Source organism: Paenibacillus sp. PastF-3, from assembly GCF_029893135.1.
Taxonomy (GTDB): Bacteria; Bacillota; Bacilli; order Paenibacillales; family Paenibacillaceae; genus Paenibacillus_AQ; species Paenibacillus_AQ nitricinens.
Genome location: NZ_JARXWM010000004.1, coordinates 230,526 through 288,196, shown reverse-complemented (window position 1 = coordinate 288,196; position 57,671 = coordinate 230,526). Strand labels below are relative to the sequence as shown.

Genomic DNA, 57,671 nt, shown 5'->3' with positions numbered 1-57,671 from the left:
TCATATTGAATGGATTTGAATGGCTGTGGAAGATAACCGGGGATGCGAAGTATCTGCAATTCATTCAAGGTCAGCTGGATTACTTTATTCAGGAGGATGGCAGCGTTAAGGGCTATCATTTGGATGAGTACAATATCGATCACATCAATAACGGGAAATTATTATTTACGCTATATAAAGAAACCAAGCAAGAAAAATATAAACAAGCGGCTGCTTTATTTAGAAAGCAACTAGAGACACATCCGCGAACCTTGGAAGGTGCTTTTTGGCATAAAAATATTTATCCCTATCAAATTTGGTTAGATGGTCTTTATATGGGTGCGCCTTTCTATTTAGCCTACTTGCAAGCTTTTGAAGAAGGGCAGGGGCTTAAAGACGTGACGAAACAGTTTATCTTGTGTGAGAAGCATACGAAGGATTGGGAAACAGGCCTGCTATACCATGCATGGGATGAACAGCGTATTCAGCCTTGGTGTGACCCCGAAACAGGCTGCTCCCCTAACTTTTGGGCGCGATCACTGGGTTGGTATCTTATGGCACTAGTAGATGTTCTAGAATTATTGCCGAGTGGGCACTCCGATTATCCAGAGCTGGTGCGTATTCTAAACGATACTTTATCTGCTGTGAAGAAATATCAGGATACTGAGTCCGGAGTCTGGTATCAAGTGATGAATCTGGGAGAACGCAAAGGGAACTATCTAGAGGCTTCCGCCTCCAGTATGATAGTGTACGCTATGGCAAAAAGTATTCGATTAGGCGTATTAGAGGCTAGTTGGTACGAACCGTTAGATTGCGCTTTCCAAGGACTTATCGCCGAATTTGTACTCGAAACCAAAGAAGGCTGGGTCAATCTAAATAAGAATTGCCAAGTAGCAGGGTTAGGTGGAGCAGATCAACGCGACGGCACTTTTGCTTATTACATTAGCGAGCCTATTGTCACTAACGACCAAAAGGGTGTCGGTGCTTTCTTGCAAGCTTGTGTGGAGTACGAGCAATTAAGAGGCTGGATCTGATATAGAATAGGAGGGCTATAGAATGTCCGTATATAATATTGAGGATTTTGGAGCGCTTAAGAATAGCGGGATGTTAGCGACAGAAGCAATTACGCGTGCGATTGAAGCGGCAAGTGAGGCTGGTGGAGGAACTGTGTATGTGCCAGCAGGTACTTACTATACGGGTGCGATTGTTATGAAAAGCAATATTGAATTAAATTTAAATCCAGGAGCGATCCTTTCATTCAGTACACATCCGGTGAATTATCCTGCGGTGGAATGCAGATGGGAAGGGGTGAAGCAGCAGGTTCATACGCCTTGTATTCATGGCAAAGGTTTAGTCAATATATCGATTACCGGAAGCGGAACTATTAATGGTAATGGCAAAGTATGGTGGGATGTATTTCGGAACCGCCCTGAAGAGCTGAAGTACCCCCGTCCGACTTTGATTGGATTTGATAGCTGTCAGCGGGTAACAATTAAGGATGTTTCGCTAGTGAATTCTCCAAGCTGGACCGTTAATCCTGTGGGCTGCTACAATGTGACGATTGATAATCTGTCCATTAATAACCCGGCTGATTCTCCGAATACAGATGGTATTAATCCAGAATCTTGTACGAATGTTCGGATTAGCAATTGTAATATTGATGTAGGCGATGACTGCATTGCTATCAAAGCGGGAACTGAAGATACGAAAGAGCGCATTCCATGCGAGAATATTACGATCACCAATTGTACCCTGGTTCATGGGCATGGGGGAGTTGTACTCGGAAGTGAAATGAGCGGAGATATTCGTAATGTAACCATTAGTAACTGTGTATTCAAACAAACCGATCGTGGCATACGAATGAAATCAAGACGTGGACGCGGAGGGACGATTGAAGATATTCGGATCAGTAATATTGTAATGGAAGACGTCATTTGTCCGTTCACACTGAATCTATACTATTTCTGTGGCCCTCGCGGGAAAGAGAAGTATGTGTGGGACAAAAATCCTTATCCGATTACAGATGAAACGCCATGCTTTAGACGAATTCATTTCGCCAATATTACCGCACGTAATGTTCATGCATCTGCGGGATTCTTATATGGACTTGCGGAGCAGTATGCTTCGGAGATTACTTTTACAAATATTGATATCTCCATGGCACGTAATGCAGTTCCCGGGCAACCGGATATGATGACAGGGATCGAGAACATGAACAATCGCGGATTTTTTCTGGGCAATACAAGGGATGTGCAATTTCATCAGGTGACCATCGAGAATCATGAAGGACCTGCTTTTTATATTGAAAATGGCGAAGCTATAAAGATCATAAATTGTCATTCGAAGAACACGAGCAAGCCAGAAAAACTAGTAGAACAAGTTACGGTTTCGCCCTCAGAACAGAAGGTGTGTCCGTAAGGGAGGGAACCATGGAGCCTGATAAACTGAAGGAACTGTTAGGTGATCTTCCGGCGGATAAGCCGATTGCCGTAACTGTGATGAACCAAGAGGAGCGGGACGGATATAGTCTGGAATCCCTTTTACTGGATCTTAATGGGATTGAACAGGTGCCTGCTTACGTAGCAATCCCTTTACATAAAGAAGGGCCGTTTCCGCTGGTTGTCTTTAATCATTCTCATGGAGGGAATTACGCGAATGGACGCAATGAGTTTATTCGGAGTAGTCCCTATTTACAACAGCCCTCTTTTGCTAAAGCGCTAACGGAGTTGGGGTATGCGGCTTGCTGCATCGACATGTGGGGGTTTAATGAGCGTGGTGGCAAAACGGAGAGTGAGTTAGTGAAGGAAATGCTGTGGCAGGGTCAGGTCATGTGGGGCATGATGCTCTATGACAATATTCGTATGATAGATTACATGGGCCAGCGTAAGGATATTGATGCAGCTCGAATCGCAACAGTCGGCATGTCCATGGGTGGTTTGATGGCCTGGTGGCTGGCTGCATTAGACGAACGAGTCGGGGTGATTGTCGATATTTGTAGTCAAGTAGATGCGCATACCCTAATGGCTGTAAGAGGACTAGATCACCATGGTTACTATTCTTATGTACCCGGGTTATTGAAGCATTTCACAACGCTCGATATTCAAAAGCGGATCGTTCCCCGCCCGCGAATGAGCCTCGTAGGCAGAAATGATCGGCTATGTCCCACTGAAGGAGTAGAACTCTTGGATAGGGGGCTGTCCGAAGCTTATCAAACGGCAGGGAAGTCAGAACATTGGCAACCTGTCATTTCAAGTGGCGGGCATATGGAGACTGTGGAAATGCGGACTTTATGGCAGAAATTTTTGACGAAGCATCTATAAAATCCAAAGAAGGGAACTGAACCAACGATGCTAGTAGTAGGCAAAGAATCCTTTTGCGACTATCACACGATTCAAGAGGCGATAGATTCGCTAGAGCGCGAGCCATCGGGCCAAGCAGATACGCTTTATATTTTGTCAGGCATCTATAATGAGACAGTTTGGATTTATCGTTCTTATTTAACGATTATAGGGATTGGCTCCGTGGAAATCACCATGAATCGTTATGCCAAAGAGCGTGATGAAGCGGGCGAAGAAATCAATACGTTTGCTACACCAACGTTATTTCTGGGCGGCAGCCATTTGGAATTAGAGAACCTGGTGATTACAAACAGTGCTGGGCAGGGAGAACATATTGGTCAGGGGGTAGCCGTTTATGTGCATTGTGACCAAATCGTGTTCAGACATTGTACCTTCAAAGGGCATCAAGACACGTTGTTCACAGGGCCTTTGCCACCTACTCCACGAGAGCGAGGGGCATTCGGAGGCGTTCCGCTGAGAGAACATCATGCCCAGTATCGCCAGTTGTATCAGCATTGCTATATAGAAGGAACGATCGATTTTATTTTTGGCGGTGCAACGGCTTATTTTGACCAATGTGAAATCCGTAGTTTACGTCATTATGAAAACAATACAGGGTATATAACAGCTGCCTCCACACCCGAGGGACAGGCACATGGTTATATTTTCAAGAATTGCTTCTTAACAGCCATCCCTGATATTGCTCCAGTGTTCCTAGGACGTCCTTGGCGTGAGTACGCTAAGACTGCATTTGTGGGTTGCAAGATGGGTTCGCATATTCATCCTTTGGGCTGGGACAACTGGAATAATGTTGCTAATGAGCTAACCGTAAGTTATCAGGAATTTGGCGTGAAGGATGCTGCTAATGTGCGAAAGCAACGTGTTCCCTGGTCGGATTGCTTTGAGGAAGGGGAAGAAGCGCTGGATAAAGAGTTTGTTTTTGCTGGAACGGATTTTTGGAAGCAGATACTGTAATTGACTAGTCTATAAAGAGAGGCAGTCTTGGACGAGTGAACCAAAGTCCTAGGCTGCCGTTTTTAATGAATGAGCTCTTTATCGTTTATTCTTTTGTTTTCTTTTGAAATATGTCCAAGAGTAATAGATCAACCAAAATACCATAGGAACTATTAAAACATAAGGTCTTTGGATTGCTGGAAGAATGTAAAATAAAAAAAGCCCAATTAATATCGTTGGCAGCAATAGAATAAAATACTTTTTCCAATGCATGATTATCCCCTCCCTTTTGCCTAATACTAAAAATATCTTGCTTGCTTTAAATGTTAATGCCCTCGTCATGAAACCTTACAAAAGTGTTAGGTGACTGTCATCTAGATCAATGGCATCAACCTAGCAGCTTCTCTATACTAATCCATTGATAGGATTAATTTAAAGGGGGAGTTGGTCGTGAGGTTTTTTGAAATGCTGTTATTCTTTTCAAGTGTTAGTTTTTTGGCACTCCAGTTCATTTTAAATCAACGTATTCGAAGACCTGCTTTGCTCCTGACAAGCGGAGCAGGCTCCATTTTTTTAGTGATACATTTGCTTGTCGAAGGATACAGGGTTCAGCTTGTATTTTTATACGGATTTACGATCCTGATGCTTATGCTTTCGCTTACAGACGTTTTCATAAAGCGGAAAGTCGCTCGGACTGCCTCGCGAATTCGTAGGGTGTTGGGCCGCTTTTTTATCGTGATTGGGCTAATTGCAACGGGGTGCTTCCTATATGTGTTTCCTGTATCCGACATTCCGGCACCATCCGGCGAGTTGCAGGTAGGCACGAAAATCTTTCATTTCATAGACCAAAACCGGGAGGAAACATTTAGTAAAACCGCGACAGGCAAGAGAGAATTGATGGTTCAGGTATGGTATCCGGCTCAAGATGGCACAGGCAAGTACGCTCCCTTTATTCCAGATACCCAGATTTTACGTTATATGGCTACGAACTATGGCCTTCCCGGGTTTACTTTACAACACCTAAAGTACGTATCCAGTCATGCGTATTCGGGGGCTGAAGTCTCTTCTGCACAAACTTCATACCCACTGATCCTTGCGAATCCCGGCTTCGGCTCTTCCAGGTTCCTCCACACGGCGCAAGCTGAATATCTCGCAAGTCACGGATATATCGTGGCAGTGATTGACCACACCTACAATACATTTGCAACCGAGTTTCCGGACGGTAGAATCACGACCAGCACAACCAACGATTTATTCTCGCCTGACCATGATTACCAGACGGAAAGAGGGAATCGCGACAAGTTAGGTAAAGTTTTAACCGACGATGTGGCGTTTGTACTGGATCAATTGGAGCTCATCCAATCGGGGAAGATTCCAAGTCATCTAAAAGGGAGAATAGATCTCGATAATGTCGGTGTATTCGGTCATTCCATCGGCGGAGCGACGGCCTATGACGCTTCTTACGATCCGCGAATCGCGGTTGGAATAGACTTTGATGGTGGGCTTTATCGTTTGCGTGACAGAGAGGGTCTGCGTAAGCCGTTTTTGTTCATCAACTCGGAAAGCGAATTTGAAAAATTAAAAATGGTGATGGATAACCGGGTCTACACGGATTCAGAGCTTAACCGTATGGGCTCAACAAGAGAGTGGGAGGATAAAGTAACGGAAGATAAAAAGTTGGAGCTTGAACGGATGCGCCAAACAGTCGACGAAGGGGGACAGGTCCTCTATATCGAAAATACGGAGCATTTGAATTTTACCGACATACAGTTCATTTCTCCAATATTCAAAATACTGGGCATTACCGGAAAGATTGCTCCCGAAAGAGCAAACTCCGTTATCAATGCCTATATGCTTGATTTCTTCGATTTGTATCTGAAAAATCAAGGCGGAATCTTAATGAAAGGACCGAATAGCCGCTTTCCGGAGGTGAAGTTCGTAACCTCACTATTATAAATTACGTAACAGGCTGCTGATTTTGATAAGCACCTCTTCAAGTAGACAGGGGTTTGATAAATAACCGTTACTTGAAGGGGAGTTTTTATTTTGTCTAAGTAAACTCGACATTTAATACGTTTCCAATTGAACTACTTTGTAATTCCTCCAATGTTATGAGATAATAGAGTTTTTCCGTTGATTCTATTTTTCATGGCATACGAGCTATGCCTGATCAAATATTGGAGGTAGGCTTGTTGGCGACACAGTATCCTTTTGAATACGATCGGACCAGACCTTTTATGGAGCAAGTAGGGGAATGGGTCGGCGATGTATTCTATGAAATTCTTCCTGAGGCAGGATTTGAAGTTCGTGATGAACAGATTTACATGGCGTTTCAGGTGGAGCGAGCTTTTGCTGAGAAGAAGACGATTTTTGCTGAGGCAGGGGTCGGTACGGGTAAGACTTTAGTGTATTTGTTATATAGCATTTGCTATGCGCGGTATATGGGTAAACCTGCGATTATCGCCTGTGCGGACGAGTCCTTAATTGAGCAGTTGGTGAAGCCAGAGGGTGATATTGCCAAGCTTGCGAAGCATCTGAATATGAATATCGATGCCAGGCTGGCGAAATCTCCAGATAAATATATGTGTCTGAAAAAGCTGGATCATGCTCGCAACAATGATGATGGGAGCTTGCCGCTGGAGAGTTTGTATGGTACTTTACCTGATTTTGTACATTCTCATGCACCGATGCAGCAGTTCCATGCCTATGGCGACCGTAGGGATTATCCAGATCTGAACGACGAACAATGGAATAAGATTAACTGGGATACGTTTCAGGATTGTTTTACTTGTGATATGCGTCATCGCTGTGGACAAACGTTGTCCCGTGATCATTACCGGAAATCAAGCGACCTGATCATTTGTTCCCACGATTATTACATGGAGCATGTCTGGACTTATGAAGCGCGTAAGCGAGAAGGGCAAATTCCTTTACTTCCAGAGCATTGTGCAGTTGTATTTGATGAAGGGCATTTGTTAGAATCTGCCGCCATGAAGGCGTTAGGCTATAAAATGAAGCATGTCGTCTTTGAAGAATTGATTTCTCGTCTGCTACAGAATGAGATTCGTGAGACGCTCGCGGTACTTATCGATGAAGCGATTATGCAAAGTGAGCAGATGTTTAAATATATTCGTCGTCAATGCCGCACCATTCCTGGATCAGATCGAAAAAGCATTGAATTAAATGCGTCGCTAATCCGTGAGGTGCATCGCATGCGTAGTGTAATTGCTGCTATCGAAGAAGAATTAGTATTCGAAAGTGGACTGTACACGATTGATGAATATCAGTTACGAATAGTCGAAGAACGTTTGGAGACCATAGAAATCGCGTTGAGATTGTTTGAGGATTCAGGTGCGTTAATCTGCTGGGCGACGGAAGATAGCGATGGCTTAACACTGTCGGTCATGCCGCGTAATGTTAAGGAAGTACTCCAAGATAGCTTGTTCACGCAAAAAATGCCGATCGTTTTCTCTTCGGCTACATTATCCGTGGATAAATCATTCCAATACTTGAAGGATAGTCTTGGAATACACGACTTCCTGTCTTTCTCTGTAGACTCACCTTATGATTATGAGCACCAGATGAATATCTATGTACCAGAGCTTCGGAGCGGTGATTTTGCTGAGAAAATGGAGATCTCTATGAAGCTTATCCAGCAGACAGAAGGAAGGGCTCTGCTACTATTCCGTACTCGCGAAGAACTTCTGCAGTTCAAGCAGCTCAACTCGCAGAGTGCAGAATCCAGCAAGTATTCTTTCCTCTATGAAGGGGATCAGGAGATCAGCTATCTGATCTCAGCTTTTCAACGGGATGAGCATAGTGTTCTTTGTGCGGTGACACTGTGGGAAGGATTAGATATTCCAGGACCTTCACTATCTAATGTGATCATTTGGTCGCTACCTTATCCTCCGCTTGACCCTGTATTTATGGCAAAACGTGCGGAGACTTCCAATCCTTTTGAAGATGTGGATTTACCTTACATGCTGCTAAGACTTAAACAAGGAATGGGACGTCTGATCAGAACGGGTACGGACCAAGGAATTGTGACGGTACTTGCGGAAGCTGAAGGACAACATCCCGTTCACGAGTATATAACTTCTGTACTCCCGAAGGGAACTAAGCTTCAGAAGCTTGAAGTGTAAATTTAAAAATTTAATATAGGAACACAATCGCTCTTTTGGTGAGGTGGATGCTCCGGCATGCTGCTTCTCGAAGGAGTTTTTTTATGTAAATTCAAGCATAAGGATTCCTAATCTTACGGATAGTATATTGGTATTTAACTTTCGAGCCATGGCGTATTATTGTTGATTCATGGGGGAAGGGAATTACATACCTCCGTCATCTAGAGATTCATACAAGGGGTGTATACGACATGGGGGATTCACAGGGATTATACCAATCAAACAATAAGAAACAAGTTGGTTTTGCACTTGGCATTGGATTAACCTTAATCATTGCATTAGTCGCAAAATATTTAGCAGGCTTTCCATTTCTCTCTATTATGGGCCAATTGGTCATTGCCATCTTAATCGGAATTATTTGGCGGGCAACCGTAGGAGTGCCGGGTACGATCACCCAGGGCACTGATTTTTCCAGCAAAAAGCTGCTACGTCTAGGAATTATCCTACTGGGTATGCGGCTGAATTTAATGGATATTGTTGCTGCAGGTCCGCGGGTATTTCTACTGGCGCTTATTGTAATCGGCTTTACGATCCCAGTTGTATACGGACTTACCCGACTGTTCAAGGTAGATAAACGACTTGGTATCTTAACGGCTTGCGGGACAGCGATCTGCGGTGCGGCGGCGGTGGTGGCGATTGCTCCACAAATCAAAGCCAAAGATGACGAAACTGCGATTGGCGCAGCTATAGTTGCTATTTTAGGTACAATATTCACGTTGCTATACACTTTTTTGTATCCTTTTCTAGGCTTGTCGGATCTAGGCTACGGTGTATTCTCAGGAGCTACCTTACATGAAATTGCTCACGTCATTGCAGCAGCAGATGCTGGTGGGAATGCAGCAGTTGATATGGCGGTTATTGTTAAATTGACTCGGGTAGCCTTACTCGTTCCGGTTGCCATAATAATTGGGATTTGGACGAATCGTGCGGAAAGAAAGGTGCAGGGCGGCCAATCCAAAGCCTCATGGAAAAGCATTCCTATTCCTTGGTTTATCCTCGGTTTCTTACTTGTCAGTGGTGTGAACTCATTAGGGATCGTATCAGCATCAGTGGCAAATGGAATTGTAACGATTGCTTATATGCTAATCGCTATGGCGATGGCTGGACTTGGTTTAAACGTTGATTTGGCGGCATTTAGACGACTAGGGATGAAGTCTTTTGCAGCAGGGCTTATAGGTTCAGTCTTATTGTCTTTCGTTGGATTTACCCTAGTTCACTGGTTTGGACTGGCGTGATTTTTTGCATACTATTGAATTGTAAAAAAAGAATTTGCTTCTATTCTCGGTGTAACTGCAGATACACTGAGGTTATACGAGTAACATGATATTGTTAGGCCCACTAAAGATAACAGCAATAATTACAGATATTTTATTGATTTAGATGCAAGAGATTTGCTTATGAGTAGATGGTACAGAAGTATAGGGATTCCATTGCCGGAAGTGGTAAACTTGATGAAGGAGTATTCTTTAGTGCAAGTTACGGGTAGGATGCAATCACTGTGCTTTAAAAGCGAATGAACGACAATTTCCCGGAAAATAATTGAATCTTTTTAAAGACGCAGGGTGGGCAACTCTGCGTCTTTTTTTTGCTGGAGATTAAATCCATTCTTCTTTTAGCAAAGATTTGAGAAGCTCTACGTTAGCTGCCCCAAGCTTGTTAGAGATTTTTTGCTCTAATTCGATTTTGGTGATCATCATTCTTTGATTGCATTCAATCCCCTTCTGGGTAAGGATGATGTTTTTATCACGTTGATTTCCTTTGACTTGGGCGGCTTCCACATAGTTACGGGATAACAGTCCTTGAATGCTCTTATGCGTACCCTGTCTTGAAATATGAATAATTCTACTGATTTCCGAGATCGAGAGCATTTGATGTGTTTCAAGAACTGCTAGGATATGGGATTCAGTCTTGTTGATTTGGTCAGGGTCTTGGTCGGTCACTATTTTACGTAAGGCTAGATGCTTCTCGCTGAGTAAATCAATTAGATTCATTTCTTGCAGATGGTTATCCATGTGAACACTCCTAAATCATCGCTCGTTAATCCAAGTATAAGTCATATATATTTATTGTCAACTTGGTTGACTTAGTTTAAGGCACTGTGATATTGTAATCCGAGTTGACAATATAACAATACTAAGGGAACACTAAGGAGTCTGAGAACAAGATGGGAAGAAACAAAAAAGAAGCATTATTATTTACATTCATCATGTGTGCTTTGATGGTGCTGGGTATGAGTATTTACAATGTAGCTCTGATGGAGGGCTGGTCAGGTACATTAGTTAAAGATGTGATCATCGGCTACATACCTGCGTTTGTAATTGCATTTATTCTGGATGTCTTTGTTGTAGGTAAAGTTGCGAAAGGGATCGCATATAAGCTGGTAAAAGAGAATGATCCGATGATCAAAAAAATCATGTTCATCTCCTTTTTTATGGTAACCGGAATGGTGCTGTTTATGTCCTTCTATGGCGCAGTTCTTCATGTAGGGTTCACCTCAGAACTACCAATGGCTTATCTGTCTGCAATAGGTAAGAATTTCATGGTTGCACTTCCACTGCAAATTCTATTAGTCGGTCCTCTTACACGATTTATATTTGTGAAAATTACTCCAGCTACTGCCTAGACAATGTTTACATCACCATTACGCAAATCTGCAGCGACTCGTAAAGAAATAGCTCAAGTGTTAGCGAAGCTGTTAAAGCTGAGTCAATCATAAGCTATCATCGTATTTCTTGATGAGAATAAAAACGCTCTCCAATGCCATGATGGGCAAAGGAGAGCGTTTTGTTCTATGCTTTCTTTTTTATAGGTTCGAGCAGATTTAATACATACTCATTTCAGCTACCCTTGGGGCTATCGTTACCTCTTTCTTAATAAAGCGGTGATATGAATAGCAAGGATTGCGTGTTCATCATAAATTCGCCAACCCGAGCTAGCCTCACGGTGACTTTGAAATAATCCTTATGCTTCCAAGTGACGCAACGTCCGACTCGTCAGCCCGATTTGCGTAGAAAGCTTATCAATGGTCACAAATCTACTCATAGACAACTCCCGTTCTATAGATTGATATGACGCGCTATGAGAAGTGTTTTAGCACTTACCGTTACGTCAATGGCAATAGGATAGTTGTGAACGTGTACTCGACAAAATTTACATTTCTCATACAAAACTGTGTCCGGTATTTAATGTACAGCTTCTACAATTTAGATATTAGTAAAAAGTACCTATTGCCATATGAGGCTTTATACGGAGGATGATATTGTTGAAGGCTAGGTCTATGCATCTATCAATGAAGTGGAAGTTGATCTTGAGTTTTTCTGCCGTGGTACTATTCTTTCTAGGGGTAGCGCTATACCAAAATTATAAAATCAATCAAGTAGAAATCTCTATGGAAACACAAAAAATGGAGATGGAAAAAAGAATTACAGTATCCACCATTACTCAACTGCTTCAAGAAATGAACGGTGTGGAAACCTCTCTAGCAGGCTCTAGCGATTTAGAGTTTACCCAACCCTTTAAGGACAAACAGACAAAATTAATGGAACAATTGGGTAAAGTGGAATTTGAGGCAGATTCGCCTGCGTCTAAGGAGCTAGAACAGTTACGTAATCAAATTGGAGGGTATACGGGTTATTTTGACGGATTAGTAAATACGATACAGGACGAGCAGCTTGATCCCATGGCCGTTCTGGAACGAATAGATGAATTACATACGAAGGCATTGGCTATGAATAAAGAGATGTTGGAGACTAATGAGAAACTATACATCGCAGCAGCAGAGAACGCAGAGAAGGCCCAAGTGTATTCTTTTGATTTGTTAAATCTGACCAGTTCTATGGGGACTTATGCCGCATTATTAGTATTTGTTTTCACACTTGTTATTGCGGTTATGCTTATTCGGTCCTTTCTGAACCCTATAAATAAGTTGCAAACGGCTCTACGTAAAATTGCTGAGGGTGATTTGCGGCAGCAGATTAATTCGCCATATCATGATGAACTTGGAAGTTTGAGTCATCATTTTGACCATATGGTGTTGCGGGTACGAGAGATGCTTCAGCAGACTCAATCTGTAGCTTCTTCGCTCGCGACTTATTCGCACTCTTTTCAACAATCTTCATCGATTACCGCTCATACGAATCAAGAAATCGTAAGCACAATACAGGAAATCTCTGTAGGCGCTGAGCAGCAAGCCGGACAATCTGAGCAGAGCGCAAGCTTGATTCAGGAACTGGAACGGGAAGTTCATGAAATTACGGAATATACCGAGGTTATGCTCTCAACAAGTCAAACCGCTAATCACAATACACGGAAAGGTTCAGAATCGGTCATTGCTTTGCGAGAGGTATCAGAGCACTCCCGTGAGTCTGTGAATAAAGTATATCTTGCTTTAACCAAATTGAGCGACCAATCGAAGGATATCTCCAGAATTACCAAATCGATCACAAACATTTCAAACCAGACCAATATTCTCTCTCTAAATGCAGCGATTGAAGCAGCACGGGCGGGAGCTTATGGAAAGGGCTTTGCCGTCATAGCTGATGAAGTGAGACAATTATCTGATCAGACCAAAGAATCCTCCGTACATATCAGTCAGATTATTAACGAACTGCAAGCAGGGATGGATGAATTCCAGCAATATATGCTGGAGACCAAAGGAAACCTTGAAGAGCAGGATCAAAAAGTGGCAGAAACGTTGTCTTCATTTGAAGCGATAGATGAATCGATCGTTGAGATTAGTAAGCAGATTGGGCAAATCCATGACAAGGTAGATATGACACAGACTATGAATCGTAGACTCGCAGAGTCTGTTCACAACGTGGCATCCATTGCTGAGGAAACTGCGGCAGGGGTTCAGGAAGTGAATGCCTCTAGCGTGCAACAGGACAACGCGATCCACGACATTGCCCGTCAAGCCGTTGAGATTAATGAGATTTCACAAAAATTATTCAAGGAAATCAACGTCTTTAAGATTAATTCGGACATAGTAGACGAGATTATCGCTGGGGATGACAGTGACTCACCTGGCGATGAAACGCCTGAGGAGCGCTCTTATTTGACAATCTCCGCATAGGGGAAGGTTTGATTGACTGCCCGCACATCGGGAGCGACTTGATTCACTAATTCTGTAACGTAAAAGGTAGCTTAGAGGGGAGATCCTTCTAACTACCTTTTTTTGCGCGTTAAGTGTATTCAATACAGCTATTAAAGGATGTGATCTCCTCTATGTGTGTTTAGTTGTACTTTGTGCAGTTATTTCTCCGAGAAATGGCTGTCAGTGGTGTTTAGCTAGTCTTTAATTGCACTGAATACAACTAAAGTCGAACATAAACTTGGCCGGCCTGATTTAGTTGTATAGCGTGCAGTTAACTGAACATTTGCAGAGGTTTTGTACAATGTAAAAGCTGCTCCTTCATAGAAAAATCTACTAAGGGACAGCTTTTTTGTTGCGTAGATGATGAGTGAGTGAAAGGGGTCTATTAAGGTGCTGACTGTTATTCCTCGTAGGTTTTGTTCAGAGAGCTGACTAGCTCTGGGAACCAGTGTTTTAGATTGAGAAACTTGTACCCCGCCGACTGGGCTTTGGTCGTATCCATAAACCAGGATTGTTCAATTCCGAATGGTGACATATGCTCGTCCGCGGTTTGGCTCTGGATGCTGGCGTGCTTCCCCGTTTCTTCTTCAATCATTGTGAGAATATCCGTAATTCTAATTGTACCGTCTGAGCAGGCGTTGAACGGTCCTGTCATAGTAGAGCTACATCCGAGCCAATATAGGAAATCAGCAGCTTCATCTGAACGGATAAAGGAGATATATGCTCCGGGATTCGGTATACCAATAGGCAACTCATTACGGACATGCTCAATATGAAAATGAAGTCTTCGCGTATAATCATCTATTCCCAGCACAATTGGAAAGCGAACCGCGGCGACTGGGAAGGTGGCCTTCTGCATAAAGACAGCTTCCGCCAGTCTTTTTCCCTCTTGATAGGTAAAATCATTTCGCCCTCCGTGGCGGATAGGGTAAGCTTTAGGATCGAAAATGTCCTCGGTCAGCGCTTCTTCGCTGAAATCATAGACGGATAAACTTGAGGTGAGAATATACCGTTTCGTTTTACCATCAAAAATCCGGCATGCCTGATCCGCTTCGTCCGGTGAATAACAAATATTATCGAACACGACATCCCATAGTGTATCTCCTACCGCCTGAGCGAGCTCGTTGGCTTGGAAACGGTCCGCATGGATCCGGTGGATGCGATCTCCAAAGGAATCGCTAGTTTCCCCGCGCGTAAGTATCGTTACGTCGTTTACGGAATCCTGTAGTAATCGTTCAACTAACCTTTTTCCAAAAAAGCGCGTGCCGCCTAAGATAAGAATTTTTCTCATATCATGCCACTCCTCACCAACTAATGTATATTTATAAGTCTAAATGAAGTCTTCCTTTTAAAAGCAGGGGTGTGCCTAAAGAGTGATAGGTGTTAGGTGATGAATGATAAATGATAAATAAATGATAAATTATGAATTATGAATTATGAATTATGAATTATGCATGAAGGTATGTAAGGAGATTTCATTCGTGTGATTGTACTTTGTGCAATAGAATTTAAACTAAATAAGACAGAGTTTAATTCTATTGCACTCTATACAATCAAAAGATGAGAAATTGCCTTAAAAGTCACTTATATTAAAAATCTATTGCAGATAGTGCAGTAGATTCATTTTTTAGCGTTGATTTCATGGATTCTGTTGCACATTTTGCAACGTCACTAGCTCAAAGCTAAAACATCACCCAACTATACAACTAACTGACCTGACTCACAAAACTTACCTATCTCATCAAACTCACACTTTTCAAAACTAATATTTGTTCGGTTATAACGTAACGTAATGTGCTTCATTTAGCTAAGTGTAGTCCAGTATTACGAAATAGCGTCACGAAAGGCTAAGCCACCATCCGCATTCCTGGCTCGGAATAGTTCCAGCCCATAGAGCTGAATCCGTCAGATTGGAAAGGCTGAACGCTCTGGAAGCTTTGGAAGCTTTGGCTGGACACGGCCATAACAGTTTCTTGACTTTCATCCGCAAGGACAAGCTCAATCAGCTCGGCGATTTGCTCTTGTTCATAGGCGGATGCAAGGCGATTCAAGGCAATCTGTAATTCCGTATCCTGCACAATGGAGGGTCCGTTAGATTGAAGAAGCTCTTGTCTGACTGCAGGGAGGGCTTGCCGGGCGCGATGCAGAGCAGCTTTGATGGCTCCTTCTGTGGTGTCGAGTATTTCCGCAGCTTCGAGTCCGGAGTGCTCGAAGACATCGCGAAGCAGGAAGACCGCTTGCTGTAGTGGAGACAGATGCTTCTGTAAGGCTTGAAAAGCAGCCTCAATCTCAAATAAACCATACCCTGCTGCTTCCTCTGTCCGTGGTTGATCCATTTCCAGCACCCGTGACAACGTGGCTTTTCGCCGCATAATATCTGTCCAGGTATTTCTGGCAATCCTCAGGAGTAGCGCCTCAGGATTTGGATGATTCGTTAGCGAGCTGAAATTCGTACGACTTGTATGATCTGTATTGTTGTTCATTTGACTTGTATCGTTCATATCATCGCTCTTCAGCTTCGAATGTTCGGAAGTCTTCATATAGCCCAGTGCTTTGACCCACGTATCCTGAACCAAATCTTCGGCTTCCCACGGGGATTGTGTCAGTGCAAGGCAATACCGCTTCAGGGTCATTTGCAAACACATGGTATGATTCTCATCCGGTTCATGGCCGGCGTTAAGCTTCTCAAGGCTGATCACTCTGCATAACCCCTTTTCCGGTAAAGTGATTTCGGTTACTTCTAATAATAAACGAATGAGCTCGAAAATAAGATACGCAATCATAAAAATAATATTTTCCCCACATCCCGTATCCTCTCCAAAGACTAATCCGTTTACAGGGTAGATTTCAAAATAATATTAACGGATGGAGGTCAGATACGCATGGCGTACATTCCTTATGTCATTGAACAAACGAATCAAGGAGAGAGATCTTACGATATTTATTCACGGCTGCTAAAGGATCGAATTGTATTTGTCGGGGCGGAGATTGAGGATCAATTGGCGAATAGTGTTGTTGCTCAGTTGTTGTTCTTATCAGCTGAGGATCCAGATAAAGATATACACATGTATATCAATAGTCCAGGCGGGTCCGTAACGGCGGGACTCAGTATTTATGATACGATGCAGCTTATTAAACCACAGGTGAACACGATTTGCACAGGGATGGCGGCTTCCTTTGGTTCACTTCTATTGTTAGCAGGGGCCAAGGGTAAACGTTATGCGCTGCCAAACAGTGAGATCATGATACATCAGCCGCATGGTGGAGCGCAGGGTCAGGCTAGTGATATTGCAATTAGAGCCAAACGTATTTTGAAGCTAAGGGAAGTGCTTGTTCAAATTACAGCGGACCGAACCGGACAAACGGTGGAAAAGGTAATGCAAGATATGGATCGGGATTATTACATGTCAGCTGATGAAGCAGTGGAGTACGGGATTATCGACAAAGTCATCACAAATCTGTAGGACGAAGGAGTGAAGTGAGTGATGCTGGAAGCTTTGCAGGGCAAAGAGGTAACCATTTATTTTGTAGATGGCTCTAACGCTAGAAAAGGCATTTTGGAAACGGTAACTGAGAAGTTCATTAAATATCGGACAGAATTCGAGGAGCTTTATATTCCCATAACTTCCGTCTGTTCCATCACACTAGATACTAAAGGACGGGAACGCGCCCGTGTAGGATTTACACAATAACCATTCTCAGATTTAAAAATAGGGTTAGGGAAGTTTTCCCTAACCCGTACTTTCGCGAATCGCCAAATAATGAGCTACATTTGCATGATGCTGAATACCAGTCTCCCCTTTAATCAGCTTGATTAAGGTCCGGGTAGCAGTCATTCCAATCTCCGTTCCGGAATATTCCACCGAGGACAGCTTGGGACGAACGACAGAAGCAATAAAGCTATTATCGAATCCGAACACCGAAACATCCTCTGGCACCCGAATGCCGTTATCGATCAGAAAATTCATCGCCCCTACAGCTATCCAATCTGTGGAGCAAAAAACCGCAGTAGGCAACTCCCCGCTATCCTTAATCCGGCGCATCGCGTCGCTTCCATCTTCTACAGCCATTCCACTTTCTACTACCCATTCTTCCCTTAAGGTTATTCCTGCATCCATCAGCGCTTGTCGATATCCGCGATAACGAGCACCACCCACCGCATTCTCTCCAGATACCCGGATCATGCCGATACTTTTATGTCCTTTTTGAATCAGATAAGTAACGGCTTCATAGGAAGCGGTGACATTATCCAGATGGACAGAAGGGATCGAATCAATCTGAGAATGTTCTCCGACTAACACGCAAGGTGACCCGGATTTTTGAATAATCTCTAAATGCTCCTTACTCGGAACCGAGCCTACATATATATAACCCTCAGTCCCCATATGGTGGAATAAGTTCAAATAATGAAGTTCACTATTCACACTTCCGTCTGTTAACCCGACCAAAACATCATAACCATATAGCTCGGCGAGATCACGTATGCCAATATTGAAATCATCAAGCACGGTATTACTGTTCTGTGGAATAATGACACCAATCAGAGGTGTATCCGATCTGCCTGCATCTGAACTGATGACATTAGGACGGTAATTCAATTGTTTCATGGCTTCCAATACACGCTTACGAACTTCCTCGTTTACCGGTTTGCTGTTATTGACAACCCTTGATACGGTAGCTATTGAAACGTCAGCCATTTTGGCTATATCTTTAATTTTTACCTTCAAGAATATCACCATAACTTTCCAATCTTGTATTCGTTCTAGAATATATCGCAAGCATATCACGGATAGCTTCAAGAATCCAAAAGATTGTTATTGACCAGGAAAATAAAAGATCCTATAATGATCGCATAGGAAAATAATTTCCTTAAATAAACCCTAAATAGATAGTTTTTAGTCGATAATCTTAAATTTTATGATGAAAATCACTAATTCGTGAATTGAATAGGAAAATATTTTCCTAAGAGGGTATATGAATACGAAGGAGCTGCATACATTGAACAGAACATGGTGGAAAGAAGCCACAGCGTATCAAATTTACCCGCGGAGCTTTATGGACAGCAATGGCGATGGTGTTGGAGATCTACAAGGAGTCATCTCAAAACTTGATTATTTACAGGACCTTGGCATCAATGTCATTTGGATTTGTCCTATTTATAAATCCCCGAACGATGATAACGGATATGATATTTCAGATTACCAGGATATTATGGCGGAGTTCGGCAGTATGGCCGATTTCGATCAGCTATTAAGCGAGGTTCATGCACGGGGCATGAAGCTGATTCTGGATCTTGTCATTAACCATACTTCAGACGAACACCCTTGGTTTGTTGAAGCACGTTCAAGCAAGGATAATGCTAAACGTGATTATTATATTTGGAGAGATCCTAAGGACGGAAAGGAACCGAATAACTGGGAGAGTATTTTTAGCGGTTCAATCTGGGAGTTTGACCCCGCTACAGAGCAATATTTCATGCATGTATTCTCCAAAAGACAGCCTGACCTCAACTGGGAAAATCCTGAAGTACGTAAGGAATTATACGGTATGGTCAATTGGTGGCTAGATAAAGGGATTGACGGCTTCAGAGTGGATGCTATTTCACATATTAAGAAAATTTCAGGTCTTCCTGATCTGCCAAATCCAGATCATCTTCCGTTCGTTTCCTCCGGTGCGGGTCATATGAATCGGGAAGGCATTCACGATTTATTACAGGAACTGAAACAGGAAACATTTGATCGTTATGACATTATGACCGTTGGTGAAGCCAGTGGTGTCAGTGTCGATCAAGCGGAAATGTGGGTAGGCGAGGAGCAGGGCAAATTCAATATGATTTTTCAATTCGAGCATTTAGCCCTTTGGAATAAGAGTGTTACAGGTGGCTTGGATGTTCTGCAGCTGAAATCAGCACTTTCGCGTTGGCAAAAAGGTCTTGAGGGTAGAGGCTGGAATGCACTCTTTATCGAGAATCACGACCAACCACGTTCAGTTTCCACTTGGGGAAATGATGGGGAGTATTGGAAGGCATCGGCCAAATCGCTGGCTACGATGTATTTCCTAATGCAAGGAACACCATTTATTTATCAAGGTCAAGAAATTGGAATGACCAATGTACGATTTGATTCGATGGATGATTATGATGATGTGGCGATGAAGAACCTGTATCGTTTAGAGACAGAAGCCGGAAAATCACATGAAGAAGTCATGGAGGTTATTTGGAAGAACGGTCGCGACAATTCTAGAACGCCAATGCAATGGGATGACTCTGAGAATGCTGGTTTCAGCAGCGGCAAGCCTTGGATGAAGGTTAATCCTAATTTCACGGAGATCAATGTGGAGCGTGCGAAGCAGGACCCTGATTCCATCTATCATCATTATAAAAAACTAATCGCACTTCGGGCTGCTAATCCTATTACCGTTTATGGTACCTATGATTTGATCCTGCCTGAGGATGAACGAATCTACGCTTATACTCGTACACTTGGCAATGAGAAATTACTGGTCATGTCAAACCTGACTTCAGAGGAAGCACTGTTCGATCTTCCGTTTGACTTGGAATTTGACTCCAGTGAGCTGCTGTTGAATAACTATGAAGCTGACCCTGCCGAGAAGATCGAGACAGTGGCATTACGCCCTTACGAATCTCGTGTGTATATGCTGGTTAACGCACCAGTAGAGCAAGAGGCAATTCGTGAAAGTGTACCTGCAACAACGGTTTAATTATTCTAATAAACGCAAGAATGCCCCTCGGCCAATGGCTGAAGGGCATTCTTGCGTTTATATCAATTATTTGCTCTGTCCGCCATCCTCCGTAGAAGATAAATCCGGCCGTTGCAGAATATAACTATTAGACATATTCAACAGCCGCTGAACGGCATCGAATTGTTCTTTTGTCGAACCGCCCTCAGTTTCAGATCCATCGATTAGATTATAGTTATTTCCATCATCATAATCGACACCCGTCAAGTACAAGCTTGTGTCATTAATAAAAGAACCAGTGGGAAGAAAATGTCTAACCGGCAGCAGGTTGGTCTGTTGATTCATCAGATCTTCTCCGAAGTGGAGCTGATCCTTCATAGAAATGCCTAACAGATTAGCTACAGTGGGTAAGATGTCAATCTGACCGCCGGTTTGAGTGTACACAGTAGGCTGATCTAAGCCTGGGGCATGAACAATGAAAGGAACATTGAACATATCGGTATATCCATATTCATGCCCGACCATTTCCTCCATTAAAGATTTCTCGTTGCCATCAAGAGAGTACAGTGATACACCTTGATGATCTCCGTAAAAGACAATCACGCTATCTTCCCATAACCCGCTGGACTTCAGTTCGTCTAGGAATTGTCCCATGGCGTAATCCGCATAATTTTGGGCTAAAATATAGTTGCCGACTAAGGTTCCTTCGTACCGCTTAGGCAGCGTCATCTTATATTTTGATTCAGGCATTTTATAAGGGTGATGAGCACTCATAGAGATGACCATCGCGTAAAAAGGATTGTCTTCAGCATCCATTTTGCTTAATTCAGGAACCGTCTTGGCAAACAGTACTTCATCGGAGGAACCAAATGCGATATGATCATCATCTCCATAGAAGGACTGATCGTAGTATTTGTCAAAGCCCAGCACCTTATATAAAGTTTTGCGATTCCAGAATTCTACGCTGTTGGTGTGAAAGGTGGCCGTATTGTATCCGTTAGCTTTCATCAGCTTAGGTAGGCTGGGTAGTTCTTTAGTCATATAGTTGGAGGAAGTAGCTACTTCGTGATGAGGAACATATAGCGAGGTGTTCACTACAAACTCTGCATCTGATGTTGTACCTTGCCCCGCATTCGTATAGAAGTTATTGAAATAATGTTCGCTTGCTATAAGCTTATTTAGATTGGGAGTCACTTCCTGTCCGTCGATGCTTAAGCCAAGCAGGAAATTCTGAAAAGATTCCATTTGCACTACAATGAGATTCTTACCTTGAGCCGCTGCCCAATACTTCGGAGAGACTGGCTCCGTAATCCCCTTTGTAGCGTCCACTGCCTGCTGCGTAATTTCTTTGCTGTCGATCATTTCTTGCTTTTCTGTGCTGTCAGCAAAGATGGTATATACCTCGTAATTGAGAATCCCCATACTCTCTGCCTTTTTATTCTCGTTCATACTGGCATGATTCGGCCAAACATTAAAGACACAGATCGCCAGGGAAACGCTAATGATCCCAAGCAAGGCGGTTCGGTTCATACGCCGGTTCATGCCTCTTTCTTTCCAGGCCGCAATATATTTGGGACGGAACATAAAGAACATGAAGACTAAAATATCCACAAAAATGAACAAATAATAAGGGTCCAGCAAAGAATATGTGCTTTCTCCAACCTTGGTAACTTTATCCGCTTGTTGTAAGGCGTGGTAGGTAGCAATGATTCCGTAATACTTGTAATACATAAGGACAGCAAAATAAATTACTGAAATCAATAAGTTCGCAATCATGTAATACAGAAACTTCCGCTTGGAAGCCATCCACTCAATGAGTCCAAATACGATAAAGAAGAACGGAATCTCTGTGAGCAGCATGCTCCAATTAGGTCCGTCACTAAATACCACGAACCAGGCCACTGCGCATTTTAAGAGCAGGACGAAGCTAAAGATTAGAAAGGGCTTATTTTTTATCCGAAAATCTTTTTTCACTCGTTATCATCCTCTCTGGTGCAAAACACACTATAACCCTGCATAACCCTATATGTTGTGGGAATCCGTTGCAATATGCCGAAGCCTATTATGCTCTTGAAGTTTTCGTGTGTCAAAAGACGGACGAGAGACCTAGAGCGCAGCAACAAGCGATTTATGCCATATAAACAGTTAAAACCAGCTTCAATCCTAAACTACAGGCTAAATGCGTATAAATTGATTTAAAAAATTACAGTTTTTCGCAACTTTACATAATATTCCACAGTCTATATAAGAAGAGTGAATACAATGGGTCTCTATTAGTGGATCAATAGGTTGACCCTACCGATTCTAAAAGGAGTGATCTTAAGTGGGAAGACAAATTTCAAGCATTAAAATTCAGATAAGACGAATAGGTAGTGTGGTTGTCGGGGCAGCAATTATCCTAGCTGCAGTCTCTCCATTAATAGTTAAGGCGGACAGTGTAGTGAATTTCCCGGATGAAAAGAAGTTATTGTCTGGCATTACAGGGCTGGATGCGGGGGATAGAAGTGCTTATGCCATCACTGCAGATGGAACAGTCTGGGCTTGGGGTGGTGGATACGGCTCTATTGGTAATGGAGCAACTACGCCGGCGTATACTCCCGTCAAAATGCATATTGATCATGTGAAGCAAGTTTCAGGTGGAGATCGGCATAACTTAATGCTGAAAGATGATGGAACCGTGTGGGCAGTGGGTAGGAATGAACATGGACAACTTGGCACTGGCGTACAATCTTTGACGGTCCTTGTAGAGCCGGTTCAAGTGAAGGGATTAACGGACGTGATTTCTGTTTCGGCAGGAGGCTCACATAGCTTGGCTCTTCGAAAAGACGGGACGGTCTGGGCGTGGGGTGGCAATGAGCAAGGAGAACTGGGTGACGATTCAGGGAAAAATGGGTTAACACCGGTGCAGGTGAAAGGACTACCTTCTATTTTAGCTATAGCTGCAGGATCGAATAATTCAGTGGCACTTGGGAACGGCGGAGAGGTGTGGGTGTGGGGTTCATCTAAAACTATAGGCATTAAAAAGGATACGGTCTTAAAGCCTACCCAAATTAAGGGGAACGGGGAATATAAAGCTGTAGATATTAATAGGCAGTATGGAGCAGCTTTGAGATGGGATGGCACCGTTTGGTTATGGGGTAATTACACAGATAGTTATCCGGGTAAAACGTTACAGCCGATTCAGCTCCCAGGACTCACTGATGTCGTATCGATGACAACGGACTCTGCAGTAAAAGCTGATGGGACCGTATGGCAGTGGACCGTTGATGATAAAAATAAAATGAATGTTAAGCAGATTAGTGGTATTCAAAATGCAGCTTCGATTACCAGCGGGAACAGAAATCATTATGTGCTCTTAAAAGACGGTCACGTTCTTGCATGGGGAACGAATGAATTTGGACAGACTGGGTTGGGGGTTAGAGATTTTATGATTGACACACCTCAGCCCGTGAAAAAATCGATACAGGTCCTGTTGAACAATAGTGAAATGGATCTGACCATGCCTCCTTTATTGCTCAACAATTCTACTTACGTTGCTTTAAGAGGAATATTTCAGCAAATGGGAGTGGATGTACGTTGGGACGTTCCATCGAGATCAGTTATTGCTGTGAAGAAATCTACATCTACTACGCTGATTTTAAATTCGGTTAATGGACAAACGACTGTAAATGGAAAAGTAATAGCCACAGATCAAAAGCCAGTCTTTATTAATGATAGTGTATATGTACCTTTAAGACTGGTGAGTGAAATGTTAGGCGCTAAAGTAGAGTGGGATGCAGAAGCTTATGCTGTTCAAATCCATTCGAATTAAATAGGGGTATTTTGACATTAAGTATTATTTGTATTAGTATCACTAATACAAATAATACTTTTTTTGAATGGATGGATAATATGATCATAACGCTTGATTTTAAAAGTGATACACCAATTTATGTACAGCTTCGTAATGAGATCGTGATTGGAATTGGCTCAGGTGAACTGGCGGATGGGGAGAAATTACCAACAGTGCGGCAAATGGCTGAAGATTTAGGGATAAACGCAATGACCGTGAACAAAGCGTACGCGATTTTGAAGAATGAAGGCTTCATATCGATAGATCGCAGGCATGGTGCTACAGTTGCTCCGATAGGGAATGGACAGCCAGAGTTTAAGGAGAAGCTGGAAAATGAACTACGGTTAGTCATCTCGGAGGCAAGTGTAAAAGGGATTGGCCGGGAGGAGTTTATGCAAATGTGTGCTGGAATCTTTTCATCCGTATCGTTTAAGTCTACATCCATCACGGAATAGGAGGACACTCAGATGGCTATCGTTTTCTTTTGTATAGCTATAGTTATTTTAGTTATTATGTTTTTTACGTATAGGAGTACTTTGAAGCTGAAGGATAATCTGTGGTTTGGGGTTAGTCTTCCGGCGTTTGCTCTTGAGGATGAACGTCTGCGCGAACTGCAAATTTCAACTGAGAAGAGATATAAAAAGTATGGACTCCTATCATTTCTGGCTTTGATTCCTATTTTGTTCTTGAGCGGCTATCTCTCTTTCACACTGATCTTTTTTTATGTTTGGACGAGTGTTATGATGCTTCTGCTTCGAATTCCATTCATTAAGGCACATCATGCAGCGGTAGAACTGAAACGGGAAAATGAGTGGTTCGTGGGAGAGAAGCGAATGGTTCGAATGGATACCAAGCTATCTCTGCTAAAAAAGAAAATGAGTCTTTCTTTATACTGGTACATAATTCCTGCACTAATTGCTACGTTATCTTTTATGATCCCAGTTCCGGAGGAAAATATTGAAATTGTTCGAATGGCTGGTGGTACAGCATTAGGGCTGACCGTGTTTTTCTGTATTATTGCTATCTCCTTTAATCGAATGAAGACTAAAATTTACACGAATAACAGCGAGACTAATATCCTGCTTAACCAGGCTAATCGTAGATATTGGTCCTTGCTATGGTTTGGAATGGCTATCATCAATAGCTGTATCGCCGTAATTTCGGTGTTTGCCTTATCCTTAAATGGAGCGGCTTCAACTATAGTATGGAGTTTGGGTATCTTCTTGTTCTCCGTTATTCCGGTGACAGGTATTTTTTATGTACATCATAAATTGAAGAAACTTGAAGCTGCGCTGCTAAATGGTGATCATGAGATATTGTATACGGATGATGATGAATATTGGATTAATGGGACAACGTATAATAACCCCAATGATCGCTCTGTTATGGTTCCGAAGCGTCTTGGGATCGGCACTACGATTAATATTGGGACAAAAACGGGTAAGAGTATATACTACGGCCTCTTTGTATTCGTTATATTGCTGTTGATCGGGACGGGTTGGATGGGCGTTCAGACTGATTTCTCAACACCTACCTTAACTACAGACACAAAAGGAAGGGTCTCGATTGAATATCCAATGTATAATTACAGCTTCGCCATGAAGGATGTGCAAGAACTGACGCTTGTGGACAGCTTACCAAGAGGCCGAAGAACAAATGGCGTTGCGACGGATACAGTAGCCATTGGAAACTTTAAGTTTGACGGGTTGGGGAAGAGTAAGGTCTATCTTGTGAAAAATTCTCCGCCATATATTGTGATTAAATTGCCGGATGTATATGTGCTCTACAACAATAAGGATGCCACTGAAACTGAACGTCTCTACGCGGAGTTGAAAGGGTGGTGAGGTTTCACATTGAATTTAAAATAAATCGTATGAAGTAGCCCCCTATTGTGATAGAATAATCTAGTTGTCCTAGTTTCCGGAAATTTACTCCATTCCAGCGATTTTCATAAGATATATAGGTGGATAATCGAGGAAATATGAGTATTCAAGAGTATTAACAAGAATCTTTGAAGATTTTACACAATAAACATCATTTTTTGTCGGTTTTTATTGATTTATTCAAAAATATTATGTATAATCAGCCTTGTTGATTTTGCAAATGGAATTTTAGGAGGTTTTTATTTTGGGAAAAGCGTTAATTATTGGCGCTGGCGGTGTTTCCAGTGTTGTTGTTCACAAATGCTGCCAGAACCCGGATGTATTTGAAGAGATCTGCATAGCTAGCAGAACTGTCGCGAAATGTGACGCTCTGAAAGATAAATTAGCCGGAGGCCGCACGAAGATTTCTACTGCTCAGCTCGATGCAGATAATACGGACGAAGTCATTGAACTGATCAAGAGCTTTGAGCCGGATGTCGTTATTAATGTCGCTCTCCCATATCAGGACCTGACAATCATGGATGCGTGCCTGGCAACAGGAGTGCACTATGTGGATACTGCCAATTATGAACCACAAGATACAGCGAAATTTGAATACTCTTGGCAGTGGGCTTACAAAGAAAGATTCGAAAAAGCAGGTCTTACCGCGTTGCTAGGCAGTGGATTTGATCCAGGTGTAACGGGCGTGTTCACAGCTTACGCTCAAAAGCACTATTTTGATGAAATTCATACTATTGATATTGTAGACGCCAATGCTGGTGATCATGGATATCCATTTGCAACAAATTTTAATCCTGAAATCAATATTCGTGAAATTACAGCCAATGGCCGCTATTTCGAGAATGGCGAGTGGATTGAAACAGCACCGCTTTCCGAGAAAAAAGTATATGATCTTCCGGAAATTGGACCAAAGGATATTTATCTTTTGTATCATGAAGAATTAGAGTCTTTGGCCGTTAACATCAAGGGTGTGAAGAAGATCCGTTTCTGGATGACTTTCTCGCAGAATTACCTGACTCACTTGAAAGTGCTTGAGAATGTGGGCATGACTTCTATCGAGCCTATCATGTATGAAGGAAAAGAGATCGTTCCTCTGCAATTCTTGAAGGCGATTTTACCTGACCCGGCTTCCTTGGGACCAAGAACAAAAGGCAAAACGAACATTGGATGTATCATCCAAGGAACTAAAGACGGAAAGCCAAAAACTTATTATGTATACAATGTTTGCGATCATGAAGAGTGCTATGCAGAGGTTGGCTCCCAAGCCATTTCCTACACTACAGGCGTTCCTGCAATGATCGGAGCGATGTTAATTATAAAAGGAATCTGGAAGAAACCGGGCGTATTCAACGTTGAAGAGTTCGATCCAGATCCATTCATGGAAGCTTTAAATAAACATGGTCTGCCTTGGCAAGAAGATTTCTCGCCAACGCTGTTAGACTAAGGCGCGATAATGGATATAGATATCAGCGCGGTCCCGTCACCCTGTTACCTTGTAGATGAAAGATTGCTTACACGTAATCTTGAGATTATGAATTCTGTACAGGAACGTACTGGAGCAAAGATTTTGCTCGCACAAAAAGGCTTCTCCATGCATTCCTTGTATCCGTTAGTTGGAAAGTACTTGCATGGCGTAACCTCAAGCTCTTTGTTTGAAGCCAGACTTGGCTATGAAAAGATGGGCAAAGAGGTTCATGTGTACGCACCAGCTTATATAGATAGTGAGTTCGATGAGCTTCTTGGATATTCCGATCACATTGTGTTCAATTCTTTTGACCAGTGGAATCGATTCAAGGATCGCGTTAAGAATGCACCGAAGCATATCAGCTGCGGCATTCGTGTGAATCCGGAATATTCCGAGATCGAAGTTCCGCTGTATGATCCGTGCTATAATTATTCCAGAATGGGAGTAACTCTCCCTAACTTCAGACCGGAAGAGCTTGAAGGCATTGATGGACTACACTTCCATACAATGTGCGAACAGAATTCGGATACCCTTGAGCGTACGCTCAAGGTAGTCGAAGAGAAGTTCGGACCTTATCTCAAAGGAATGAAATGGCTTAATTTCGGTGGCGGTCATCATATTACACGTCCTGATTATGATCTAGAGACCCTGGTCAAGTGCATTCTACACATGAAAGAGACTTACGGTGTGGAAATCTATCTGGAGCCGGGTGAAGCAGTAGCGCTTAATACCGGATATCTGGTAGCTACCGTTCTCGATGTGATGCATAACGGAATGGATATTGCGATTCTCGATACCTCGGCAGAGTGCCACATGCCGGACGTACTGGCCATGCCGTACCGTCCGAACATTATTGATGCTGGACAACCTGGGGAATTTCCTTATACGTACAGATTAGGTGGAATGACTTGCCTAGCGGGTGACGTTATCGGAGATTATTCCTTTAAGGAGCCTTTGAAATACGGAGATAGACTCGTATTCCTTGATATGGCCCATTATTCCATGGTGAAGAACCATATGTTTAACGGTGTGAACCTGCCTTCTATTGTTAGTTACAATGAAGAAGAGGGAATCAAAGTGATCAAACAGTTCGCTTTCGAAGATTTCAGCGAACGTTTATCTTAAGATTAATAAAAAGGTGTCCCGTGATGGGACACCTTTTTTTGATTACTCCTTATTGCATTGTGATGGCGATGCGCTCCTCCTGTGGGAGCCACTCAACCTTTGCGCCAAGTTGTTCACTGATAAATCGAAGCGGCAGATACATTGATCCATTTACGATGAAGGGGAGTGTAGGGAGATTCACGGATTTATTGTTCACCATTGTCGCTCCTGTTACACCGTTAATACCGATAGCGAGAGCGGGCTTATCTGAAGCTGTACGAGTGATCATGATTTGTTTATCTACCGTTTTGGCTGCAGTTAAGTTCTCTTTAAAGGTAATCGTCGCGCCTAATTTCTCGAACAGAGATCGGAGGGGGACGAAATTCTGCCCGTTTCGAGTGATAACACCATTGGAAAGAGGGATGGATTCACCATTTAGGGAGATAGAAATTGGCTTTTGAACTGGGACGGGTGCTTCATGGGTGAATTCATAGTCTCCGTATCCTAGCTGTGCGTTCTTATTGACACCCCAACCCCATAGGGAACCGTCTTTCTTTTGCATGATGATATGTCGTGCACCATTCTTAATGCTGCTTACCTCAGTATCAAGAAGTGTGAATTTTGAATCAGAGGACATACTCTCGTTTTCAATAGAAGTCTGATAGAGATTTCCTTCCCCAGTTAATGCAACAATAGTCCGCTCTACGATGTAAACATCGACTACATTCTTGATTCCTTTAAGGAGAACCGGTGATTGTTCATGGTATGTTGTTCCGTCAGAGGAACCTGTAATGGTAGCGCCCCAGAACCATAATTGGGAGGCCCCGTCAATGGCTAATAGGCTGTTCTGATTACCTTTTAAACTTTTAATATTACTGATTCCCTTAATAGGCGTTGCAGATAGATCTATTGGAGCTCCTTGGTTCTTGTAATAATCTTGGACTGGCCAACTCCATATGGAACCGTCCTTCTTGAGTGCTAGGTTGTTTTTGATTTGAATAATATCCGTCAATTTTTGGATGGTTTCGAAGCTTTCGAAGTCATCGCGTGTAGTAGAAACAGTTCCATCTTTCTTTAAGAACACGTAACGTGTCCAGCTCTTATGAAGATCAGACTCATAGTAACCGCCCACAGCTGCCACGTTATCGACGCCGGAAACCGGTGTGAACGCGGAGGAAGTGAGTCCATCGGATGAAAGGGGGGCGCTTAGAATCGTCCCGTCTCCTTTAAGGGCTATCGTTCTATTTCCTGCCATGAACATATCTGCCAGATTGTCTAACTCTTGAACGGGTGTCACTTTAACAGCTTCAGAGTATGCCGATGTTCTCCATTGCCAGACCGAAAGGTCTTTCTTCATTACATATTGAGAACCAAAGTATGCTTGTACCTCATTCAGGTCATGGATTTGAGTGGGGACAGAGCGATTCCCTCCCCATACCCAGAAGGAACCATCTGTTTTGGTCAGATAATCCGCTCCATACGAAGTGAGGTTAGTAGTTGTGACCGACTTCTCTGCTGCAACTGCGCTTACATTAGAGGCGAGGCTTAATACGAGAAGAGCACTAACCATGCTGATCCATTTTTTCATAGGAATACCTCTCTTTTCTTATTAAATATTTTCATTATGTCTACACTATAATCCATTATCTTACATATAGACGCTAGAACTACTGGAAAAGTTTCTTCATATTTACCCACTCACAAGAAAGGTCTCATGTGATACAATAATTTAGTCTGTTTTTTAAAATATAAGAGAGTATAAGTTTCACGCTATACTTTATCCTTATATTTCACGCTTAAACACTTACCGTCCTTATAAGGACGCCGAAGGCGTTTATTCTTGATTTAGCTATTGAAAGGTTTGTATCTGAGGAGGAAGTCAGCGTCAATGAAACAAGCACCGTTTATTGCAGTGGAAGGCCCAATCGGGGCTGGAAAAACAACATTAGCTTCTATGCTAGCAGAAGAATTAAATTTACCGATCATCAAAGAGATTGTCGATGAGAATCCGTTTCTGGCTAAATTTTATGAGAACATGGACGATTGGAGCTTTCAACTGGAGATGTTTTTTCTCTGTAACCGGTATAAACAGCTTGAAGATACCGTTACACAATACATAGATAAAGGGATCCCGGTCATTTCCGATTACCATATTTATAAGAACCTCATCTTTGGAGAACGAACGCTGAATGGAACGAAACGTGAAAAGTATCGGCAAATTTATCATGTGCTTACGGATGACCTGCCAAAGCCAAATATTATTCTCTATATTAAAGCCAATTTAGATACATTATTAAGCAGAATTGAAAAACGTGGGCGGCCCTTTGAAGAGGGAATGGATACTGCGTATTTGGAGCAATTAATTAAAGATTATGATGACGCGATGGCCTCTCTAGCCATTCAGGAGCCTTCGACCGTAATTATTACCATTGATGGAAATGCAGTCGATTTCGTGGAGAATCCGGAACACTTCACTGAAATTGTCTCTTATATAAAGGAGCTAATCAAATGAATTCATATCATATCCCGGAAAATTCCATTATTACCGTGGCTGGAACTGTCGGGGTGGGGAAATCCACTTTAACAGGCGCCTTGGCCAAAAGACTTAATTTTCAAACCTCGCTAGAGCAGGTCGATCACAATCCTTATCTCGAAAAGTTCTATCATGATTTTGAGAGATGGAGCTTTCACTTGCAAATCTATTTTCTTGCTGAACGTTTCAAAGAGCAGAAGAAGATGTTCGAACTCGGCGGTGGTTTTGTTCAGGACCGTTCCATCTATGAGGATACCGGTATTTTTGCGAAAATGCATGCGGATCAAGGTACGATGTCCAAGACGGACTATGAAACCTACACCAGCCTGTATGAAGCTATGGTTATGACGCCGTACTTCCCGCATCCTGATGTACTGATTTATATTGAAGGCAGTCTGCCTTCCATTCTGACGCGAATTAATGAACGTGGCCGTGAGATGGAGATTCAAACGGATGTTTCCTACTGGGAGCATATGCATGGCAGATATTCGAAATGGATCAACGAGTTTACAGTTTGTCCAGTGCTTCGTTTGAACATTGATGATTATGATGTGAATGATGAGACTTCGATGTCTGATATTCTTGTGAAGGTTGGCGAAGCGATTCGTAAGCCTATTGATAAAATATAATTGATGATTTGAAGCCCCCAGGATTTGGGGGCTGTTTTTTTACTCAACTTATGTTGTAGTGCTCTTGGACAGAAATAGGAGAGGTCTTCTTATTCCGCTGGAAGAGTTGAGCTACTAAGGTGAAAAGGTCATAATGCATGTATCCCCTTACGTGCTCGTCACAACTAGTGTGATCGGCATACATTGCTTTTGAAAGGTTCGGATGTAGGGTTTTTGGATATTAATGTGTAGAAAATAGGAAGGAGTGAGCGTTTTGGAGTATACAGAGATTCAGGCAGAATTGATTATCGATGCTCAGGCAGAGCTGGGTGAAGGACCACATTGGGATGCTGAATTCAACCAGTTATATTGGGTAGATATTACGGGTAAGAAGCTTAGAATATATGACAGAGTCACAGGCAGTGAAACCGTCCGCTCTTTTGATCTTATGGTCAGCGCAGTTATTCCAACGACTGCCGGTGGACTTGTTCTAGCTATGGAGGATGGGGTCTATCTCTCTTCTCTCGAAGGATCTCCTGTCCAAATGATTTCGATTGAACCAGAGTTTCCACGTAACAGATCCAATGATGCAAAATGCGATCGACAAGGCCGACTTTGGGTGGGGACGATGAATATGGATAATGAGCCGAAAGTTGGAGGATTGTATGTCCTTGAGCCCGACGGATTTTGTCGCCAAGTGTTGTCTGGCATTGGTATTTCGAATGGATTGGCGTGGGATTACGCACGGAGCAGAATGTATTATATTGATACGCCTACGAGACATGTGGATGTATTTGACTACGATGAAGTGGCCGGAAAGATCTGTAACCGGAGAGTCGCTTTTCAGATTCCTGATGGTACAGGTTTGCCAGATGGAATGACGATAGATAGCGAAGGAATGCTTTGGGTCGCCCATTGGGGCGGGGGTTGTGTTTCACGCTGGGATCCGAATACGGGGGAGCAGATTGGACTGGTTCGAGTTCCAGCGCCTTTTGTCACCTCATGCACCTTCGGCGGTAGTGATTTAACAGAGCTTTACATTACGACTGCAAGGACAGGTCTAAATGAAGATGAGATCTGTCAGTATCCGCATGCGGGAGGATTGTTTATGGCTAAGCCTGGCGTGAGTGGTCTGCTGTCCGCGAGCTTTCAGGCTAAGGAGTAGGCTTGTGTCACTGTCAGGGACATGAATTTATATCTTCACGCTTGGTAGAGTGGCTGCAGAAATGATACAAAGCTGTACGTGAGTTAAAGAGGGCGCACTTTCGACAAGTGCGTTCTTTCTTATCCAGAGTGCGATATCCTCCGCCTCATGATACAATAAGGGACAAGTTTATAAGGATGAGGTGACTTTAATTGAAGTATGATTTCGATCGCGTAATTGACCGCCGTAATACACGTTCTTACAAGTGGGACCAGTCCGAGAAGTTGTTTGGTGAGAAGGATATAATGCCACTTTGGGTGGCAGACATGGATTTTGAAAGTCCTCCTGCAGTGAAGGAAGCGATTCTGCGCCGCGCAGAACAAGGGGTTTACGGATACAGTGTACCTAGTGACTCTTATAAAGAAGCTATCACCTCGTGGTTCAGAAGACGGCATGATTGGGAAATTAAACCGGAATGGATTTCGGATTCTCCAGGAATCGTAACCTCCTTAAGTTTTTCTGTAGAGCTGTTTACTGAGCCAGGGGACGAGGTTATTTTACAGTCGCCAGTCTATTATCCCTTCTATGATGTCATCCAAATGAATGATCGCAAGGTCGCCAAGAATCCGCTTGTTATTCGTAATGGACGCTTCGAGATGGATTATGAGCAATTGGAAGGGCTGATGCAAGGTGGAGCCAAGCTGCTGCTTTTATGCAGTCCGCATAATCCGGGTGGCAGAGTATGGGAAAGAGAAGAGCTGCTGAAGCTTGGTGAGCTCTGTCTGCGTTATGGAGTGACCGTAATCTCTGATGAGATTCATTGTGATTTGGCGCTTCCAGGTTATGAGCATATCCCTTTTGCATCCTTATCTGAGGAAATTGCGAATATTACACTGACCACACTTGCTGCGACCAAAACCTTCAATCTACCGGGGTTACAATCTTCTTTTATCGTGTCTTCCAATCCGGAATTAAAGCTTAAATTTGATCTAAAAATGAAAGCCTTGAGTTTACATATGGCTAGCTTCTTCGCCCAAGGTGCAGTAGAAGCTGCCTATAATGATGGTGAAGAATGGTTGGATGAGCTTTTAGAGTACGTGTCAGGCAATGTGGACTATGCGATTAGCTATCTGTCAGAGCATTTGCCACAGGTCCAAGTGATGCTTCCGCAAGGCACATACCTCCTATGGGTTGACTGCCGCGGTCTGAATCTGGATATTGATGGACTTAAACAGCTAATGTACAAAGAGGCTAAAGTTGCTTTTAATGAAGGCTCTGTCTTTGGAACTGAGGGACAAGGTCATCTGCGGATCAATCTAGCTTGTCCTAGATCTACTCTAGTTGAAGCGTTAGAACGCTTTTGCCGGGCAGCTGTAGCTTATACTGCGAAATAAAAGGTATTCCTGAAGCTTGATGATTCCTTCTAAGGGGATCGTCGAGCTTCTTTATTTTGCAAAAAGGTAAAAAGAATAATAAAATGGAGTCCATTACGTCAAGCAGGAGGACTTCAAATGAAATGGGTAGCTCAGCTTCCGTACTATAAGATACAGCGAGAAGTTAAGGATGGAGAACAACGAAGTATTACATGCAATCGCTTTATGTATTTGTACAAAGATAGAGTTGTGACTCGTCATCGTGAATTTCCAATAAAAGATATTTTAGATATGTCCTATCGCTCAATGGGAGGTTCAGAGGGGATGTTCTATCTCTACACGAGTAAGGGTGTATATACTTATTTGGTAGAGTGTGATCCTGAAAGCTTTATTCATATTTTTAAAGAACAGCAAAGGAATAAAATTGAGCGTACGGGTAGGCCATGATATGATAATCCATACGACATTAAAGGGTGGGAGAGAAAATAAATGAGCAAAACACGAATTATTATTGATGCAGACACAGGTATTGATGACGCACTGGCAATTCTATATGCCTTACGTGCTCCAAATGTCATTGTAGAAGGAATTACAACCGTTTTTGGGAATATTGATGTCGAAAAGGCGGCGGACAATTCTCTGCGACTGATTGAGCTTGCTAAGCCTGGGTATGAGATTCCTGTAGCCGTCGGAGCATCCAAGGCACTCGTTCGTGAGCACTCAGGCTACGCCACTCATGTGCATGGTGAGAACGGTATTGGTAATGTGGAAATTGCTCCATCCAGCCAGCGTCCCATTAGCGAGACTGCGTCTGAGTTTATTGTTCGGATGGCTAATGAGAATCCCGGAGAAATTGTATTAGTTACACTGGCACATCTAACCAATCTTTCGATGGCGCTTGATTTGGACCCTGGTATTAGGAATACTTTGAAAAAAGTAGTGGTGATGGGCGGTACGATCTTTAATCCCGGCAATAGAACACCGGTTGCAGAAGCGAATATTGCTGGAGATCCGGAAGCTGCTGATCATGTATTTACATCTGGACTTCCCGTTCTGATGGTGGGTTTAGACGTTACGCTTAAGACGCGGATTACCCAAGAGCATATCGATTTATTAAACCGTTTTGGACGTGAAGAGAATAAAGCGATCATTTCGTTTATGGAACAATCGCTCACTCATTATTTTAACTTCTATCGTGAAGCGAACTTTTTGATTAACAGTGCACCGCTGCATGATCCACTCGCGCTTATGGTTGCGCTGCAACCAGATCTAGTAAGCTATAAAGAAATGAATGTTCGTGTGGAGCACAAAGGTGAGTTTACATCTGGAATGGTCGTAGCGGATTTGCGGGCTCAGCCAAAAGTGGGTAAGCCCATACAAGTTGCTGTGGATGTAGATGTTGAACGAGCGGTGGGTACCTTTTTGAGCGTGTTTATGTAATTTTGTTGACCTCTACTAATATGAAAAATAATTTCGAAGCTCATAAATGACAATCTATTAATTTTACAATTGGATAATCTTTGGTAAAATGGTAGAAGACATATAAAGAGTTTAAGAGATTACACTTCATATTATGGAAGATGGGAGACTTAACAGTCATGAACAAACGGATTGGTAAATTGGTCTTATGTCTGGCGATATCGCTAGGTGGCACCACGGCATTACTCCAAAATACTACACAAGCAGCACCTGCAGGTGGAGTTAGTATTATGCTGGACGGTTATGCACTGCCGTTTCCAGTAGAACCTGTTGTGATGAACGGAACCACGATGGTTCCATTCCGGGCGATCTCTGAAGCGCTGGGGATCAACGTAGAGTGGAATCAAGCGCTTAAGAAAATTACCGCGACCAAGACAGATACGGCGGGTACTAAAGTGGTAACATTGACGCTTGGCAGCAAAAATGCAGGCGTAAATGGCGAAGTGGTGAAGCTAGGGGTTGCTCCCCAAACGATCCGCAATAACACGATGATTCCGCTTAGCTTCTTCGGCCAGCAGTTTGGTGCGGGGGTAGCTTGGGATCAAGCGACGAAGACGGTATCCATCACTTCACCCAAGACGGATATGTACAAGCTGGGCTTCTATGCGCTTAGCTCATACAGCGAAATCTCCTTGCTTCCTAGCTTTGATGCGGTAGCTTTTGGTTGGAGCGGGATTGATAAAAGCGGACAATTCACCACGACAGGCACTGACTTTAGATGGCCTCAAGCGGCTGGGGATGTAACTCCAGAGTCTATTATCTCAAATGCAGCAGCAGGGGGCACAGCGCCTTATCTGATGGTCTTTTCTGGTGATACTGCATCCGAGCTGACGAAGAACCTGGAAGATAAAGTGCTTCAAGAGCAGACGATTACAGGAATCGTTGATCTGGCTACACAAAAGGGATTCCAAGGCATCACGCTGGATCTTGAGGGATTGGGTCTCACAGGAGATAAAGCTAAGGTTCAAGCAGATTATAATGCGTTTGTGAAGAATCTGTCTCAAAAAGCACATGCAGCAGGTCTTAAGCTCACGGTTATCCTTCATCCATTAAACAGCTCTTATAAAGGTTATGATTACAAGACGCTAGGCAGCCTCGCAGACGATTTGGTCATTATGGCTTATGATTATTTGCAGGAGAAAAAAATGCCAGAGCCGATGAGTTTAGTTGATGAAGGTATCCGGCTTGCGCTTCAGCAAGTGAGCAAGGATAAGCTGATTCTCGGTATTTCCGTTTATAGTGAGAATGAAACTTCAGTGAATTCCAAGGTTGGACTTGCCAAACGTTATGGTCTTAAAGGAATTGCAATCTGGCGTGTGGGCTTGATTGGACAGCCTGTCTGGAATGAGATGGGTAAGTCGGTGGAATTATAGGCGGGATTATGATACGTTATCAAAAGAAAAGGGCTGCCATTTGGCAGCCTTTTTTTCTTATAAGGAAAAATATTATATGCTTACGCATTAAATTATCCTTATCTTTCTCACATAAAGCTAGTATGGAATAGATCTATTAAAGTATAGGGAAATCCTCCCTATAAATTCTGCATTTTAGGGTTGTACAGGTGGAGTATAGGGAATTTCTCCCTATATTTCAGCGGATATCATCGTTTTTTAGAAAATTCCCCGTATTATAGGGAGAAATTCCGCATAACTGGGTAATTGTGAAGAAATCATCCTGAAAATAGGGAGTTTTTCCCTATAAATCTCCCTTGCCATCTTCCATCACAATTTCAATGACTGGGTGCAGGAGGTAGGGGAGTTTGGGATATGAAATCTAAAATGGATCGGAATTTATAAATTTTACGGCATAAATGATCTTTCTCTTACGAAGGGGGATATGCCTATTCATACGTACCATTCTCGATGGACTCGATAGTAGTGAATATCCGCGAGTAGGCATCTTTAATGTTGGGGTCATTTATTTTGTCGTTGTAAAGCCCATATTCCCAAGATCTATATTTTTCACCATTATGAAAATATCCTGTGGCATACATATTATTATTAAAGTCTTTTAAAGAAGAGTGCTCATATGATACGTCTTCAAGAACAAATGGCATAAATGACTTGGTAGACTGTATAAAGAAAAAAGGAATCCCTGCATGAGTATATACTTTAACATACTTATTGTCGTCCGCTTCTTGCAGATGCTCCTTCATAATAACTACGGCATCATAATCAGATGCAAGTTCATCGTAATCTTCTAACTCCTCAAAAGAAATACTTGTGAAGTGGATATGTTCTTCTCTTATTTTAGGGACCTCGCCAACAACACCTATAAATAAGCTTTTCCCTGAGTACAGCGGTGTATCAACAGTATCAGCATTAGATGTACAGCCTGTAACAAATATGAATATTAGGATAATGAGTGCGTTTAGGATGATTTTCCTCATCTTTTGGCTCCTTTCAAGAGTTCTGCATGAGTTGTGTTTACTTACAATAAAGCATTATACTGGAAATTAATGGTTCGGACCAGTAAATGAGTCATGGACTTCGAAAGAAGCCTGATTCAGAGGAGGGTGATGTTGCGGTTGTTTTTGTCCTCATTATATTTGGAGTAGCCTTGTTTTTACCCCGTAAGATTAGGAAGTCTGGTTTAATTATAGTATCTTCAATAACTGTACTTTTGCTATTATCCTTCGCTATTCGTCCCTACTGGATTGATTATCAAGTATCCCGAAAAACAGAACAGCTCAATCACTAAATCCTTATCATTTACAAGTTAGATTTAAAAACGAAGAAGGTTGGATTTATGTTTATTCAGTCGTAAATGAGAAGAAAATTCACCTGAGTGTGTGGATACCATCAGGTGGCAACTCTTTCGAAGAAGGAAAGCATTACGAAAAATGAGATCAGCTGAGTAGTGACGAAGGGAAGTTTGGAACTGTAGAAGCGATAGCGACCGCCCGAAAGCTTTCCGTAGGAAAGCTCACTTCGTAAGCATGGGCTGTCTCCGGAAGTCTAAACATTCCGGAGTTACGACTGAAGCTGCTGACCTGGATTTCTCAAACACACTTCGACTGTTATAAACCTCACATTAACCTAATCCATAAACCTTTATAATCTCTAAGATTGAGCCCTTGAATCAAATCATTATTTTTCAGGAGGACTTTAGAGTATGAGATATAAAGCATTGGAATTAGACAAACCGCTTACTTATGAGCTGGAAGGCTTAGAAATAGGAGTTACCTCGAACTGTAATTTCCGCTGCGATTATTGTTGTGCGTATAATAGAAATGATGGACAAAGCATCAATTCTAAAGAGGTTATCCGAATTCTTGAAGAGCTTCCTGATCTGAAAAGAGTACGCTTGTCAGGTGGCGAGGTCACATTAAAGTTCGATGACTGTGTTGAGATTGTAAACTACTGCTCATCCAGAGGGATTCAGACACAGCTGAATTCGAACGGCAGTCTTTTAAATGCTGAAAGGATTGATCAATTGGTCGCGGCAGGATTAACGACGATACATATTTCCTTCAATTTTACTACTGCGGACGCCTTCTCTCGTTATTATAATATTCATCCAAGCATCTATGAGAAAATTAGAGAGAACATTACTATGTTCGCGGCATCTAGTGTAGATACGGTGCTGGAGACGCTGTTGTTCAGCGAAACTCAGGATAACATGAAGGAAATCAGCGATCATGTCTACGCGATGGGTGTTAGAACACATGAGATTCAGAACAGTATTATCATGGATCATACAGGCTGGAAGTCTATAGCTGCCCGCGAACAATTAAAGAATGCTGTGAGTGAACTGATCGCTATGAAGAAAGAGGATACGATCTTGTATTTCACTTGCATGGACCGTTTTATGGATATGCTTGGGTTCGAGGAGCAACAGGGCGTTTATTTTCCACATTGCATAGAGGGCAAGAAACAGCTTCATCTACATGGAAATGGGGACATCCTGATCTCTGAATTATGTCATCCCGTTATTATTGGCAACATTTATCAGGGAACCTCACTGAAGGACTTATACAGTAACATGCCAGCGCCTTTGGCTCAGTTTCTGGATAAACTGCCATGTCCAGCACTGGATGCATTGTTTCCGCAAGGGGTTTAAATCGTTAAGCATTTCTATAAAATTACTACTTGGAGCCAATTTAAAGAATTGGTTCCTTTTTTGTGTAGTAGATTAATGGAAAGTCCTGTATGATTTCTGTAAGCTTATAGAGACTGCTACAACATAAATTTGCGGATAAGGAATGTATGACATCCATACATAAGGTGTGCGAGACATGCTTACGAATATAAAAAATGGACTCATCAAATCCAATGTTGTACTCGAAAAAATCATGCCATTATTAACCCCTACTGCCATCGTCGTTGGCGTGCTTAATGAAAGCAGACTGCTACCATTCACAGGTCTCGTCCCTTGGATATTCGCTTTTATGACATTGATCGGAAGCTTGAAATCCAATCTCAAAGATCTGCTGGGCGTACTGCTGAAACCACAGAAGCTGATCGTGTTGATGATTATTCTTCATATCGTGATGCCGCTCATTGGCTGGCTCGTTGCAAGTGCTTTTTTTCCGGGAGATCCTTACACAGTGACTGGATTTGTACTGTTGTTTGCGATCCCAACGGGTGTCGTTAGCGTGGTGTGGGTATCCATATACGGCGGGAATATTGCATTAACTTTGGCAATTATTCTGATCGATACGCTCTTGTCACCGATTGTCGTTCCGGGTACCTTGTATTTGCTCATGGGAGCAAGTGTGGAGATTCAACTTGGGGAAATGATGAAAGGGCTCCTATGGATGGTTGTCATTCCTTCAGTGGTCGGGATGCTTCTGAATCAATGGACAAAAGGTAAGGTGAATACGGTATGTGGACCTCCGCTTTCCCCATTCGTAAAGGTTGGGTTGTTCATGGTCGTTTCTATTAATGGTGCCAGCATTGCCCGTTATCTGAAACACCCGGATAGTAAATTGGCAATTATTATTGGCGTAACCTTCTTAACCGTGGTTCTTGGATATGTAATCGGAGCATTAGTATCACGCCGTTTCCGTTTTAGCTATGAAGATTCTGTGGCTGTGCAATTTAATTCCGGCATGCGTAATTTAAGCGCGGGAGCTGTGCTCGCAGTAAAATATTTCCCTCCGGCTGTTGCACTCCCCGTGATATCAGGAATGTTATTCCAGCAAATTCTCGCTGCAATGTCTGGTCTTTTTTTACGTAGTAGAACTAAACGCCCCTTAATAGATGGTGCAATCACGCAAGTTACCCCGGCGTCCCAGTCAGATCCGCCTACTTCACTTTAGAGAAAAAAGAGGTCTTAATAACTAGTATGAAGAAGGTTACCGAACTAGTAGAACTAGTTTTTTCTGCATTTATATGCAAAAATTCGACATTTTTTGATATTTTCCGTATTTTCACTTCGCCAATATTCACTAATTTATCAACATATCCGATAGTAGTTGTATTATTTACAATTGCATTGTTCGCTAATGAACAGTAGTCGGAAGGATGAGGAAAAATGAAGATTCGTCTTAAACTATCACTTATGATGATAGGTGTGACCCTATTATGTATTGCTGTAATGGGGGTTTTTACATATTTAAGGTCAACTCAGGCAATTGTTAGCCTTACTGAGAATTCTATGAAGCAGGTCAATACGAATAAAGCTCAGACCATATCGTCTATGATTTCGAAGGAGCAGAGAAGTATTGAGCTTATTGCCGGAAGGTCGGAAATTGTCGAATTATTACTCCAAGCAGGGAATGGTGGAATCGCCAATGGGAGTGAGCTACAGAATGAGGTAAATATCAGCCTTCAGGGAATTGTGAAGGATGCTGGGAACCTGGAACATGCTTTTGTCAGTGATATGAAAGGCATCGCTGTGGCTGATAGTGACATTAAGCTTATTGGTACGGATTTTAGTGAAAGAAATTATACGAAAAAAGTTATGGAGACCGCGGAGCCGGTCATTAGCGAAACGCTAAAATCAAAATCTACTGGGGCTTATGTGGTGGCTTTTGTGCATCCGGTTAAGAGTAACGGGAAGATGATAGGATATGTTGCTTCAGCGGTTTCTGCAGATAGTATGATTAAGTATTTAGCAGATGCAAAAGTAGTAAATACAACGACTTCGTATGCTTATCTTCTCGATGAGAATGGGAATACACTGTACCATCCGGATAAGAAGCAAGTAGGACAGCCTGTTGCCAATGATCAGATCATGGCTGTGGTGAAGCGTGTGAAATCTGGTGAAAAAGTAGAAGATAGCCTACTTAGCTATACATATAATGATGTGGATAAAAAATCAGCCTACACCGTTATGCCTGAGACCCACTGGTTGCTTGGGCTAACCGCAAATTTAGATGAAATTGTAAAACCAGTGAACGAGATGAGAAGCTTTAATCTGTTGCTGGGTGCAGGAAGTTTGATTATTGCATTGTTGATTGCTTTATATTTTGCCCAAAAAATCTCTTCACCGATTACTAAACTGACAGATTTGATAAATAGAACGGCAGAGCTGAATTTGACGTATGACTCCCAGTACGAGTATCTGACGAAAAACAAAGATGAAACAGGTACGATAGCCATTGCGATGCTCCGAACACGGGTTATTCTTCGTGATATGGCGAGTAGTCTAATCACGATCTCGACCAAGGTGCTTGATAATGCGGAGACTCTTGAAAAGCTGTCTATAGATGTGCGGGAGAATGCTCATGACAATTCGGCAACAACACAGCAGCTTTCGGCAGGGATGGAAGAGACAGCAGCTTCAACACAAGAGATGACGGCAGCGATTACTGAAATTGATGTTAATGTATCCGAGATCTCCATTAATGTAAAGGAAGGCGCGGAAGTTTCCAAACAGATCAGTGAGCGGGCGATGGAGTTACAAGATGAGGCGTTAGAGTCTACGGATAATGCGAAGCGAGTGTATGAATCTGTTCGTATCGATATGGAAAAAGCAATTGAACAGTCGAATGCGATCTCGGAGATTAATGTACTGGCGGATACGATTCTATCGATTACTAGTCAGACTAATCTGCTTGCTTTGAATGCAGCGATTGAAGCGGCTAGAGCAGGTGAGGCGGGTAGAGGTTTTGCTGTTGTAGCTGGTGAAATCCGCAAGTTGGCTGAGAAATCGTCAGAGACTGCGGCTGGGATTCAAGGGGTCGTTTCAGGTGTATATGCTTCTGTTGAACTAATGAAGGAAAATTCAGAGGCGTTACTTGCTTTTATTGACCAGAATGTTCTTGGAGATTATGAGCGGCTAACGGAGGTAAGTCAGCAATATAACAGAGATGCTACTACAGTGAATTTGCTGATGAATCAATTCGAGACCGCGGCCGATCATCTAAGTATGGCGGTATCTAGTATTTCTATAGCGGTCAATGAAGTGGCTGCTACAGTAAATGAGGGGGCTATTGGGATTCAGGATATTGCGGTGAAGACGGCTGATATCGTTGAGAAGACATTCCATGAAGTTACGGTGGCTGACGAGAATACCCAAAGTGCCAAGGAGCTACAGGCGCTGGTAGATCGGTTTAAGATCTAAGAAGGATTAAGGGAATCTTTATCCGTCATTCATAAAATATTAAGCTTGCAAGGTTATAGTACATATATAACCTCCCTTAAATATAAACTTTACCCCGCCGGCCGTCGGCGGGGTCTTTTTTTTATGAGATCTTTTTAAAGTGAATACCAGCTTAGCCAGTGATGAGGTATATAGCTTCATCCAGCGGGACGATAACCTCTGTTTGTTCCGCCATATCCTTCAAACGCACCTTATCATCACTTGCTTCGCTTTCGCCGATCAGTATTACGTAACGGATGTTTTTGGATGAGGCTGTGGCGAGTTGCTTTTTTAATTTTCTTTTACCAGATACGAGAGTGGTTCTTATAGAACAAGCACGCAGCTCAGCCGCTGCAATCAAAGCTTGTGGTAGTGTCTCACCAATGGGAATGACCATAACATTAGCTGCACTATTTTCTTGGGTAGGTCGTTCTGCCAGGAGCGCCATGATTGACTCCATACCAAAAGACAACCCAACCGTAGGATATTCAATATCCTCTCTGCCCACTAGCTGTCCGATAATCGCGTCATATCTGCCTCCACCACCCAAGCTTGAGGGAAAGGAACCCGATGCATCAAAGATCTCGTAAACTGTTCCTGTGTAGAATGAAAGACCTCGTGATAAGAAAGGATCGAAGCGGCAAGTATTCTGTAGTCCAATGTCTTGGATTAGATTTTGAAGGACGAGAACCTCTGACGCACCCGGTTGCGTTGTAAGATTGTATTTATTGCATAACTGCTCAAAGCTTGGACAGTTCATTTCGATAAGCGCTAGAATCGCTGCGATGGTTGCAGGTTCTAGCCCCTTGCCAATTAACTCGTTCTCCACTCCATTAATATTGATTTTCTCCAGTTTATCAAGGGTAAGCATAACGGAAAGTTGCTCTTCTGCAGGTACGCCGATGGATGCTAGAATCTCACCGAGAAAACGTCGATTGTTCCATTTTAGGATGATAGGAATGTCCAGCTTGCGGAAAGCTTCGGTAGCCAGTTGCATTAGCTCAGCTTCAGCCTCAGGGCCGGAAATGCCGACCACATCGACATCACATTGTAGGAATTCACGCAGACGCCCGCGTTTTACGGGTCCATCTCGGAACACTTTTCCGATCTCATACCTTTTGAAGGGGAACTCTATCCCTGGATTTAATGCGATCACTTTAGCAAAAGGAATCGTCAGATCATAGCGTAACCCTAGCTTGCGGTTGCCTTGATCCGAGAGTTGGTACATTTCCTTGAGAATTTCATCTCCACCTGCATATTTCGAGGTTAATAATTCCAGTTCGTTTAATAATGTGGTGTCCATAGATTCAAAATCATAGAGTTCGAACAAATCCTGCAGCGTTTTTTGAATGTTCTTTCTGAGCGCTTGCTCTTTACCGAAGTAGTCATAAGTTCCTTTAATGTTTTGCATCATTAGTAGCTCCTTTGAATTGGCATAGTTTAGAAAATAAAAAACGCGCAGGACCTCTTGGTCCTGCGCGTATCTATGCCGCAGGGAGGCCAACGCGAGTAGCGTTAGCCTCCCTGAAAAAATTCAGGAATGCTAACGCTGTTTGTGATAATAATGAAGTTGATTCAGCATGATTGTATTTGTATTCACCAGAACCAATTCCCTTCGAAAATTTGATACTGCCGATTATAGCGGATCATTCCGAGTCATGCAAGTAAGAATTTATATTAGGTTCGATTTCTAGTGGGCGAATGGACAAGTTATCAGCTATAATAAGGCTTCGATATTCCTTACGGAAAGGGAGTTTTTCTACGATGGATAAATCTTTAATTATAGCTCGGACCGAAGATTTTGTTAAAGAACAACTGGGACAAGATACTACGGGTCATGACTGGTGGCATTCCGACAGAGTGCGCAACACCGCCGCTGAAATTGCCAAGATCGAGAGCGCAGATGTATTTGTCTGCACGATGGCCGCCTTGCTGCATGATGTTGCTGACGAGAAGCTTAATCCGTCTAAAGAAGAAGGTTTGCATAAAGTACGTACTTGGCTTTCTTCATATCTTACAAATGAGCAACAAATGAATCATATTATGATGATTATTGAGACGATGTCCTTTAGCGGTGGCGGGGGAGAACCGATGCAGACGCTTGAAGGCCAAGTGGTTCAAGATGCCGACCGACTTGATGCGCTTGGTGCGATTGGCATTGCCAGAACCTTTATTTTCTCAGGGGCGAAAGGTCGTCCGGCTTATGATCCGGAAGTGTCTCCAAGAGATGAATCGCTTCAAAAGGAGTACAGGGATTACAGCAAAGGAACAGCTATCAATCATTTTTATGAAAAGTTATTAAAATTAAAATTCCTGATGAATACAACCTATGGACGCAAGTTAGCAGAAGAACGGCATGATTTTATGCTTAATTATCTGGACCAGTTCTATAAGGAATGGAATCAAGGGAGCCAATAGCTGTTATAATGATAAGTATGCACAAGATGAAGGATCGCGGAGTTTCCGCTTTAACCAGAACAATCGGCATAGAAGAGGTTGAACGATGAGTGAATTGCAATTTAGAGATTATGAGTTAAACGAAGACATTATTAAAGCGCTGGATGTTCTGAAATATGAGACGCCAACAGAAGTTCAAAGTAAAGTGATCCCTGTAGCTCTTCAGCAAAAGGATCTGATCGTTAAATCGCAAACGGGTAGTGGAAAGACGGCAGCTTACGGAATCCCGGTCTGTGATTTGGTGGATTGGGTGGAGAATAAGCCGCAGGCTTTGATTCTAACGCCTACTCGGGAGCTTGCCATGCAAGTGAAAGAGGATATTACCAACATTGGACGATTTAAACGGGTTAAGGCTGTGGCTCTTTTCGGTAAGCAGCCCTTTGCTCCACAAAAAATTGAGCTTACTCAAAAAACACATGTTGTCGTAGGTACGCCTGGACGTGTGTTCGACCATATTGAAAGAGGTACGCTTCCGCTAAATCGGATCAAGTATTTGATCATCGATGAAGCAGACGAAATGCTGAGCATGGGGTTCATTGAGCAGATCGAAAAGATCATTAAGCAGCTGCCAAAAGAACGAGTGACTTGTGTTTTCTCCGCTACATTACCGGAAGTGATTAAGAATTTGTGCCGGAAATATATGAGCGATCCGGTGGAAATTGAGATACAAGCAAGTGGAATTACAACCGCTACAATTGAGCATGCATTGATCGAAGTGAGACAAGCTGCCAAGTTCTCGCTACTGAGCGATATTATTACGGTGGAGAATCCGGACAGCTGTATTATCTTTTGCCGCACACAAGAACAGGTGAATACGGTATTTAGAGGGCTGGCTGATCTGGAATATCCATGTGATAAGATCCACGGGGGAATGGAGCAGGACGAGCGCTTTGAGGTCATGAACGCTTTTAAAAGAGGGCAGTTCCGTTATCTAATCGCTACAGATGTGGCGGCTAGAGGGATTGATATCGAGAACATCACCCACGTGATTAATTACGATATTCCGCTGGAAAAAGAAAGCTATGTACATCGTACAGGCAGAACCGCTCGTGCAGGTAAGACGGGTAAAGCGATCACTTTTGTCACTCCAAATGAGCAAAAGTGGGTGAAGGATATTGAAGGCTATATAGGCTTCAGCATCCCAACTATGAAAGCTCCTTCAGATGATGCCGTTGCTTACGCGAAGGAAGCGTTTGAGCAGAAGATTAACAAGCAGCCTGTCCGCAAGAAGGACAAAAGCGAAAGCTTGAACAAAGAGATCATGAAGCTGTACTTCAACGGCGGCAAGAAAAAGAAGCTAAGAGCCGTGGACTTTGTAGGAACTATCGCGAAGCTTGAGGGGATGTCCGCCGAAGATATCGGCATTATCTCGATTCAGGACAATGTGACATATGTGGATATTTTGAACGGTAAGGGTGCTATGGTACTGCAAGCGATGAGAGAGACGACCGTAAAGGGCAAGCAGCTTAAAGTGCATATTGCGAAGAAATAAACGGTAGAAATCCCGTTCATGAAGCTGATTTGGCTGGAAAAGCTGAAAAGAACGGTAGAAATCCCGTTCATGAAGCTGATTCAGCTGGAAACGCGGAAAAGAACGGTAAAAATCCCGTACAACGTGCTGAGTAAGCCGTAGGAATTTTTCGGGGAATTGAACATGGTTACCTTATCAGAGCGGAGAGCTACTATTATGCACAGAGTTGTGTTTTTGTTTGATTTATAGGGAAATCCTCCCTAAAAATTGCGGATTTTCGCTGGATTTTAAGCTTTATAGGGAATTTCTCCCTGAAAATCGCCTGAAATCCACTGTAATGAGCTAATTAGGTGAATTTAAGGGGAGGAATTCCCTAATTGTTGAAATCAGGACCGTAATATCGATGAAATTGGGGAGGATTTCCCTAATTTTCATTCCCACGAATCCAAAAGGCCATAACTCCCTAACTCCCTATAACTCCCTATAACTCCCTATAACTCCCTATTACTCTTAAACTCCAATACTCCTAACTCCAATACTCCCTAACTCACCAATTTAGCCCTCATGCAGGAAATAGATGAGAAGTACGAAAAAGCAAGCCTAGTCGCCAATGACGTGGGACTAGGCTTGCTTTTTTTGAAAATCCCAGAAGCTGAATCAATCATTCTTCAGAAGCTCTAGATAACGTCCTTAGGCGTTATACTGCGCCTGATGCAGCCGGCTGTATATGCCACCGGCATGGACTAACTCTTCATGGCGGCCTTGCTCGGCAATGCCTTCTTCGTTCACGACCATGATCCGGTCGGCATTCTTAATCGTCGTCAATCGGTGGGCGATGACGAGTGTGGTTCTACCCACGGACAGATCCGCCAGCGATTGCTGAATCGCGGCTTCCGTTTCTGTATCCAGTGCGGAAGTAGCTTCATCCAGAATCAGAATCGGCGGATTCTTCAGGAACATGCGGGCGATCGCTAAGCGTTGCTTCTGTCCACCGGACAGCTTCACACCGCGCTCTCCGATCACTGTATCCATGCCCTCGGGTAGATTCTGAATGAGATCCTCCAGATGGGCACGCCGGGCAGCTTCCCAGATTTCAGGCAGCTTCGCATCCAGCTTTCCGTAGGCGATATTCTCACGAATCGTACCGGAGAACAGGAATACATCCTGCTGCACGATCCCGATCTGCTTACGTAACGACTCTAGCTTCATGTCACGGATATCGATGCCATCTATGGTGATAGCCCCGCCAGTGACATCATAGAAACGAGGAAGCAGGCTACAAATGGTTGTTTTTCCTGCACCAGAAGGTCCAACAAAAGCAATCGTTTCGCCAGCTTTTACTTTCAGGCTAATATTTTGCAGAACCGGACGGTCCTCGTCGTAACCGAAAAAGACATTCTGGAAGGTAATATCACCGTGTAAAGTGCTTACCTCTACGGCATCCGGCTTATCGCTGATATCCGGCTCTGTATCAATAATCTCAAGATAACGTTTAAATCCCGCAATTCCTTTTGGATAACTCTCGATAACGGCATTGATCTTCTCGATCGGACGGAAAAAGATATTGGACAACAGAATAAATGCCACAAACTCACCGATTTGAAGTTCGCCATTGATGAAGAACCAAGCGCCGCTGATCATCACAAGGATCGTAATGAGGCGGGTCATCATATAGCTGACGGATAAGCTTTTGGCCATGGTTTTATAAGCAAGAAGCTTAGTTTTACGGAACATTTGATTATCTACGGCGAATAGCTCTTGTTCATGCTGCTCATTGGCAAAAGATTGCACAACCCGGATTCCGCCCACATTATCTTCGATACGGGCATTGAAACTACCTACATTCCCAAATAGCTGGCGGTAGGTGGAAGTCATGTTGCGTCCGAAGTAGATGATCACCCAAGCCATAATTGGAACGATAATAAAAGTAATAATCGCCAGCTTCAGGTTAATATCAGCCATCAGGATAAAAGCTCCGACGAGTGTCATGATGGCAATGAATACATCCTCAGGACCATGGTGCGCCACCTCGCCGATATCATTTAGGTCGTTGGTGATACGTCCGATTAGGTGACCTGTTTTATTATTATCAAAAAATCGGAAGGATAGTTTCTGGATGTGATTGAACATTTTTTTACGCATATCGGTCTCGATGTTAATACCAAGCATGTGGCCCCAGTAAGTAACGATATATTGCATTACCGTATTCAAGGCGTAAATAGCTAGAAGCGCGACACAAGCAATGAGTATCAGCGGCCAATCTTGACCGGGGAGCAAATCATCAATAAATTTATTGACAGCTACCGGAAAAGCTAGTTCTAGCAGACCTGCAAAAACAGCGCAGGAGAAGTCCAATATAAATAGTTTTTTATACGGACGATAGTAGGAAAAAAACCTTCGAAGCATTCTGTTCACTCTTTTCTATAGGAATATGTAGGGATCGAATGAAATTGATTCTCAATTGTCTTGATTATATGGATACTAAAGATGTCATTCGATTTTGTCAATAATAGGGTTATGAAATTACTTAAGGCTTGTAACTTTTATAATAATAGTGGATGATAGGTCTTAATGCCATGTAATAAACATTTATATATTTCTGGCGTAATCGCTCACCGTCCTTACAGGGATGTCAAGGGCGTTTATGCTTGTTGTAATTTAGGAGGATACATGATGAAAGCATCGCAACGAGAAGGAAACATTCAGAATAGAGGTTTAACGGACACCAAATATGATCGCTGGCTGCTAGTGTTGGGGATTGTGTTTATCGCAGCGGCACTTAGAGCGCCCTTCACCTCCGTCGGTCCACTAGTACAAATGATTCAGGATGATCTAGGCTTATCGAATACTTTAACCGGAGCTATTACCACTTTACCATTGTTGGCTTTTGCGATCTTGTCCCCGTTTGCTCCAAAGCTAGCCCGCCGTTTCGGGATGGCTAATGTGTTATTGATTGCCATGGTTATGCTTGCTATGGGGATTCTAATTCGGTCTGGATCTGGAACGGGATTGTTGTTCACAGGTACGGCGATACTCGGGCTTTCTATTGCAGTGTGTAATGTACTGCTTCCAGGGCTTATTAAAGGGAAGTTTCCCCACAAAATTGGATTAATGACAGGTGTCTATACGGTCTCTATGAATTTATGTGCAGCCATCGCTTCAGGAATTAGTGTACCGCTAGCCAGTAATGCTGGATTTGGCTGGAGAGGGACTTTGGCAATTTGGTTTATGATCGCTGCACTGGCAACTTTGTTCTGGATTCCGCAAATGCGTAAGCTTGATCAAGGGACTGGGGCTAAGGGCTCGGTCTCCAGTGGGAATATGTGGCGTTCTTCGCTTGCGTGGAAAGTAACGATTTTTATGGGACTACAGTCACTGCTCTATTATGTCTTTATAGCTTGGTTTTCTGTTCTCCTTGGTGAGCGAGGAATGTCATCAAGCCATGCAGGCTGGTTACTATCGCTGATGCAAATGGCGCAGTTGCCGTTTACTTTCTTCGTGCCGTTGTGGGCAGGTCGGATGAAGAACCAACGTATTCTGGTAATCATCACGGCTATTTTGTATTTCATAGGAATAGGTGGAATTTGGCTGGGCAGCAGTGCTTTAATGGCAGTCTGGGCGATATGCTTTGGGATTGCCGGAGGATTCGCCTTCGGCCTAGTGATGATGTTCTTCAGTCTACGGACTAGAAGCACTCAAGAAGCCGCGGAACTGTCGGGTATGGCGCAATCCGTGGGCTATGTGCTTGCTGCAATGGGTCCGGCATTATTTGGATGGCTGCATGATGTTACGAATAGCTGGACAATGCCGCTAGTTTTATTGCTTTGTGCAAGCGTATTGCTGCTGGTTGTCGGACTTGGTGCTGGTAGTGATCGATATATTGGAGATAAAAGGTAACATCTATTATAATTAATAAAGAGTGTATGGGTGCGACACTGCACCGGTACACTCTTTTTTTTGTAGCATAGGAAGAAACTCCCCTCAGAATTAGACCCGTTTGTAAGCTAACACACGGATTCTTCGATAATCCATCACCCAACGGTTAGCTTGAAATAACGTGGGCTTCAGTTTCTGTTCCATGTAAGTGAGGACTTCCTCTCGTTCAGAGGGGGTGAGGACACTTAAGATTCCATTAGCAAAAGTGTTCAATCAGCGCTGGAACCCTTGCTCTCCAGCCTCTAGCGGGGTTGGACGGTCGAAACAAAGAGCGAGGTCTACTGACAGTCCATGCTGTTCCAATAGTGATGCATATTGCCCGATGCTTGGGAAGTACCAAGGTAGCTGGAGTTTATCACTACACCCAATAGCGGCAAAAGCATTGGGAACTTCAGTGACGATGGAAGCGATATTGCCCAGCCCACCGAACTCAGCGACAAAACGTCCACCTGTCCGCAGGCTAGCTGCAATAGAAGCGGCAGCTCCATTCGCGTCGGTCAACCAATGTAGAGCAGCATTGCTGAACACAGCATCGACCGGCTGTTCCGCAGTGTAATTTTGCCCATCTGCTAAGATGAAGTTTAGCTGAGGATGCTTGTCACGGGCAGTCTGAATCATTTCGTCCGAGGCATCAATTCCTGTTATAATTGCACCTCTAGCCGCGATGGCTGCTGCCAAATCGCCAGTTCCACAGCCCCAATCCATAATCTGTTCACCAGGCTGGGGGCGAAGCAGCTCAATTAAGGATTCTCCAAACTGAGATACAAAGGCCATATCAGCATCATAGATTCCGGTATTCCACTGGTGGTTCATACGTACTCGTCCTTTCTGGTTTGGAATTACAGTGATATTTCTGATGTAGCACATTCTTTAATTATGTTGTATCATACCAGCCTCTTATAAGTGAAATATATAAACTGAATAACTGTGATTGGTTATGCCTATGGGGATTTGAATATGTTAAATCGGTTATATCGTTGTTGTTGGATTCATCTGTACAACGATTTAAAAATAAGTTGCTATTTATCCGAAAAAAATGTATAGTCTTATGTACAGTGATTATTTCATTGGTGTACATAATGTGCGGTCGTGGCGGAATTGGCAGACGCGCACGGTTCAGGTCCGTGTGGTAGCAATATCGTGGAGGTTCGAGTCCTCTCGACCGCATCATCAAATAGGCTTATACAATTGCTCTTGGGCAGTTGTATAAGCCTATTTTTTATTTCTGAAGAAAGTGATGGTGGTCCAATTCTTACTGTAGCTATGCTTCGGAGCATAATATGGCGAAGATATTATAGGTATTTTGTATTGACAATTATATCGGTTACCGTAATATTGTTATTACGGTAACCGATATATCGCTAACAGTAATAGAATGGAGATGGAATCATGCCTGAAAGCTCAGAAAGAGGAGCCTTAACAGAAGCTGTATTTTACATTTTATTGTCTTTATACACCGCAATGCACGGATACGCAATTATGCAGAATGTGAAGGATTTAAGTCATGGTCGAGTGGATCTTGGAGCGGGCACTTTATATGGAGCAATCAACACCTTGCTTGAGAAAAACTGGATAAGAGCTATAGAAGGGGAAGAAGGCTCCCGAAGAAAGGAATACGAAATTACTGAATTAGGGAAGACAGTGATTCAGGGGGAGCTTATCCGGTTGGAAGAGCTGATTGCTAATGGGAAGAGAATAGCTGGAGGTGAGTCGAAATGAAGCATGTGGTTCGCAAGCTGTTTTGGGATTTTGAGAAGGAAGAACAGTGGCTTAATGAAATGTCTGCCAAAGGGTTTGCCCTTTCAAGCTACTCCTGGTGTAAATATGTGTTTACTGACTCGCCTAAGAATGAGTATACGTATAGAATTGAACTTTTAGATAATGTGCCTACTCATCCGGAAAGCGTAGCATACCTCAAGTTTTTAGAAGAAAATGGAGTAGAGTGTGTTAGCAGCTATGTTCGCTGGATTTATCTTAGGAAGAAGTCATCCGAAGGTTCGTTTGATATTTACACGGATCTGGAATCCAAAATAAAACACTTTAAGCGAATTAACACGCTATGGAATTCTGTTATGTGGTTAGAGTTCATTGTTGGTTTAGCCAACATTCTCATTGGGGTAACGAATTATTTCAATTCATCCAGCGGCATTAGTTTAATAAACGTTGTTCTAGGCGGGCTTTTAATCCTTTTGGGACTTGTTTTTTTAAGAGCCGGTGCACCTATCCGTAAGAAAATTAAGAAGCTTCAACAAGAGAATTTAATAAGAGAATAGTTATTTTAAGTTGTGCAATGTACTAACAGCAAGCTCCCCGAGTGTTGGGGACTTGCTGTTTATTTTTTGTCTGTGAGGATAACACGCAATCTCTTTGATTTATACCAACCTATCATTTAGGACTCAGCTATCAAGCTTAATTACCGAAAAAAAGGTATACTGGAATAGATTACGAGATTGTAATAAAGTTTGTCCCCATCTCAAAAGAGGAGGCTACTCAGGTGTCTGAATTTCTTTTTAAGCAACTATACTTACGGTCTTCTATAGGGGTTGCAGTAGTCTCTCCCAAGGAAGGAACCTTGATTCAATCCAATCCGGCGCTTTGCCATATGCTCGGTTATTCTGAAGAAGAGCTTTTGAATATGCATTATTTAGATCTTATTTATCCAGACGATAAAATCGATGATGATCATTACGTTATCCTGAACAATCTCTTAGCAGATCCTGGGTCCGCGATGGAATTAGAAAGACGGTTCCTGTGTAAGGATGGCGAGATGATCTGGGTTGCACAACATATATTTCTGATTCTTCAGGAGAATTCTAGTGAACCTCTTGTCATGATTTCAGAACTAACGGATATCACAGACCGAAGACTTGCCGAAGATAAGATTCAGGAAGATCAACATTTATATAATTTGATCACAAAAAATACACCGGATATGATTTCTTTTGGCAAACCTGACGGTACGTTGCAATACGTGTCTCCTTCAGTGGAGCTGTTGCTGGGATATCCTGCAGATGAAATGATAGGCACGAAAAGACCTGATTATTATCACGTAGATGATGCCTTAGAGATGACCAAACACGGAAAACTCTATTCGGATACGGATGTGTATACACGTAGAGCCCGGCATAAGGACGGACATTATTTGTGGATCGAGAGCAGTTCACAGGTGGTACGTGATGAGCAGGGGCAAATCAAGCAGATATTAACCATCGGCCGCGATATTACACAGCGTAAGAAATATGAGGATATGCTGGCGAAAGCCCAATATCTTGCGAAAATGGGATCTTGGGAATGGGATGCGACAAAAGCGCGGTTGACGGTTTCTAGAGAAATGCGTAACATTTTCGGCTTTTCGTTAGATGAGAGTATTCATTCCTATTTTGATTACAGGCATGTTCTTTCCTGTATTGATCCAGCTGATTTTACAAGACTTGAAAAGCTAGTGCGTCAATCCTTTGCAAATGTGACGAATGGCGAAGCTATGGTTCGGATTAAAAGTGCGGATGGGATTTTGAAGTTTTTGGATGTACACTGGGAAGTGCTTAAGGATGAAGAAGGAAGAGTGCTACAGATCAGCGGGATTGCCCAGGATGTGACTGAACGTCATCGAATGGAGGAACAGATGCGTGATAGTGAGCAGAATTACCGACTTCTGTCGGAAAATTCAATGGATTTTATTTCACGAAATACAGCAGACGGACACCTCACCTATCTGTATGCATCACCGATTTGCCAGACAATGTTCGGTTATACACCGGAAGAAATGTACGAAACCAGAGGAATAGATTACATACATCCTGAGGACAAGGAGAAGGTAGTAACCTATCTTAGCAATTGTATGGAAGGCAAGAAGCTCGAGCCTGTGACCTTTCGGTTTCTTTGCAAAGATGGAACATATATTTGGACGGAGACAACACTTCGCTACATCTACTCGGAGACATTTGGAGGACAAGAGCTGGTGTGTGTAACCCGGGACATTGCGGAACGGGCGCGGCATTTTGAAGAAATAGAGAAGTTAAGTAACGAGCATGCTCTAATACTGAATTCAGTATCTGAAGGCATATTTGGTATGAATCTTGAAGGGAATACGATGTTCATCAACCCAGCGGCGATTACTATGCTAGGATACGATCCAACGGAATGGTTGAACAGCAAATTCCATACGATTCATCAGACTTGGCTGGATAATGAGCCATTCTTGGGCATCCAGAAGACGCTGATTCCCTCGCACTTCAATAATCGCTCTTTTGATGAGAAAGAGGGCGTGTTTTGGAGGCAAGATGGTTCCAGCTTTTTAGTCAGATATCACATGACTCCTCTTTTTGATGGAGAAGAGCGGATCGGAGCTGTAGTGGTTTTCCGGGATATCACAGAAGAGAAGGAGATTGTGCGAGCGAAGGAGTCTGCAGAGGAAGCGGATCGGGCGAAGTCGGAGTTTCTAGCGATCATGAGCCATGAGCTGCGTACACCTATGAACGGTATTATAGGAATGGCAGACTTGCTCTCAGGTACAGAGCTGGATGAAGAGCAAAGCTACTACACACAAATCATTAACAGTAGTGGAGAAGCATTGCTTCATATTTTGAATGAAGTGCTGGATTTCAGCAAAATTGAAGCAGGTATGATGACACTTGAACTGCAAATGGTGGATTTACGTGAAGTGATTCAGAACGTTAGTGAGCTATTCTATCCGAAGGTCAAAGAGAAAGGGTTGTTACTGACTATCAATATTGCACCTGATCTTCCATTTGTCGTTGTGACGGATGAGGCGAGATTGCGCCAAATTCTCGTGAACTTAGTGGGAAATGCGGTGAAATTTACGGAGACAGGTGAAATTAGTATTTCTGCCAGTCTGGAGGCTTCTCAAAAGTCAGGAAATATTATCGTTAAGTTCATGGTTAAAGATACGGGTTTGGGAATTCCAGTTGCCAGTCAAGGGTTATTGTTTCAATCGTTCTCGCAATTGCATCCTTCCATTAATCGTAAATATGGCGGAACAGGACTGGGACTGGCCATTAGTAAAAAGCTGGTGGAGCTGCTTGGAGGAGCGATTGGTGTAAGGAGTTGTGAGAAACATGGCTCAGAGTTCTTTTTCACCGTGGAGGTCTCTTTGCCCAAAGAGGAATGGAATCAGAAGGTAATGCTCCACCCTTCAGTGGATGCAGACAAAAGCAATAAACCTAACGCCAAAGCATCTGATACTGGAGAATATGGACCGATGTCTATTCTCATCGCTGAAGATCATCCTGTGAATCAGCAACTGATGCTGGCTTATATGAAAAAGAGGGGATACTTCCCTGACATTGCATCAAATGGCGAGGAAGCAGTTCGATCTGTGCTGTCCAAGGATTATGATCTCGTCTTTATGGATATTCAGATGCCAGTTATGGATGGGATAGAAGCAACAGGAATCATACGTGAGAAGCTCGGGCTGTCTCCTGTTATTATTGCGGCCACAGCGTTTGCCAGAAATGAAGATAAAGATATGTGTCTGAGTGCAGGAATGCAGGATTTCATCTCCAAGCCTATCTCTATAAAGGAGCTTGATAGGGTATTAAAAGATTGGTCTACTCGGATTCGTTAAGGATGAGGAGTGTCATTGACAAAAGGGCGTAAGATTAATATATTTGTAATCGTAATCATTACGAATATATTGTCGATGAAAGGATCCATACCTTGTTAAAGATGAAGCGTGGCGATTTTGTAATCATTTTTTTAGCTCTATTCGCAGCAGGTTTGATCTACGGAATCAAGTGGTGGGACACCCGTAATGAACAGTATCAGCAAGGAGATTTGAAAGCTATAATTACGGTCGATGGTAAGGAATACAAGACCGTTTCTTTGACTAAAGAAGAGCAAATTATAGATATTCAAACGGAGTTTGGTCACAATACCTTAAAGGTATTTGATTACGGGATCCAAATGACATATTCTGACGCTCCTTTGCGAATCGCTTTGGAAATGGGGTTTATTTCTAGGCCAAAGCAACAAATCATATGTATACCCGCCCGTATTATGGTTGAAGTATTTAACCCTAACCGAGTGAATGATGAGGATGAGCTGGACGCAATTATTTAGTAGGTTTGGCCGTATTCTGCAAAGCTTTCCATGCCGTTATGGAGTCAGCACTCGTGTAAATGTAGGGTGTTGTTGGTTGCGCAATAGGTGTAATTGCTTCTGCGCGTATTTGCATCATTTCTTGGCCCTTGTATTGCACAACTTGAAGCTTGCCCCGAACCTCTATCCAGGTATCGGTGGGCAAGCTTTTTAATTTGCCGGAATCAACCAGCATCCCAAATGGAGTAGCATCGGCGGTACAGCACTGAACCAGAAATCTGCCAATGGCAAATGCATTCTCTGGCGTTTCACTATCATCGCGATACAGAAAACCGGAAACGGAAATTTCTTTGCCTTCAAATTGTTGTTTATACATGTCAATAGCACCTAGTGTTTCAGAAAAAATATCAGAATACACAGGGATAGTAGGCTGCGCATATAGAATCTTAGCTAGCTCAGTGAGCTCCTCATGATAAGGATCAATCGATTCGAATCTAACAGCATTGGTAGACTCTGATGGTAATGAGGAGAACGAAATCCCCTTTTTACTAGCGGC

Annotated in this window: 46 protein-coding genes and 1 tRNA gene (2 of these 47 cut by a window edge); 36 read left to right on the top strand and 11 right to left on the bottom strand. The window is 42.9% G+C overall.

The genetic code is table 11. The features are described 5' to 3' along the window. The 7 genes from M2444_RS10920 to M2444_RS10890 all read left to right on the top strand — a co-directional run. Positions 1–1,013 carry the 3' portion of a glycoside hydrolase family 88/105 protein gene (locus tag M2444_RS10920; RefSeq protein ID WP_280786940.1) on the top strand. The gene continues 109 nt to the left of window position 1, outside the view, so the window shows 1,013 of its 1,122 coding nt (coding positions 110–1,122); its start codon lies off the left edge, out of view; it ends in the stop codon at positions 1,011–1,013. Between the two features lie 22 nt (positions 1,014–1,035). Continuing rightward, positions 1,036–2,397: a glycoside hydrolase family 28 protein gene (locus M2444_RS10915; protein WP_280786939.1), complete on the top strand. Its 1,362-nt coding sequence runs from the start codon at positions 1,036–1,038 to the stop codon at positions 2,395–2,397. Between the two features lie 11 nt (positions 2,398–2,408). Then, positions 2,409–3,299, top strand: a complete 891-nt coding sequence (locus M2444_RS10910; RefSeq protein ID WP_094877581.1) for a dienelactone hydrolase family protein — start codon at positions 2,409–2,411, stop codon at positions 3,297–3,299. Positions 3,300–3,326: 27 nt separating this feature from the next. Further along, complete coding sequence (locus tag M2444_RS10905) at positions 3,327–4,292, top strand: pectinesterase family protein (RefSeq protein WP_094877582.1); 966 nt, start codon at positions 3,327–3,329, stop codon at positions 4,290–4,292. Positions 4,293–4,721: 429 nt separating this feature from the next. After that, entirely contained in the window at positions 4,722–6,227 is a 1,506-nt protein-coding gene (locus tag M2444_RS10900; protein WP_094877584.1) for an alpha/beta hydrolase family protein, read from the top strand. Positions 6,228–6,433: 206 nt separating this feature from the next. Further along, positions 6,434–8,413, top strand: a complete 1,980-nt coding sequence (locus M2444_RS10895) for an ATP-dependent DNA helicase (RefSeq protein ID WP_280786938.1) — start codon at positions 6,434–6,436, stop codon at positions 8,411–8,413. Positions 8,414–8,643: 230 nt separating this feature from the next. Then, positions 8,644–9,687, top strand: coding sequence for a YeiH family protein (locus tag M2444_RS10890; RefSeq protein WP_280786937.1), 1,044 nt, complete (start codon positions 8,644–8,646; stop codon positions 9,685–9,687). 360 nt (positions 9,688–10,047) lie between these two features. Here M2444_RS10890 and M2444_RS10885 read toward each other — a convergent pair whose 3' ends face one another. Further along, the gene (locus M2444_RS10885; RefSeq protein ID WP_094870921.1) at positions 10,048–10,464 is read right to left on the bottom strand and encodes a MarR family winged helix-turn-helix transcriptional regulator; all 417 of its coding nucleotides are present in this window, start codon (positions 10,462–10,464) and stop codon (positions 10,048–10,050) included. Between the two features lie 152 nt (positions 10,465–10,616). On the opposite strand from M2444_RS10885, the gene M2444_RS10880 reads away from it, so the two are divergent. After that, positions 10,617–11,075, top strand: a complete 459-nt coding sequence (locus tag M2444_RS10880) for a DUF2798 domain-containing protein (protein ID WP_094878328.1) — start codon at positions 10,617–10,619, stop codon at positions 11,073–11,075. 765 nt (positions 11,076–11,840) lie between these two features. Beyond that, positions 11,841–13,523 carry a methyl-accepting chemotaxis protein gene (locus M2444_RS10875; RefSeq protein ID WP_280786936.1) on the top strand — a complete coding sequence of 561 codons (1,683 nt, stop codon included), beginning with the start codon at positions 11,841–11,843 and terminating at the stop codon, positions 13,521–13,523. Between the two features lie 421 nt (positions 13,524–13,944). Here M2444_RS10875 and M2444_RS10870 read toward each other — a convergent pair whose 3' ends face one another. Both M2444_RS10870 and M2444_RS10865 read right to left on the bottom strand, forming a co-directional pair. After that, entirely contained in the window at positions 13,945–14,835 is an 891-nt protein-coding gene (locus M2444_RS10870) for an NAD-dependent epimerase/dehydratase family protein (protein ID WP_280786935.1), read from the bottom strand. A 556-nt stretch (positions 14,836–15,391) separates the two neighbouring features. Beyond that, entirely contained in the window at positions 15,392–16,327 is a 936-nt protein-coding gene (locus M2444_RS10865) for an RNA polymerase sigma factor (protein ID WP_280786934.1), read from the bottom strand. 99 nt (positions 16,328–16,426) lie between these two features. Here M2444_RS10865 and clpP point away from each other — a divergent pair, with 99 nt between their 5' ends. After that, complete coding sequence (gene clpP / locus M2444_RS10860) at positions 16,427–17,008, top strand: ATP-dependent Clp endopeptidase proteolytic subunit ClpP (protein WP_094878324.1); 582 nt, start codon at positions 16,427–16,429, stop codon at positions 17,006–17,008. A gap of 21 nt (positions 17,009–17,029) precedes the next feature. After that, the gene (locus M2444_RS10855) at positions 17,030–17,236 is read left to right on the top strand and encodes a hypothetical protein (protein ID WP_094878323.1); all 207 of its coding nucleotides are present in this window, start codon (positions 17,030–17,032) and stop codon (positions 17,234–17,236) included. A 39-nt stretch (positions 17,237–17,275) separates the two neighbouring features. Here M2444_RS10855 and M2444_RS10850 read toward each other — a convergent pair whose 3' ends face one another. Then, a complete protein-coding gene (locus tag M2444_RS10850) occupies positions 17,276–18,271 on the bottom strand; it encodes a LacI family DNA-binding transcriptional regulator (protein WP_280786933.1) in 996 nt (331 codons plus the stop codon). A gap of 271 nt (positions 18,272–18,542) precedes the next feature. Here M2444_RS10850 and M2444_RS10845 point away from each other — a divergent pair, with 271 nt between their 5' ends. Beyond that, positions 18,543–20,264, top strand: a complete 1,722-nt coding sequence (locus tag M2444_RS10845; protein ID WP_280786932.1) for a glycoside hydrolase family 13 protein — start codon at positions 18,543–18,545, stop codon at positions 20,262–20,264. A gap of 66 nt (positions 20,265–20,330) precedes the next feature. On the opposite strand, the gene M2444_RS10840 is transcribed toward M2444_RS10845, so the two are convergent. Beyond that, a complete protein-coding gene (locus tag M2444_RS10840) occupies positions 20,331–22,217 on the bottom strand; it encodes an LTA synthase family protein (protein ID WP_280786931.1) in 1,887 nt (628 codons plus the stop codon). A gap of 349 nt (positions 22,218–22,566) precedes the next feature. Here M2444_RS10840 and M2444_RS10835 point away from each other — a divergent pair, with 349 nt between their 5' ends. The 5 genes from M2444_RS10835 (at position 22,567) to nspC (ending at position 28,548) form a co-directional block, all read left to right on the top strand. Further along, positions 22,567–24,054, top strand: coding sequence for an RCC1 domain-containing protein (locus tag M2444_RS10835; RefSeq protein ID WP_280786930.1), 1,488 nt, complete (start codon positions 22,567–22,569; stop codon positions 24,052–24,054). 80 nt (positions 24,055–24,134) lie between these two features. Beyond that, positions 24,135–24,530: a GntR family transcriptional regulator gene (locus M2444_RS10830; protein ID WP_094870908.1), complete on the top strand. Its 396-nt coding sequence runs from the start codon at positions 24,135–24,137 to the stop codon at positions 24,528–24,530. Between the two features lie 12 nt (positions 24,531–24,542). Beyond that, positions 24,543–25,919, top strand: a complete 1,377-nt coding sequence (locus M2444_RS10825; protein ID WP_280786929.1) for a DUF5808 domain-containing protein — start codon at positions 24,543–24,545, stop codon at positions 25,917–25,919. Between the two features lie 283 nt (positions 25,920–26,202). Then, a complete protein-coding gene (locus tag M2444_RS10820) occupies positions 26,203–27,402 on the top strand; it encodes a saccharopine dehydrogenase family protein (protein ID WP_060624451.1) in 1,200 nt (399 codons plus the stop codon). Between the two features lie 9 nt (positions 27,403–27,411). Beyond that, on the top strand, positions 27,412–28,548 hold the full coding sequence (nspC, locus tag M2444_RS10815) for a carboxynorspermidine decarboxylase (protein ID WP_042186699.1): 1,137 nt from the start codon (positions 27,412–27,414) through the stop codon (positions 28,546–28,548). A 49-nt stretch (positions 28,549–28,597) separates the two neighbouring features. Here the strand turns inward: nspC and M2444_RS10810 are convergent, their stop codons facing one another. Next, positions 28,598–30,115, bottom strand: a complete 1,518-nt coding sequence (locus M2444_RS10810; RefSeq protein WP_280786928.1) for a stalk domain-containing protein — start codon at positions 30,113–30,115, stop codon at positions 28,598–28,600. Between the two features lie 300 nt (positions 30,116–30,415). Here M2444_RS10810 and M2444_RS10805 point away from each other — a divergent pair, with 300 nt between their 5' ends. The 7 genes from M2444_RS10805 to M2444_RS10775 all read left to right on the top strand — a co-directional run bounded on the left by M2444_RS10805 (position 30,416) and on the right by M2444_RS10775 (position 37,037). Beyond that, entirely contained in the window at positions 30,416–31,039 is a 624-nt protein-coding gene (locus M2444_RS10805; RefSeq protein WP_094870903.1) for a deoxynucleoside kinase, read from the top strand. Then, on the top strand, positions 31,036–31,689 hold the full coding sequence (locus M2444_RS10800; RefSeq protein WP_280786927.1) for a deoxynucleoside kinase: 654 nt from the start codon (positions 31,036–31,038) through the stop codon (positions 31,687–31,689). The genes M2444_RS10805 and M2444_RS10800 overlap by 4 nt, the downstream gene beginning before the upstream one ends. Positions 31,690–31,942: 253 nt before the next feature. After that, positions 31,943–32,833, top strand: a complete 891-nt coding sequence (locus tag M2444_RS10795) for an SMP-30/gluconolactonase/LRE family protein (RefSeq protein ID WP_094878317.1) — start codon at positions 31,943–31,945, stop codon at positions 32,831–32,833. 191 nt (positions 32,834–33,024) lie between these two features. Continuing rightward, a complete protein-coding gene (locus M2444_RS10790; protein WP_280786926.1) occupies positions 33,025–34,206 on the top strand; it encodes a MalY/PatB family protein in 1,182 nt (393 codons plus the stop codon). A gap of 117 nt (positions 34,207–34,323) precedes the next feature. Then, entirely contained in the window at positions 34,324–34,632 is a 309-nt protein-coding gene (locus M2444_RS10785; protein ID WP_280786925.1) for a hypothetical protein, read from the top strand. A gap of 42 nt (positions 34,633–34,674) precedes the next feature. Next, entirely contained in the window at positions 34,675–35,625 is a 951-nt protein-coding gene (locus tag M2444_RS10780) for a nucleoside hydrolase (RefSeq protein ID WP_280786924.1), read from the top strand. A 158-nt stretch (positions 35,626–35,783) separates the two neighbouring features. After that, on the top strand, positions 35,784–37,037 hold the full coding sequence (locus M2444_RS10775; RefSeq protein WP_280786923.1) for a stalk domain-containing protein: 1,254 nt from the start codon (positions 35,784–35,786) through the stop codon (positions 37,035–37,037). Positions 37,038–37,504: 467 nt separating this feature from the next. Here M2444_RS10775 and M2444_RS10770 read toward each other — a convergent pair whose 3' ends face one another. Continuing rightward, positions 37,505–38,053 carry a hypothetical protein gene (locus M2444_RS10770; protein ID WP_280786922.1) on the bottom strand — a complete coding sequence of 183 codons (549 nt, stop codon included), beginning with the start codon at positions 38,051–38,053 and terminating at the stop codon, positions 37,505–37,507. 725 nt (positions 38,054–38,778) lie between these two features. On the opposite strand from M2444_RS10770, the gene M2444_RS10765 reads away from it, so the two are divergent. From M2444_RS10765 to M2444_RS10755, 3 genes are all read left to right on the top strand, one after another. After that, the gene (locus M2444_RS10765; protein ID WP_094878873.1) at positions 38,779–39,726 is read left to right on the top strand and encodes a radical SAM protein; all 948 of its coding nucleotides are present in this window, start codon (positions 38,779–38,781) and stop codon (positions 39,724–39,726) included. A gap of 175 nt (positions 39,727–39,901) precedes the next feature. After that, positions 39,902–40,927: a bile acid:sodium symporter family protein gene (locus tag M2444_RS10760; RefSeq protein WP_094878872.1), complete on the top strand. Its 1,026-nt coding sequence runs from the start codon at positions 39,902–39,904 to the stop codon at positions 40,925–40,927. Between the two features lie 215 nt (positions 40,928–41,142). Continuing rightward, entirely contained in the window at positions 41,143–43,176 is a 2,034-nt protein-coding gene (locus M2444_RS10755; RefSeq protein ID WP_280786921.1) for a methyl-accepting chemotaxis protein, read from the top strand. Positions 43,177–43,327: 151 nt separating this feature from the next. Here M2444_RS10755 and M2444_RS10750 read toward each other — a convergent pair whose 3' ends face one another. Continuing rightward, entirely contained in the window at positions 43,328–44,608 is a 1,281-nt protein-coding gene (locus M2444_RS10750; protein WP_306440495.1) for a histidine--tRNA ligase, read from the bottom strand. A 350-nt stretch (positions 44,609–44,958) separates the two neighbouring features. Here M2444_RS10750 and M2444_RS10745 point away from each other — a divergent pair, with 350 nt between their 5' ends. The 3 genes from M2444_RS10745 (at position 44,959) to M2444_RS10735 (ending at position 47,284) form a co-directional block, all read left to right on the top strand. Then, positions 44,959–45,612 (top strand): HD domain-containing protein, encoded by a 654-nt coding sequence (locus M2444_RS10745; protein WP_280786920.1) that lies wholly within the window; start codon positions 44,959–44,961, stop codon positions 45,610–45,612. Positions 45,613–45,697: 85 nt separating this feature from the next. Further along, positions 45,698–47,143 carry a DEAD/DEAH box helicase gene (locus tag M2444_RS10740; RefSeq protein ID WP_094878868.1) on the top strand — a complete coding sequence of 482 codons (1,446 nt, stop codon included), beginning with the start codon at positions 45,698–45,700 and terminating at the stop codon, positions 47,141–47,143. Positions 47,144–47,161: 18 nt separating this feature from the next. Further along, positions 47,162–47,284 carry a hypothetical protein gene (locus M2444_RS10735; protein ID WP_280786919.1) on the top strand — a complete coding sequence of 41 codons (123 nt, stop codon included), beginning with the start codon at positions 47,162–47,164 and terminating at the stop codon, positions 47,282–47,284. Between the two features lie 528 nt (positions 47,285–47,812). On the opposite strand, the gene M2444_RS10730 is transcribed toward M2444_RS10735, so the two are convergent. Then, positions 47,813–49,528, bottom strand: coding sequence for an ABC transporter ATP-binding protein (locus tag M2444_RS10730; RefSeq protein WP_280786918.1), 1,716 nt, complete (start codon positions 49,526–49,528; stop codon positions 47,813–47,815). A 267-nt stretch (positions 49,529–49,795) separates the two neighbouring features. On the opposite strand from M2444_RS10730, the gene M2444_RS10725 reads away from it, so the two are divergent. Beyond that, positions 49,796–51,019, top strand: coding sequence for a CynX/NimT family MFS transporter (locus M2444_RS10725; protein WP_094873349.1), 1,224 nt, complete (start codon positions 49,796–49,798; stop codon positions 51,017–51,019). Positions 51,020–51,271: 252 nt separating this feature from the next. Here M2444_RS10725 and M2444_RS10720 read toward each other — a convergent pair whose 3' ends face one another. Then, on the bottom strand, positions 51,272–51,871 hold the full coding sequence (locus tag M2444_RS10720) for a class I SAM-dependent methyltransferase (RefSeq protein WP_280786917.1): 600 nt from the start codon (positions 51,869–51,871) through the stop codon (positions 51,272–51,274). 270 nt (positions 51,872–52,141) lie between these two features. On the opposite strand from M2444_RS10720, the gene M2444_RS10715 reads away from it, so the two are divergent. The 5 genes from M2444_RS10715 (at position 52,142) to M2444_RS10695 (ending at position 57,136) form a co-directional block, all read left to right on the top strand. Beyond that, positions 52,142–52,225: transfer RNA gene (locus M2444_RS10715), tRNA-Leu, on the top strand. 222 nt (positions 52,226–52,447) lie between these two features. Further along, positions 52,448–52,777: a PadR family transcriptional regulator gene (locus M2444_RS10710; RefSeq protein ID WP_094874645.1), complete on the top strand. Its 330-nt coding sequence runs from the start codon at positions 52,448–52,450 to the stop codon at positions 52,775–52,777. Continuing rightward, the gene (locus tag M2444_RS10705; RefSeq protein ID WP_280786916.1) at positions 52,774–53,331 is read left to right on the top strand and encodes a DUF2812 domain-containing protein; all 558 of its coding nucleotides are present in this window, start codon (positions 52,774–52,776) and stop codon (positions 53,329–53,331) included. The genes M2444_RS10710 and M2444_RS10705 overlap by 4 nt, the downstream gene beginning before the upstream one ends. A gap of 221 nt (positions 53,332–53,552) precedes the next feature. Then, complete coding sequence (locus tag M2444_RS10700) at positions 53,553–56,642, top strand: PAS domain S-box protein (protein ID WP_280786915.1); 3,090 nt, start codon at positions 53,553–53,555, stop codon at positions 56,640–56,642. 101 nt (positions 56,643–56,743) lie between these two features. Continuing rightward, on the top strand, positions 56,744–57,136 hold the full coding sequence (locus tag M2444_RS10695) for a NusG domain II-containing protein (RefSeq protein WP_256990397.1): 393 nt from the start codon (positions 56,744–56,746) through the stop codon (positions 57,134–57,136). Here M2444_RS10695 and M2444_RS10690 read toward each other — a convergent pair. Then, positions 57,129–57,671, bottom strand: the 3' portion of a protein-coding gene (locus M2444_RS10690) for a TIGR03943 family putative permease subunit (protein ID WP_094876169.1). 333 nt of this gene lie beyond the right edge of the window; only the last 543 of its 876 coding nucleotides appear in the window; its start codon lies off the right edge, out of view — the gene reads right to left on this strand; its stop codon occupies positions 57,129–57,131. The genes M2444_RS10695 and M2444_RS10690 overlap by 8 nt on opposite strands.

Coding starts and splice junctions, on each gene's coding strand:
- M2444_RS10915 (WP_280786939.1), top strand. CDS start 1,036: ATGTCCGTATATAATATTGAGGATTTTGGAGCGCTTAAGAATAGCGGG.
- M2444_RS10910 (WP_094877581.1), top strand. CDS start 2,409: ATGGAGCCTGATAAACTGAAGGAACTGTTAGGTGATCTTCCGGCGGAT.
- M2444_RS10905 (WP_094877582.1), top strand. CDS start 3,327: ATGCTAGTAGTAGGCAAAGAATCCTTTTGCGACTATCACACGATTCAA.
- M2444_RS10895 (WP_280786938.1), top strand. CDS start 6,434: ATGCCTGATCAAATATTGGAGGTAGGCTTGTTGGCGACACAGTATCCT.
- M2444_RS10890 (WP_280786937.1), top strand. CDS start 8,644: ATGGGGGATTCACAGGGATTATACCAATCAAACAATAAGAAACAAGTT.
- M2444_RS10885 (WP_094870921.1), bottom strand. CDS start 10,464: ATGGATAACCATCTGCAAGAAATGAATCTAATTGATTTACTCAGCGAG.
- M2444_RS10880 (WP_094878328.1), top strand. CDS start 10,617: ATGGGAAGAAACAAAAAAGAAGCATTATTATTTACATTCATCATGTGT.
- M2444_RS10875 (WP_280786936.1), top strand. CDS start 11,841: ATGGAAACACAAAAAATGGAGATGGAAAAAAGAATTACAGTATCCACC.
- M2444_RS10870 (WP_280786935.1), bottom strand. CDS start 14,835: ATGAGAAAAATTCTTATCTTAGGCGGCACGCGCTTTTTTGGAAAAAGG.
- M2444_RS10865 (WP_280786934.1), bottom strand. CDS start 16,327: ATGATTGCGTATCTTATTTTCGAGCTCATTCGTTTATTATTAGAAGTA.
- clpP (WP_094878324.1), top strand. CDS start 16,427: ATGGCGTACATTCCTTATGTCATTGAACAAACGAATCAAGGAGAGAGA.
- M2444_RS10855 (WP_094878323.1), top strand. CDS start 17,030: ATGCTGGAAGCTTTGCAGGGCAAAGAGGTAACCATTTATTTTGTAGAT.
- M2444_RS10830 (WP_094870908.1), top strand. CDS start 24,135: ATGATCATAACGCTTGATTTTAAAAGTGATACACCAATTTATGTACAG.
- M2444_RS10825 (WP_280786929.1), top strand. CDS start 24,543: ATGGCTATCGTTTTCTTTTGTATAGCTATAGTTATTTTAGTTATTATG.
- nspC (WP_042186699.1), top strand. CDS start 27,412: ATGGATATAGATATCAGCGCGGTCCCGTCACCCTGTTACCTTGTAGAT.
- M2444_RS10810 (WP_280786928.1), bottom strand. CDS start 30,115: ATGAAAAAATGGATCAGCATGGTTAGTGCTCTTCTCGTATTAAGCCTC.
- M2444_RS10805 (WP_094870903.1), top strand. CDS start 30,416: ATGAAACAAGCACCGTTTATTGCAGTGGAAGGCCCAATCGGGGCTGGA.
- M2444_RS10800 (WP_280786927.1), top strand. CDS start 31,036: ATGAATTCATATCATATCCCGGAAAATTCCATTATTACCGTGGCTGGA.
- M2444_RS10785 (WP_280786925.1), top strand. CDS start 34,324: ATGAAATGGGTAGCTCAGCTTCCGTACTATAAGATACAGCGAGAAGTT.
- M2444_RS10780 (WP_280786924.1), top strand. CDS start 34,675: ATGAGCAAAACACGAATTATTATTGATGCAGACACAGGTATTGATGAC.
- M2444_RS10775 (WP_280786923.1), top strand. CDS start 35,784: ATGAACAAACGGATTGGTAAATTGGTCTTATGTCTGGCGATATCGCTA.
- M2444_RS10770 (WP_280786922.1), bottom strand. CDS start 38,053: ATGAGGAAAATCATCCTAAACGCACTCATTATCCTAATATTCATATTT.
- M2444_RS10765 (WP_094878873.1), top strand. CDS start 38,779: ATGAGATATAAAGCATTGGAATTAGACAAACCGCTTACTTATGAGCTG.
- M2444_RS10760 (WP_094878872.1), top strand. CDS start 39,902: ATGCTTACGAATATAAAAAATGGACTCATCAAATCCAATGTTGTACTC.
- M2444_RS10755 (WP_280786921.1), top strand. CDS start 41,143: ATGAAGATTCGTCTTAAACTATCACTTATGATGATAGGTGTGACCCTA.
- M2444_RS10750 (WP_306440495.1), bottom strand. CDS start 44,608: ATGATGCAAAACATTAAAGGAACTTATGACTACTTCGGTAAAGAGCAA.
- M2444_RS10745 (WP_280786920.1), top strand. CDS start 44,959: ATGGATAAATCTTTAATTATAGCTCGGACCGAAGATTTTGTTAAAGAA.
- M2444_RS10740 (WP_094878868.1), top strand. CDS start 45,698: ATGAGTGAATTGCAATTTAGAGATTATGAGTTAAACGAAGACATTATT.
- M2444_RS10735 (WP_280786919.1), top strand. CDS start 47,162: ATGAAGCTGATTTGGCTGGAAAAGCTGAAAAGAACGGTAGAAATCCCG.
- M2444_RS10730 (WP_280786918.1), bottom strand. CDS start 49,528: ATGCTTCGAAGGTTTTTTTCCTACTATCGTCCGTATAAAAAACTATTT.
- M2444_RS10725 (WP_094873349.1), top strand. CDS start 49,796: ATGAAAGCATCGCAACGAGAAGGAAACATTCAGAATAGAGGTTTAACG.
- M2444_RS10720 (WP_280786917.1), bottom strand. CDS start 51,871: ATGAACCACCAGTGGAATACCGGAATCTATGATGCTGATATGGCCTTT.
- M2444_RS10710 (WP_094874645.1), top strand. CDS start 52,448: ATGCCTGAAAGCTCAGAAAGAGGAGCCTTAACAGAAGCTGTATTTTAC.
- M2444_RS10705 (WP_280786916.1), top strand. CDS start 52,774: ATGAAGCATGTGGTTCGCAAGCTGTTTTGGGATTTTGAGAAGGAAGAA.
- M2444_RS10695 (WP_256990397.1), top strand. CDS start 56,744: ATGAAGCGTGGCGATTTTGTAATCATTTTTTTAGCTCTATTCGCAGCA.